Source organism: Pseudomonas saponiphila (genome assembly GCF_900105185.1).
GTDB lineage: Bacteria > Pseudomonadota > Gammaproteobacteria > Pseudomonadales > Pseudomonadaceae > Aquipseudomonas > Aquipseudomonas saponiphila.
This window is the reverse complement of the sequence record NZ_FNTJ01000001.1, coordinates 4,196,143-4,247,010: the sequence shown is the minus strand read 5'-3', so window position 1 is coordinate 4,247,010 and position 50,868 is coordinate 4,196,143. Positions and strand designations below refer to the sequence as shown.

General features: G+C 58.1%; 79 protein-coding genes and 1 tRNA gene (2 of these 80 cut by a window edge). 62 read left to right on the top strand and 18 right to left on the bottom strand.

The annotated features are described in order from the left end of the window. The 5 genes in view from BLV47_RS19960 to BLV47_RS19940 are tightly spaced (at most 31 nt apart) and all read left to right on the top strand, a layout consistent with a single transcriptional unit that may run on beyond the window. Positions 1-339, top strand: the 3' end of a protein-coding gene (locus BLV47_RS19960) for an ABC transporter permease (protein ID WP_092316427.1). It extends 639 nt beyond the left edge of the window; the window shows 339 of its 978 coding nt (coding positions 640-978); its start codon lies off the left edge, out of view; it ends in the stop codon at positions 337-339. 3 nt (positions 340-342) lie between these two features. Beyond that, entirely contained in the window at positions 343-1,365 is a 1,023-nt protein-coding gene (locus BLV47_RS19955) for a LacI family DNA-binding transcriptional regulator (protein ID WP_092316425.1), read from the top strand. A gap of 24 nt (positions 1,366-1,389) precedes the next feature. Next, entirely contained in the window at positions 1,390-2,307 is a 918-nt protein-coding gene (rbsK, locus tag BLV47_RS19950; RefSeq protein ID WP_092316423.1) for a ribokinase, read from the top strand. Then, the gene (gene rbsD / locus BLV47_RS19945; protein WP_092316421.1) at positions 2,304-2,708 is read left to right on the top strand and encodes a D-ribose pyranase; all 405 of its coding nucleotides are present in this window, start codon (positions 2,304-2,306) and stop codon (positions 2,706-2,708) included. Before rbsK ends, rbsD begins: the two co-directional genes overlap by 4 nt. Before the next feature lie 31 nt (positions 2,709-2,739). After that, on the top strand, positions 2,740-3,768 hold the full coding sequence (locus BLV47_RS19940) for a nucleoside hydrolase (protein WP_092316419.1): 1,029 nt from the start codon (positions 2,740-2,742) through the stop codon (positions 3,766-3,768). A 31-nt stretch (positions 3,769-3,799) separates the two neighbouring features. Here the strand turns inward: BLV47_RS19940 and BLV47_RS19935 are convergent, their stop codons facing one another. After that, positions 3,800-4,012, bottom strand: coding sequence for a hypothetical protein (locus BLV47_RS19935; RefSeq protein WP_092316417.1), 213 nt, complete (start codon positions 4,010-4,012; stop codon positions 3,800-3,802). 163 nt (positions 4,013-4,175) lie between these two features. On the opposite strand from BLV47_RS19935, the gene BLV47_RS19930 reads away from it, so the two are divergent. Both BLV47_RS19930 and BLV47_RS19925 read left to right on the top strand, forming a co-directional pair. Then, the gene (locus BLV47_RS19930; RefSeq protein WP_042940719.1) at positions 4,176-4,481 is read left to right on the top strand and encodes a hypothetical protein; all 306 of its coding nucleotides are present in this window, start codon (positions 4,176-4,178) and stop codon (positions 4,479-4,481) included. A 162-nt stretch (positions 4,482-4,643) separates the two neighbouring features. Continuing rightward, positions 4,644-4,955 carry an I78 family peptidase inhibitor gene (locus BLV47_RS19925; protein WP_060838435.1) on the top strand — a complete coding sequence of 104 codons (312 nt, stop codon included), beginning with the start codon at positions 4,644-4,646 and terminating at the stop codon, positions 4,953-4,955. A 66-nt stretch (positions 4,956-5,021) separates the two neighbouring features. On the opposite strand, the gene BLV47_RS19920 is transcribed toward BLV47_RS19925, so the two are convergent. Both BLV47_RS19920 and BLV47_RS19915 read right to left on the bottom strand, forming a co-directional pair. Next, complete coding sequence (locus BLV47_RS19920) at positions 5,022-5,234, bottom strand: cold-shock protein (protein WP_003179963.1); 213 nt, start codon at positions 5,232-5,234, stop codon at positions 5,022-5,024. Between the two features lie 292 nt (positions 5,235-5,526). Beyond that, positions 5,527-5,826, bottom strand: a complete 300-nt coding sequence (locus tag BLV47_RS19915; RefSeq protein ID WP_092316415.1) for a hypothetical protein — start codon at positions 5,824-5,826, stop codon at positions 5,527-5,529. A 386-nt stretch (positions 5,827-6,212) separates the two neighbouring features. Between BLV47_RS19915 and thrS the strand changes: the two genes are divergently transcribed. From thrS to BLV47_RS19870, 9 genes are all read left to right on the top strand, one after another. Next, on the top strand, positions 6,213-8,135 hold the full coding sequence (thrS, locus tag BLV47_RS19910) for a threonine--tRNA ligase (protein WP_092316413.1): 1,923 nt from the start codon (positions 6,213-6,215) through the stop codon (positions 8,133-8,135). After that, positions 8,135-8,686 (top strand): translation initiation factor IF-3, encoded by a 552-nt coding sequence (gene infC, locus BLV47_RS19905; RefSeq protein WP_169893379.1) that lies wholly within the window; start codon positions 8,135-8,137, stop codon positions 8,684-8,686. Before thrS ends, infC begins: the two co-directional genes overlap by 1 nt. Positions 8,687-8,746: 60 nt before the next feature. Continuing rightward, positions 8,747-8,941 (top strand): 50S ribosomal protein L35, encoded by a 195-nt coding sequence (gene rpmI, locus BLV47_RS19900; protein WP_002553160.1) that lies wholly within the window; start codon positions 8,747-8,749, stop codon positions 8,939-8,941. A gap of 30 nt (positions 8,942-8,971) precedes the next feature. Continuing rightward, positions 8,972-9,328, top strand: coding sequence for a 50S ribosomal protein L20 (rplT, locus tag BLV47_RS19895; protein WP_016963673.1), 357 nt, complete (start codon positions 8,972-8,974; stop codon positions 9,326-9,328). Between the two features lie 110 nt (positions 9,329-9,438). After that, positions 9,439-10,455, top strand: coding sequence for a phenylalanine--tRNA ligase subunit alpha (gene pheS, locus BLV47_RS19890; protein WP_011060419.1), 1,017 nt, complete (start codon positions 9,439-9,441; stop codon positions 10,453-10,455). A gap of 35 nt (positions 10,456-10,490) precedes the next feature. Next, positions 10,491-12,869 (top strand): phenylalanine--tRNA ligase subunit beta, encoded by a 2,379-nt coding sequence (gene pheT / locus BLV47_RS19885; RefSeq protein ID WP_092316411.1) that lies wholly within the window; start codon positions 10,491-10,493, stop codon positions 12,867-12,869. A 3-nt stretch (positions 12,870-12,872) separates the two neighbouring features. Continuing rightward, complete coding sequence (ihfA, locus tag BLV47_RS19880; protein ID WP_002553164.1) at positions 12,873-13,175, top strand: integration host factor subunit alpha; 303 nt, start codon at positions 12,873-12,875, stop codon at positions 13,173-13,175. After that, positions 13,156-13,512 carry a MerR family transcriptional regulator gene (locus BLV47_RS19875; protein WP_007920509.1) on the top strand — a complete coding sequence of 119 codons (357 nt, stop codon included), beginning with the start codon at positions 13,156-13,158 and terminating at the stop codon, positions 13,510-13,512. The genes ihfA and BLV47_RS19875 overlap by 20 nt, the downstream gene beginning before the upstream one ends. 88 nt (positions 13,513-13,600) lie before the next feature. After that, positions 13,601-13,677, top strand: a tRNA-Pro gene (locus BLV47_RS19870). Between the two features lie 320 nt (positions 13,678-13,997). On the opposite strand, the gene BLV47_RS19865 is transcribed toward BLV47_RS19870, so the two are convergent. Further along, a complete protein-coding gene (locus BLV47_RS19865; protein WP_341865634.1) occupies positions 13,998-14,744 on the bottom strand; it encodes an XRE family transcriptional regulator in 747 nt (248 codons plus the stop codon). Positions 14,745-14,858: 114 nt separating this feature from the next. Between BLV47_RS19865 and BLV47_RS19860 the strand changes: the two genes are divergently transcribed. From BLV47_RS19860 to BLV47_RS19845, 4 genes are read left to right on the top strand one after another with little or no spacing between them, the layout of a single operon-like run. Continuing rightward, entirely contained in the window at positions 14,859-15,209 is a 351-nt protein-coding gene (locus BLV47_RS19860; protein WP_244168912.1) for a helix-turn-helix domain-containing protein, read from the top strand. Positions 15,210-15,211: 2 nt separating this feature from the next. After that, positions 15,212-15,652 (top strand): hypothetical protein, encoded by a 441-nt coding sequence (locus BLV47_RS19855; protein ID WP_092316210.1) that lies wholly within the window; start codon positions 15,212-15,214, stop codon positions 15,650-15,652. Beyond that, positions 15,645-17,696 (top strand): Mu transposase C-terminal domain-containing protein, encoded by a 2,052-nt coding sequence (locus BLV47_RS19850; RefSeq protein ID WP_092316212.1) that lies wholly within the window; start codon positions 15,645-15,647, stop codon positions 17,694-17,696. Before BLV47_RS19855 ends, BLV47_RS19850 begins: the two co-directional genes overlap by 8 nt. A gap of 18 nt (positions 17,697-17,714) precedes the next feature. Then, positions 17,715-18,437, top strand: a complete 723-nt coding sequence (locus BLV47_RS19845; RefSeq protein WP_092316214.1) for an AAA family ATPase — start codon at positions 17,715-17,717, stop codon at positions 18,435-18,437. 194 nt (positions 18,438-18,631) lie between these two features. Here BLV47_RS19845 and istB read toward each other — a convergent pair whose 3' ends face one another. From istB to BLV47_RS19790, 13 genes are all read right to left on the bottom strand, one after another. Continuing rightward, positions 18,632-19,381 (bottom strand): IS21-like element IS1474 family helper ATPase IstB, encoded by a 750-nt coding sequence (istB, locus tag BLV47_RS19840; RefSeq protein WP_062838242.1) that lies wholly within the window; start codon positions 19,379-19,381, stop codon positions 18,632-18,634. Further along, positions 19,269-20,954: an IS21 family transposase gene (gene istA, locus BLV47_RS19835; RefSeq protein WP_062838241.1), complete on the bottom strand. Its 1,686-nt coding sequence runs from the start codon at positions 20,952-20,954 to the stop codon at positions 19,269-19,271. Before istA ends, istB begins: the two co-directional genes overlap by 113 nt. A 266-nt stretch (positions 20,955-21,220) precedes the next feature. Then, the gene (locus tag BLV47_RS19830) at positions 21,221-21,661 is read right to left on the bottom strand and encodes a hypothetical protein (protein ID WP_092316409.1); all 441 of its coding nucleotides are present in this window, start codon (positions 21,659-21,661) and stop codon (positions 21,221-21,223) included. Positions 21,662-21,788: 127 nt separating this feature from the next. Beyond that, positions 21,789-22,016: a hypothetical protein gene (locus BLV47_RS19825; protein ID WP_143038302.1), complete on the bottom strand. Its 228-nt coding sequence runs from the start codon at positions 22,014-22,016 to the stop codon at positions 21,789-21,791. Beyond that, entirely contained in the window at positions 22,013-22,387 is a 375-nt protein-coding gene (locus BLV47_RS19820; protein ID WP_143038301.1) for a hypothetical protein, read from the bottom strand. Before BLV47_RS19820 ends, BLV47_RS19825 begins: the two co-directional genes overlap by 4 nt. 31 nt (positions 22,388-22,418) lie before the next feature. Beyond that, positions 22,419-22,952, bottom strand: a complete 534-nt coding sequence (locus tag BLV47_RS19815) for an HNH endonuclease (RefSeq protein ID WP_092316403.1) — start codon at positions 22,950-22,952, stop codon at positions 22,419-22,421. A 551-nt stretch (positions 22,953-23,503) separates the two neighbouring features. Beyond that, on the bottom strand, positions 23,504-23,983 hold the full coding sequence (locus BLV47_RS19810; protein ID WP_092316401.1) for an Lcl C-terminal domain-containing protein: 480 nt from the start codon (positions 23,981-23,983) through the stop codon (positions 23,504-23,506). A gap of 21 nt (positions 23,984-24,004) precedes the next feature. Then, entirely contained in the window at positions 24,005-24,145 is a 141-nt protein-coding gene (locus tag BLV47_RS36255) for a hypothetical protein (protein WP_167365675.1), read from the bottom strand. A 116-nt stretch (positions 24,146-24,261) separates the two neighbouring features. Then, positions 24,262-24,621 carry a hypothetical protein gene (locus BLV47_RS35625; protein WP_143038300.1) on the bottom strand — a complete coding sequence of 120 codons (360 nt, stop codon included), beginning with the start codon at positions 24,619-24,621 and terminating at the stop codon, positions 24,262-24,264. Positions 24,622-24,687: 66 nt separating this feature from the next. Next, positions 24,688-24,873: a hypothetical protein gene (locus BLV47_RS19805; RefSeq protein WP_092316399.1), complete on the bottom strand. Its 186-nt coding sequence runs from the start codon at positions 24,871-24,873 to the stop codon at positions 24,688-24,690. Beyond that, positions 24,870-25,055 carry a hypothetical protein gene (locus BLV47_RS19800; protein ID WP_092316397.1) on the bottom strand — a complete coding sequence of 62 codons (186 nt, stop codon included), beginning with the start codon at positions 25,053-25,055 and terminating at the stop codon, positions 24,870-24,872. Before BLV47_RS19800 ends, BLV47_RS19805 begins: the two co-directional genes overlap by 4 nt. A 63-nt stretch (positions 25,056-25,118) precedes the next feature. Further along, on the bottom strand, positions 25,119-25,340 hold the full coding sequence (locus BLV47_RS19795) for a hypothetical protein (RefSeq protein ID WP_092316395.1): 222 nt from the start codon (positions 25,338-25,340) through the stop codon (positions 25,119-25,121). Positions 25,341-25,773: 433 nt separating this feature from the next. After that, positions 25,774-26,505, bottom strand: coding sequence for a S24 family peptidase (locus tag BLV47_RS19790; protein WP_092316393.1), 732 nt, complete (start codon positions 26,503-26,505; stop codon positions 25,774-25,776). Positions 26,506-26,595: 90 nt separating this feature from the next. Here BLV47_RS19790 and BLV47_RS19785 point away from each other — a divergent pair, with 90 nt between their 5' ends. The 40 genes from BLV47_RS19785 (at position 26,596) to BLV47_RS19595 (ending at position 49,837) form a co-directional block, all read left to right on the top strand. Then, complete coding sequence (locus BLV47_RS19785) at positions 26,596-26,805, top strand: helix-turn-helix domain-containing protein (RefSeq protein WP_092316391.1); 210 nt, start codon at positions 26,596-26,598, stop codon at positions 26,803-26,805. 26 nt (positions 26,806-26,831) lie between these two features. Next, a complete protein-coding gene (locus BLV47_RS19780; protein ID WP_019093286.1) occupies positions 26,832-27,023 on the top strand; it encodes a hypothetical protein in 192 nt (63 codons plus the stop codon). Positions 27,024-27,043: 20 nt separating this feature from the next. Then, on the top strand, positions 27,044-27,262 hold the full coding sequence (locus BLV47_RS19775) for a hypothetical protein (RefSeq protein ID WP_026019993.1): 219 nt from the start codon (positions 27,044-27,046) through the stop codon (positions 27,260-27,262). An 80-nt stretch (positions 27,263-27,342) separates the two neighbouring features. After that, the gene (locus BLV47_RS19770; protein WP_143038299.1) at positions 27,343-27,579 is read left to right on the top strand and encodes a hypothetical protein; all 237 of its coding nucleotides are present in this window, start codon (positions 27,343-27,345) and stop codon (positions 27,577-27,579) included. Continuing rightward, a complete protein-coding gene (locus tag BLV47_RS19765; protein WP_092316387.1) occupies positions 27,576-28,376 on the top strand; it encodes a replication protein in 801 nt (266 codons plus the stop codon). Before BLV47_RS19770 ends, BLV47_RS19765 begins: the two co-directional genes overlap by 4 nt. Then, positions 28,369-29,748, top strand: a complete 1,380-nt coding sequence (gene dnaB / locus BLV47_RS19760) for a replicative DNA helicase (RefSeq protein WP_092316385.1) — start codon at positions 28,369-28,371, stop codon at positions 29,746-29,748. Before BLV47_RS19765 ends, dnaB begins: the two co-directional genes overlap by 8 nt. Beyond that, positions 29,748-30,278: a hypothetical protein gene (locus tag BLV47_RS19755; protein ID WP_092316383.1), complete on the top strand. Its 531-nt coding sequence runs from the start codon at positions 29,748-29,750 to the stop codon at positions 30,276-30,278. Before dnaB ends, BLV47_RS19755 begins: the two co-directional genes overlap by 1 nt. Continuing rightward, positions 30,275-30,691: a recombination protein NinB gene (locus tag BLV47_RS19750; RefSeq protein ID WP_092316381.1), complete on the top strand. Its 417-nt coding sequence runs from the start codon at positions 30,275-30,277 to the stop codon at positions 30,689-30,691. Before BLV47_RS19755 ends, BLV47_RS19750 begins: the two co-directional genes overlap by 4 nt. Further along, complete coding sequence (locus BLV47_RS19745; RefSeq protein ID WP_092316379.1) at positions 30,691-31,302, top strand: NUMOD4 motif-containing HNH endonuclease; 612 nt, start codon at positions 30,691-30,693, stop codon at positions 31,300-31,302. Before BLV47_RS19750 ends, BLV47_RS19745 begins: the two co-directional genes overlap by 1 nt. Then, positions 31,299-32,036: a metallophosphoesterase gene (locus BLV47_RS19740; RefSeq protein ID WP_092316377.1), complete on the top strand. Its 738-nt coding sequence runs from the start codon at positions 31,299-31,301 to the stop codon at positions 32,034-32,036. The genes BLV47_RS19745 and BLV47_RS19740 overlap by 4 nt, the downstream gene beginning before the upstream one ends. Continuing rightward, entirely contained in the window at positions 32,033-32,680 is a 648-nt protein-coding gene (locus BLV47_RS19735) for a recombination protein NinG (RefSeq protein WP_092316375.1), read from the top strand. The genes BLV47_RS19740 and BLV47_RS19735 overlap by 4 nt, the downstream gene beginning before the upstream one ends. Further along, a complete protein-coding gene (locus tag BLV47_RS19730; RefSeq protein WP_092316373.1) occupies positions 32,677-32,943 on the top strand; it encodes a hypothetical protein in 267 nt (88 codons plus the stop codon). The genes BLV47_RS19735 and BLV47_RS19730 overlap by 4 nt, the downstream gene beginning before the upstream one ends. After that, entirely contained in the window at positions 32,940-33,137 is a 198-nt protein-coding gene (locus tag BLV47_RS19725; RefSeq protein WP_092316371.1) for a hypothetical protein, read from the top strand. Before BLV47_RS19730 ends, BLV47_RS19725 begins: the two co-directional genes overlap by 4 nt. Beyond that, positions 33,134-33,427: a hypothetical protein gene (locus BLV47_RS19720; protein WP_092316369.1), complete on the top strand. Its 294-nt coding sequence runs from the start codon at positions 33,134-33,136 to the stop codon at positions 33,425-33,427. Before BLV47_RS19725 ends, BLV47_RS19720 begins: the two co-directional genes overlap by 4 nt. Further along, positions 33,424-33,861 carry a dATP/dGTP diphosphohydrolase domain-containing protein gene (locus BLV47_RS19715; RefSeq protein WP_208605282.1) on the top strand — a complete coding sequence of 146 codons (438 nt, stop codon included), beginning with the start codon at positions 33,424-33,426 and terminating at the stop codon, positions 33,859-33,861. The genes BLV47_RS19720 and BLV47_RS19715 overlap by 4 nt, the downstream gene beginning before the upstream one ends. Next, positions 33,858-34,997, top strand: a complete 1,140-nt coding sequence (locus BLV47_RS19710) for an oxidoreductase (RefSeq protein ID WP_092316367.1) — start codon at positions 33,858-33,860, stop codon at positions 34,995-34,997. Before BLV47_RS19715 ends, BLV47_RS19710 begins: the two co-directional genes overlap by 4 nt. Beyond that, positions 34,994-35,659 (top strand): hypothetical protein, encoded by a 666-nt coding sequence (locus BLV47_RS19705; protein ID WP_092316365.1) that lies wholly within the window; start codon positions 34,994-34,996, stop codon positions 35,657-35,659. The genes BLV47_RS19710 and BLV47_RS19705 overlap by 4 nt, the downstream gene beginning before the upstream one ends. Continuing rightward, complete coding sequence (locus BLV47_RS19700) at positions 35,656-35,916, top strand: hypothetical protein (RefSeq protein WP_092316363.1); 261 nt, start codon at positions 35,656-35,658, stop codon at positions 35,914-35,916. Before BLV47_RS19705 ends, BLV47_RS19700 begins: the two co-directional genes overlap by 4 nt. Then, on the top strand, positions 35,916-36,263 hold the full coding sequence (locus tag BLV47_RS19695) for a hypothetical protein (protein WP_092316361.1): 348 nt from the start codon (positions 35,916-35,918) through the stop codon (positions 36,261-36,263). The genes BLV47_RS19700 and BLV47_RS19695 overlap by 1 nt, the downstream gene beginning before the upstream one ends. A gap of 395 nt (positions 36,264-36,658) precedes the next feature. After that, complete coding sequence (locus BLV47_RS19690; RefSeq protein WP_092316359.1) at positions 36,659-36,979, top strand: MFS transporter; 321 nt, start codon at positions 36,659-36,661, stop codon at positions 36,977-36,979. A 3-nt stretch (positions 36,980-36,982) separates the two neighbouring features. After that, complete coding sequence (locus BLV47_RS19685; protein ID WP_092316357.1) at positions 36,983-37,312, top strand: hypothetical protein; 330 nt, start codon at positions 36,983-36,985, stop codon at positions 37,310-37,312. Beyond that, the gene (locus tag BLV47_RS19680; RefSeq protein WP_092316355.1) at positions 37,313-37,576 is read left to right on the top strand and encodes a hypothetical protein; all 264 of its coding nucleotides are present in this window, start codon (positions 37,313-37,315) and stop codon (positions 37,574-37,576) included. It abuts the gene before it with no gap. Positions 37,577-37,598: 22 nt separating this feature from the next. After that, the gene (locus BLV47_RS35620) at positions 37,599-37,841 is read left to right on the top strand and encodes a hypothetical protein (RefSeq protein WP_143038298.1); all 243 of its coding nucleotides are present in this window, start codon (positions 37,599-37,601) and stop codon (positions 37,839-37,841) included. Next, positions 37,841-38,035 (top strand): hypothetical protein, encoded by a 195-nt coding sequence (locus tag BLV47_RS19675; protein ID WP_092316353.1) that lies wholly within the window; start codon positions 37,841-37,843, stop codon positions 38,033-38,035. Before BLV47_RS35620 ends, BLV47_RS19675 begins: the two co-directional genes overlap by 1 nt. A gap of 14 nt (positions 38,036-38,049) precedes the next feature. Further along, positions 38,050-38,229, top strand: coding sequence for a hypothetical protein (locus tag BLV47_RS19670; RefSeq protein ID WP_092316351.1), 180 nt, complete (start codon positions 38,050-38,052; stop codon positions 38,227-38,229). Beyond that, positions 38,226-38,660: an Ntn hydrolase family protein gene (locus BLV47_RS19665; protein ID WP_092316349.1), complete on the top strand. Its 435-nt coding sequence runs from the start codon at positions 38,226-38,228 to the stop codon at positions 38,658-38,660. Before BLV47_RS19670 ends, BLV47_RS19665 begins: the two co-directional genes overlap by 4 nt. A 9-nt stretch (positions 38,661-38,669) precedes the next feature. Next, on the top strand, positions 38,670-39,269 hold the full coding sequence (locus tag BLV47_RS19660; RefSeq protein WP_092316347.1) for a hypothetical protein: 600 nt from the start codon (positions 38,670-38,672) through the stop codon (positions 39,267-39,269). A 2-nt stretch (positions 39,270-39,271) separates the two neighbouring features. Further along, positions 39,272-40,756: a terminase large subunit gene (locus BLV47_RS19655; RefSeq protein WP_092316345.1), complete on the top strand. Its 1,485-nt coding sequence runs from the start codon at positions 39,272-39,274 to the stop codon at positions 40,754-40,756. Positions 40,757-40,758: 2 nt separating this feature from the next. Continuing rightward, a complete protein-coding gene (locus BLV47_RS19650; protein WP_092316342.1) occupies positions 40,759-42,147 on the top strand; it encodes a DUF4055 domain-containing protein in 1,389 nt (462 codons plus the stop codon). 120 nt (positions 42,148-42,267) lie between these two features. Continuing rightward, a complete protein-coding gene (locus tag BLV47_RS19645; RefSeq protein WP_092316340.1) occupies positions 42,268-43,026 on the top strand; it encodes a DUF6651 domain-containing protein in 759 nt (252 codons plus the stop codon). Between the two features lie 15 nt (positions 43,027-43,041). Continuing rightward, on the top strand, positions 43,042-44,196 hold the full coding sequence (locus BLV47_RS19640; RefSeq protein ID WP_092316338.1) for a major capsid protein: 1,155 nt from the start codon (positions 43,042-43,044) through the stop codon (positions 44,194-44,196). 51 nt (positions 44,197-44,247) lie between these two features. Continuing rightward, entirely contained in the window at positions 44,248-44,499 is a 252-nt protein-coding gene (locus tag BLV47_RS19635) for a HeH/LEM domain-containing protein (RefSeq protein ID WP_092316336.1), read from the top strand. Between the two features lie 18 nt (positions 44,500-44,517). Further along, positions 44,518-44,910, top strand: coding sequence for a hypothetical protein (locus tag BLV47_RS19630; protein WP_092316334.1), 393 nt, complete (start codon positions 44,518-44,520; stop codon positions 44,908-44,910). A gap of 1 nt (position 44,911) precedes the next feature. Then, on the top strand, positions 44,912-45,550 hold the full coding sequence (locus BLV47_RS19625) for a hypothetical protein (RefSeq protein ID WP_092316332.1): 639 nt from the start codon (positions 44,912-44,914) through the stop codon (positions 45,548-45,550). 1 nt (position 45,551) lies between these two features. Continuing rightward, on the top strand, positions 45,552-46,373 hold the full coding sequence (locus BLV47_RS19620) for a hypothetical protein (RefSeq protein ID WP_092316330.1): 822 nt from the start codon (positions 45,552-45,554) through the stop codon (positions 46,371-46,373). 8 nt (positions 46,374-46,381) lie between these two features. Beyond that, on the top strand, positions 46,382-46,564 hold the full coding sequence (locus BLV47_RS19615) for a hypothetical protein (protein WP_047305139.1): 183 nt from the start codon (positions 46,382-46,384) through the stop codon (positions 46,562-46,564). Between the two features lie 61 nt (positions 46,565-46,625). Next, positions 46,626-48,182: a phage tail protein gene (locus tag BLV47_RS19610; RefSeq protein ID WP_092316328.1), complete on the top strand. Its 1,557-nt coding sequence runs from the start codon at positions 46,626-46,628 to the stop codon at positions 48,180-48,182. A gap of 139 nt (positions 48,183-48,321) precedes the next feature. Then, on the top strand, positions 48,322-48,666 hold the full coding sequence (locus tag BLV47_RS19605) for a hypothetical protein (RefSeq protein ID WP_244168918.1): 345 nt from the start codon (positions 48,322-48,324) through the stop codon (positions 48,664-48,666). A 92-nt stretch (positions 48,667-48,758) separates the two neighbouring features. Continuing rightward, a complete protein-coding gene (locus BLV47_RS19600) occupies positions 48,759-49,166 on the top strand; it encodes a hypothetical protein (protein WP_092316324.1) in 408 nt (135 codons plus the stop codon). A 185-nt stretch (positions 49,167-49,351) separates the two neighbouring features. Next, complete coding sequence (locus tag BLV47_RS19595) at positions 49,352-49,837, top strand: HK97-gp10 family putative phage morphogenesis protein (protein WP_092316322.1); 486 nt, start codon at positions 49,352-49,354, stop codon at positions 49,835-49,837. A 17-nt stretch (positions 49,838-49,854) separates the two neighbouring features. Here the strand turns inward: BLV47_RS19595 and BLV47_RS19590 are convergent, their stop codons facing one another. Beyond that, positions 49,855-50,220, bottom strand: a complete 366-nt coding sequence (locus tag BLV47_RS19590) for an Arc family DNA-binding protein (RefSeq protein WP_092316320.1) — start codon at positions 50,218-50,220, stop codon at positions 49,855-49,857. Between the two features lie 63 nt (positions 50,221-50,283). Between BLV47_RS19590 and BLV47_RS19585 the strand changes: the two genes are divergently transcribed. Then, positions 50,284-50,436, top strand: coding sequence for an Arc family DNA-binding protein (locus BLV47_RS19585; RefSeq protein ID WP_092316318.1), 153 nt, complete (start codon positions 50,284-50,286; stop codon positions 50,434-50,436). Next, positions 50,423-50,868: the beginning of an antA/AntB antirepressor family protein gene (locus BLV47_RS36575; protein WP_244168917.1), read on the top strand. It continues 511 nt past the right edge of the window; 446 of the gene's 957 nt are visible here — the first part of the coding sequence; its start codon is at positions 50,423-50,425; its stop codon lies beyond the right edge, outside the window. The genes BLV47_RS19585 and BLV47_RS36575 overlap by 14 nt, the downstream gene beginning before the upstream one ends.

Below are 50,868 nucleotides of genomic sequence, written 5' to 3'. Positions count from 1 at the left end.
AAACCCTACAAGATCCTGGTGTTCAGCCTGATGGGATTGTTGGCGGGCATTGCGGCGCTGTTTCAAATTTCTCGCCTGGAAGCGGCAGACCCGAATGCGGGCTCCGGTCTGGAGTTGCAGGTCATCGCCGCGGTGGTGATCGGCGGCACCAGCCTGATGGGCGGACGCGGTTCGGTGATCAGTACCTTCTTTGGCGTCTTGATTATTTCCGTGCTGGCTGCGGGCCTGGCGCAAATCGGCGCATCCGAACCGACCAAGCGCATCATCACCGGTGCGGTCATTGTGATTGCCGTGGTGCTGGACACCTATCGCAGCCAGCGCGCCAATCGGCGGGTTTGATTCATGGCAACCATTAAGGATGTGGCGGCGCTGGCGGGGATTTCCTACACCACGGTGTCCCATGTACTGAACAAGACACGCCCGGTCAGCGAGGAGGTTCGGGTCAAGGTCGAAGCGGCGATCAAGCGCCTGGATTATGTACCCAGCGCGGTGGCGCGTTCGCTGAAGGCCAAGACCACGGCCACCATAGGTTTGCTGGTGCCCAACAGCCTCAACCCGTACTTTGCCGAGCTGGCGCGGGGGATCGAGGACTACTGCGAGCGCAACGGCTACTGCGTGATTCTCTGCAACTCCGACGACAACCCGCAGAAGCAGCGCAACTACTTGCGGGTGCTGCTGGAAAAACGCATCGACGGCTTGATCGTGACCTCCGCCGGAGGCGACAGCGGCCTGGCCCAGGGCCTGGCCGGGGTGCGCACGCCGATGGTGATCGTCGACCGCGGGCTGGAGGGCGTGGACGCCGACCTGGTGCGCATCGACCACCAATACGGTGCCTACCTGGCGACCCGGCACCTGTTGGACCTGGGGCATCGCGACATTGCCTGCATTGGTGGGCCGGCCCAGACCAGCGTGGCGCAGTTGCGTCTGGCGGGCTTTCATCAGGCGTTGCACGAAGCAGGGGTTGCAGTACCGGCCTCGCGCCTTCTGGAAAGTGATTTCAGTAGCACCGGTGGTTATCTGGCGGCGGCACAGTTGCTCGATGGCCCCAGCCGGCCCAGCGCGATATTCGCTGGCAACGACATGATGGGCATCGGCGTACTGCGGGCGGCTGCGGAACGCAATATCCGCGTGCCCGGCCAGCTCTCGGTGATTGGCTTCGACGACATTCTCATGAGTCGCTATGTCTACCCGGCGCTGACCACGGTCGGCCAGTCGATCCTGCAGCTGGGCGAGACTGCGGCAGAGTTGCTGCTGCGCCGGATCGCCTCGCGGGAGTTGCCGGTCGACCAGCGCATCGTGAAGCCGAATATTGTCTTGCGGGAATCCACGGCGCCGCTTGGCGGTGCCTTTGCCGAATACCGCTGAACCCAAATGATTGAGTATCGATGTATGCCAGCAAAAGTAGTGGTAGTGGGAAGCCTCAACATGGACCTGGTCACCCGGGCCGAGCGCCTGCCCCGCGGGGGCGAGACGCTGATTGGCAAGTCCTTCGCCACGGTATCCGGTGGCAAGGGGGCCAATCAGGCGGTAGCCGCGGCGCGGCTCGGGGCGCAGGTCTCGATGGTTGGCTGTGTCGGCGCTGACGCCTATGGCGAGCAACTGCGTGGCGCCTTGCTCGCCGAGCAGATCGATTGCCAGGCTGTCAGCGTGGTCGAGGGCTCCAGCGGCGTGGCCCTGATCGTGGTGGATGACAGCAGTCAGAATGCGATTGTCATTGTCGCTGGCGGCAATGGTCTGCTCAGTCCCGAGAAGGTCGCAGGATTCGATCGGGTGCTGCAGGAGGCTGAGGTGATCATTTGCCAGCTGGAAGTGCCCATGGCGACGGTGGGTTACACCCTCAAGCGCGGGCGCGAGCTGGGCAAGACGGTGATTCTCAATCCGGCGCCGGCCAGCGCGCCGCTGCCGGGCCAGTGGTATGGCTCTATCGATTACCTGATTCCCAATGAAAGCGAGGCTTCGGCGCTCAGTGGGGTGACCGTGGACTCCCTGGAGAGCGCCGAGGTGGCGGCCGGTCGTTTGATCGCCGCTGGCGCCGGCAAGGTCATCATTACCCTGGGGGCGCAAGGCTTGCTGTTTGCCGATGGCCACAGCTGTGAGTATTTCCCGGCACCCAAGGTCAAGGCCGTCGACACTACCGCGGCGGGAGACACCTTTGTCGGTGGTTTTGCCGCGGCTCTGGCTGCCGGCAAGAGCGAGGTCGAAGCGATCCGCTTTGGTCAGGTCGCCGCGGCGTTGTCGGTGACCCGGGCTGGCGCACAACCTTCCATTCCCATGCTGTCCGACGTTCAGGCGTTTGCACCCTCATGAAAAAGACCCCTTTGCTCAATATTGCCCTGTCACGCTTGATCGCCTCCCTGGGGCACGGCGACATCGTGGTGATTGGTGATGCCGGTCTGCCGGTGCCTGCGGGCGTCGAGTTGATCGACTTGGCCCTGACCCACGGCGTTCCCGATTTTCTCGGCACGCTGAAGGTGCTGCTCAGTGAGATGCAGGTGGAGAGTCATGTGCTGGCCGAGGAGATTCTGCGCAAGCGGCCGCAGCCTCTGTCGGGGCTCGATGAGCTGGACCTCAATGGCCAGCTGGGGGCGCGCAAACTGCTCAGTCACGAAGATTTCAAGGTGCTCTGCCGACAGGCCCGGGCGGTGGTCCGCACGGGAGAGTGCCAGCCCTATTGCAACATCGCCCTGGTTGCCGGGGTGACTTTCTAGGCCTTTTCATACCCTGCACAAGGAGTGCGCCATGCACCGCTATGCTCAGCTATTCAATCACTGGTTCCGGAGTCTGCTGCTTTTGTCTCTGCTCACTGCTACCGGCGCTCAGGCGGCGGAAAAAATCGATCTGATCATCGATACCGATCCGGGGGCCGACGATGTGGTGGCCCTGCTGTTCGCCCTGGCCTCGCCCGAAGAACTGCACATCCGTGCCTTGACCACGGTGGCGGGCAACGTGCGCCTGGACAAGACCTCACGCAATGCCCGACTGGCTCGTGAGTGGGCGGGGCGTGATGAAGTGCCGGTCTATGCCGGGGCGCCCAAGCCACTGCTGCGCACGCCGATCTACGCCGAGAATATCCACGGCAAGGAGGGCATCTCCGGGGTGGCCGTGCATGAGCCCAAGGCGCCTCTGGCCAAGGGCAATGCGGTGAACTACCTGATCGACACCCTGCGTGCAGCCAAGCCCCACAGCATCACCATCGCCATGCTCGGTCCGCAGACCAACCTGGCGCTGGCGCTGATCCAGGCTCCGGATATCACCCAAGGCATCAAGGAGGTGGTGGTCATGGGCGGTGCCCATTTCAATGGCGGCAACATCACGCCGGTGGCCGAGTTCAACCTGTTCGCCGATCCGCAGGCCGCGGAAGTGGTGCTCAAGAGTGGCGTCAAGTTGACCTACTTGCCCTTGGATGTGACGCACAAGGTGCTGACCAGCGATGCGCGTCTGCAGAAGATCGCGACCCTGAACAACAATGCCAGCAAAGTGGTGGGGGATATCCTCAACGAGTACGTCAAGGGGGATATGGAGCACTACGGGATTCCTGGTGGCCCGGTACATGACGCTACCGTGATCGCTTACCTCCTGAAGCCCGAGTTGTTCACCGGGCGCCAGGCCAACATGGTCGTCGACAGTCGCGAAGGGCCGACCTTCGGCCAGACCATCGTCGACTGGTACGACGGCCTGAAGCAGGAAAAGAACGTGTTCTGGGTTGAGAATGGCGATGCTCAGGGCTTCTTCGATCTGCTCACCGAGCGTCTGGCCCGTCTCAAGTAAGTCGCGCCCCGCAGGCACGACCTGCGGGGTGCTATTCCCGTTCCGGGTCCTGGGCGCCCAAGTGGTCGGCTGGGTATTTCTCGAATACCTGCTCGATGAATGCACGGGCTGACTGGGTTCCCAGCTCCTTGACCAGCAGATCTATGCCAATGATTGCCAACTCTTCCGGGCTTCCCGGGCTATAGGAGCACTGGCCCTGGGGCCATTTGGCTTTGATGTCGGCGTCAATACTCACGGTAGCCATGAAGGTCTCACGAATTCGGATAAGGCGGGCCTCAGGTCAGGCCTGGGCAGGTGTTTACTACGGCGCAGAGTTAACCATGTTGCCGGGCATTTGGCACTGCGACTTAGGCATCAGGCAGGTGCTGTGCGACACTGGCGCTTTTCCTGCGCTCAAGGAAGCCACCGTGCAAATCGATTTGAACCAGCCTGATGCCCTGACCCTGGAGGCGGTGCGTCAGCTTCTGGCTTCGGCCAGTGATAGCGTGCATACCCAGTTACGTGTCACCAAGGGTGGAATGGCCTACATTTCTTCGGGAGTCGTGGGCGGTGCCGAGATCGAGGGCTTGTTGTTTCGCCTGGAAACCTGGGCGGCGGGATCCGGTTATGTTGGTAACGTGGCGGCCAGCGATGAGGTCTGGGTGATGCAGATTTTCAATGCGCTCAAGCAGAACTGGCCGAAGCCGGCGTTTGACTATATCGACATCTATTGAGTGCCGTTCATATTCGGTGACGATTGTCCTGTGAAAGTGGATCGATGGCTGAGGCAGACTTGTCCGCCAGCTGTGGGGCAGGGCAAAAGGCCATTGGTTTTTGAAACCAAACGCAAAATCGACTGTCGCACGAACTCTGCTTAATTTTGAAAAGGAGGCTTCATGCCTTGGAAGCTCGCTTCATTCGGAACCTTGTTGGCCGCCGTTGTCCTCAGTGGATGCAGCACCGCCGGGTCGACAAAGGAACCCGTAGCCTCTGAGTCCGGGCACACGCGTTGTGAAGCATCGGCTGCTGAATTCGCCATCGGCAAGAAGGCTTCTCCAGAGTTGCTGGAGCAGGCTCGTAGTCGTTCTGGGGCGCAATATGCGCGCTTCCTCAAGCCTAACGACATGATCACCCTGGAATACCGTTCCGACCGCTTGAATCTCAACACGGACGCCAGCCTGGTGGTGAATCGAGTCAACTGTGGCTGAGTAGCTTTTTACCCGCCCACAAAAAACCCCGTCACATGTACGGGGTTTTTTTAGCTCGCTGAGAAATTACTCAGGACGAACTTGTGCAGCTTGCATACCCTTTTGGCCTTTCTCAGCCACGAAGGAAACGGTTTGGCCTTCTTTCAGGCTTTTGAAACCGTCGCTTTCAATAGCTTTGAAGTGTACGAACAGGTCGTCACCGCCACCTTGAGGAGTGATGAAGCCGAAGCCTTTTTCATCGTTGAACCATTTTACGGTGCCGGTTTGGCGATTAGACATGGTGTATCTCCAAGAAACATATATTTTCAGTAGTACTGTGCTGCTCAGGCCAACTGGGCACACCGAGCTATCATAGTCGAAATGTTCGACTTGGGAGCCCCCTGTAGGAGTTCTTTGCCTGGTGTGCCGTCGTATTTTGCTCTCCGAGTTGGCTGCAGGCCGCGGTTTAAGCGGCTTTTGCAGAAAACAAATGGCGATAAAAAAACCCGTAAAAGCTGTGTAAATTGTGAAAAAAGCCGCGTTTCAAGCTCGTTGAATGGTCTGGATACGGGCTATTCCCGGCGCGGGCGAGTTATTTGACCGCTCGGCAAGCAGCGATGGCGTCCAGAGCTCGGGTTCTGAGTTCTGCGCTGGGTTGCTTGGTTTTGCTCATCAGTTCCTTGATTTCTTCGGTGGTGAATTTTTCATTCAGCTTGTCTGCACCGCAGGCGCAGTGCTTTTCGGCGCTTTTGGCATCGATGTTTTGGCTGGCTGCGGCGGTGCAGTCCTTCATGTAGTCGGCGCGAGTTCCGGCAGGCCAGGCTGCTTGGGCGCTCAACGGCAGAAGAAGGGCAAGCGGGGCGGCAAGGGTGAACAGTTGGGTGAGGCGCATGGGGCGGGTTCTCCTGAGGTCGATGGCTAGGACGACGATTCTCGATGTATTTGAGGCTCGGCGTACATCGCAAGTTCACTTTCCTGCCAACAAAAGGCCGGAAAGTGGCGGGCGTGAAACATGCTGCGCGATGCTGGGATTTATCTGTGCTAGCATGCCCGGCTTGGGTGTTTTCAAGCTTTGGGTATCTCACTTCCCTTGCAGTCTATGCCTCATTAATTTTTGATGTGAACCCCAGTCACTCTGGTTCGGTTTTCCGGTTGGCCGCAAGGCTCTTGCCACTGTGAGGCAGGCGTTTGTTACAGAACGGCTGGACTGAATCGCGTACTGGCTCATCCCAACCCACGTGACCTTTGGTAGGGGTCACCACTAGGAGAGGAGGCGCCATGCCCACTATTACTCTTCCCGACGGCAGTCAACGTTCATTCGATCACCCGGTTTCCGTAGCTGAGGTCGCCGCATCCATCGGTGCCGGTTTGGCCAAGGCCACCTTGGCCGGTAAGGTCAACGGCAAACTCGTCGACGCCTGTGATGTGATCGACGGCGATGCAACCTTGCAAATCATCACGCCAAAGGACGAAGAGGGGCTGGAGATCATTCGCCACTCTTGCGCCCACTTGGTGGGGCATGCCGTCAAGCAGTTGTATCCGACTGCCAAGATGGTCATCGGTCCGGTCATCGATGAAGGCTTCTATTACGACATTGCCTACGAGCGTCCTTTCACGCCCGAGGACATGGCCGCCATCGAACAGCGCATGCAGCAGTTGATCGAGAAAGACTACGACGTGATCAAGAAGGTTACGCCGCGAGCCGAAGTCATCGAAGTGTTCAAGTCCCGCGGCGAAGACTACAAGTTGCGCCTAGTTGAGGACATGCCGAATGAGCAGGCAATGGGCCTGTACTATCACGAAGAATATGTCGACATGTGCCGCGGCCCGCACGTGCCGAACACGCGCTTCCTGAAATCCTTCAAGCTGACCAAGCTTTCGGGCGCCTACTGGCGCGGTGACGCTAAGAACGAGCAGTTGCAGCGGGTCTACGGTACTGCCTGGGCGGACAAGAAGCAGCTCGCCGCCTACATCCAGCGTATCGAGGAGGCCGAAAAGCGCGACCATCGCAAGATCGGCAAGCGTCTGGGTCTGTTCCATACCCAGGAAGAAGCACCGGGCATGGTGTTCTGGCATCCCAATGGCTGGACTCTGTACCAGGTGCTTGAGCAGTACATGCGCAAGGTGCAGCGTGAAAACGGCTACCTGGAAATCAAGACGCCACAAGTGGTCGATCGCAGTCTTTGGGAAAAGTCCGGGCACTGGGCCAACTATTCCGAGAACATGTTCACCACCGAGTCGGAAAGCCGCGACTACGCAATCAAGCCAATGAACTGCCCATGCCATGTGCAGGTGTTCAATCAAGGGTTGAAGAGCTACCGCGAACTGCCGATGCGCCTGGCCGAGTTCGGAGCTTGCCACCGTAACGAGCCGTCAGGTGCGTTGCACGGCATCATGCGCGTACGGGGCTTCACTCAGGACGATGCGCACATCTTCTGCACCGAAGATCAGATGCAGGCCGAGTCTGCTGCTTTCATCAAGCTGACCATGGATGTCTATGCCGACTTCGGCTTTAAAGACATCGAAATGAAGCTCTCCACTCGTCCTGAAAAACGCGTGGGTTCCGATGACTTGTGGGATCGCGCGGAAAATGCCTTGGCTGCCGCTTTGGATAGCGCTGGGTTGCCGTATGACCTGCAACCGGGCGAAGGTGCGTTCTACGGTCCGAAGATCGAGTTTTCGCTGAAGGACTGCTTGGGGCGTGTCTGGCAGTGCGGTACCTTGCAGCTTGACTTCAACCTGCCTATTCGTTTGGGCGCTGAATACGTTTCCGAAGACAATAGCCGTAAGCATCCGGTGATGCTGCACCGGGCTATCCTTGGTTCCTTCGAGCGTTTTGTCGGGATTCTGATCGAGCATTACGAGGGTGCGTTCCCTGCGTGGCTGGCTCCGACTCAGGCCGTGGTGATGAATATCACTGATAAACAGGCAGATTTTGCCCTTGAAGTGGAAAAAACACTCAATCAAAGCGGATTTCGTGCCAAGTCCGACTTGAGAAATGAAAAGATCGGCTTTAAAATCCGCGAGCATACTTTGCTCAAGGTTCCCTATCTCTTGGTTATTGGAGATCGGGAGGTCGAGATGCAGACTGTCGCTGTGCGTACCCGTGAAGGTGAAGACCTGGGCTCGATGCCTGTGGACCAATTCTCGGCGTTCCTCGCACAAGCGGTTTCCCGGCGTGGTCGCCAAGATTCGGAGTAATTATTATTAAGCGTGATATGAGACAAGATAAACGAGCTGCACCGAAAGCCCCGATCAACGAGAATATCTCGGCACGCGAGGTTCGGTTAATTGGCGCTGACGGCGAGCAGATTGGCATCGTCTCGATTGATGAAGCGCTTCGTATAGCTGAAGAAGCCAAGCTGGATCTGGTGGAAATTTCCGCCGACGCAGTCCCACCTGTTTGCCGGGTGATGGATTACGGCAAGTCGATCTTCGAGAAGAAGAAGCAGATTGCCGCTGCGAAGAAGAACCAGAAGCAGATTCAGGTTAAAGAAATCAAGTTTCGTCCAGGGACGGAGGAAGGGGATTACCAGGTAAAACTGCGCAACCTGGTACGTTTCCTGAGTGACGGGGACAGGGCCAAGGTATCCTTGCGATTCCGCGGCCGTGAGATGGCCCACCAGGAGCTGGGGATGGAACTCCTCAAGCGGGTTGAAGCTGACCTGCAAGAGTACGGTTCGGTCGAACAGCATCCTAAGATGGAAGGACGCCAGCTGATCATGGTCATCGCCCCGAAAAAGAAGAAGTAATCAACAGGGCACGGCAGGCCTTCTGATTATGTTTATCAACTGAATGCGGAGTATCCGAACATGCCAAAGATGAAAACCAAAAGTGGTGCTGCTAAGCGGTTTCTGAAAACTGCTAACGGTATCAAGCACAAGCACGCTTTCAAGAGCCACATCCTGACCAAAATGTCGACCAAGCGTAAGCGTCAACTGCGCGGTAGCAGCTTGCTGCATCCGTCTGACGTGGCAAAAGTCGAGCGCATGCTGCGCCTTCGTTAATTTTTGGATCAAGAATAGAGGAAGTAACTCATGGCTCGTGTAAAGCGTGGCGTCATTGCCCGTAAACGTCACAAAAAAATTCTGAAACTTGCTAAAGGCTACTACGGCGCTCGCTCGCGCGTATTCCGTGTTGCCAAGCAAGCGGTAATCAAGGCAGGCCAATACGCCTACCGTGACCGTCGTCAGAAAAAACGTCAGTTCCGCGCTCTGTGGATCGCTCGTATCAACGCTGGTGCTCGTACCAACGGTTTGTCTTACAGCCGTTTGATCGCTGGCCTGAAAAAAGCGTCCATCGAGATCGACCGTAAGGTTCTGGCTGATCTGGCAGTGAACGAAAAAGCGGCGTTTGCTGCGATTGTCGAGAAAGCTAAAGCCACCTTGGCTTAAGTACCCCCGACAGTCATCCGGGCTCACCTTTCGTGGGCTCTGGTGTTAAACGTCATAAATAGGGGAAGAGCCTTCAAGCTCTTCCCCTATTTTGTATCTGGAGTCTGTACATGGAAAACCTGGATGCGCTGGTTTCTCAAGCACTTGAGGCCGTGCAACACGCTGAAGACATCAATGCCCTGGAGCAGATCCGGGTTCACTTCCTTGGCAAGAAGGGCGAACTGACTCAGGTGATGAAGACCCTGGGCAATCTCCCTGCCGAAGAGCGCCCGCAAGTCGGTGCGCTGATCAACGTGGCCAAGGAGCGTGTGACAGAGGTTCTCAATGCGCGCAAAGCCGCTTTCGAGGAGGCGGAACTCAGCGCCAAGCTCGCAGCCGAATGCATTGACGTAACCCTGCCGGGCCGTGGCCAGACCTCTGGTGGTCTGCACCCGATTACACGGACCCTAGAACGTATCGAACAGTTCTTTACCCATATTGGCTATGGCATCGCCGAAGGCCCTGAGGTCGAAGACGACTATCACAACTTTGAGGCGCTCAATATCCCAGGTCATCACCCGGCCCGGTCGATGCATGACACCTTCTATTTCAATGCGAATATGTTGCTGCGCACCCACACCTCGCCGGTACAGGTCCGCACCATGGAATCGCAGCAGCCGCCGATTCGCATCGTCTGCCCGGGCCGTGTGTATCGTAGCGACTCCGATATCACCCACTCACCAATGTTCCACCAGGTAGAAGGCCTGCTGGTCGACCGCGATATCAACTTCGCTGACCTGAAAGGCACCATTGAAGAGTTCTTGCGGGTGTTCTTTGAAAAAGAACTGGCCGTACGTTTCCGTCCCTCCTACTTCCCGTTCACCGAGCCTTCCGCCGAAGTTGATATGGAATGTGTGATGTGCAGTGGCAAAGGCTGCCGTGTCTGCAAGCAGACTGGCTGGCTGGAGGTGATGGGTTGCGGCATGGTTCACCCGAACGTGCTGCGTATGTCCGGGATCGACCCGGAAGAGTTCCAGGGCTTTGCCTTCGGCATGGGTGCCGAGCGCCTGGCCATGCTGCGTTACGGTGTCAATGACTTGCGCCTGTTCTTCGACAACGACTTGCGGTTCCTTGCGCAATTTCGCTAGTCGCGCGTCCGTAACGAATCTATTAGGAGAGCAGGATGAAATTCAGTGAACAATGGTTGCGTGGCTGGGTTAGCCCGCAAGTAAGTCGCGACGAGTTGGTTGCTCGTCTGTCGATGGCCGGTCTTGAGGTTGATAGCGTAACGCCAGCCGCCGGTGATTTCAGTGGGGTGGTGGTGGGTGAGGTGTTGAGCACCGAGCAGCACCCGGATGCCGACAAGTTGCGTGTGTGCCAGGTCAGTAATGGAGCGGAAACCTTCCAGGTGGTCTGCGGCGCACCCAACGTGCGTCCAGGGCTGAAAGTCCCATTTGCGATGATTGGCGCCGAGCTACCGGGCGACTTCAAGATCAAGAAAGCCAAACTGCGTGGCGTTGAGTCCAACGGCATGTTGTGTTCGCAGGCAGAGCTGCAGATCGGCGAAGGCAATGACGGTCTGATGGAGTTGCCGGTTGATGCCCCGGTGGGGGACGACATTCGTGCCTACCTGAATCTTGACGATGCCAGTATCGAGGTCGATCTTACGCCAAACCGCGGTGACTGCCTGTCCCTGGCCGGCTTGGCCCGAGAGGTCGGCGCGCTCTACGCGGCGAAAGTCCAGCGTCCAGAAGTGAAAGCAGTGGTTGCCGCCCATGAGGAAGTCCGCCCTGTGGAAGTCCTGGCTCCAGCCGCCTGTCCACGCTACTTGGGCCGGGTCATTCGTAACGTCGATCTTTCCAAGCCTACCCCGCTGTGGATGGTTGAGCGCCTGCGTCGCGCTGATGTACGCAGCATCGATGCTGCGGTTGACATCACCAACTATGTGATGCTTGAGCTGGGTCAGCCGCTGCATGTTTTTGATCTCGCGGAGATCAACGGTGGCATTCGCGTGCGCATGGCGGAAGAGGGCGAGAAGCTGGTACTTCTCGACGGCCAGGAAGTGACACTGCGTAGCGATACCCTGGTGATCGCTGACCATGCCCGCGCCCTGGCAATTGCTGGTGTGATGGGGGGTGAGCACAGTGGCGTAACCGCCAACACGCGTGATGTATTCCTGGAAAGCGCGTTCTTCGATCAGATCGCGGTTGCCGGGAAAGCCCGTTCCTATGGTCTGCACACTGATGCGTCCCATCGCTATGAGCGCGGTGTGGATTGGCAATTGGCTCGCGAAGCTATGGAGCGTGCGACCGGTCTGCTGCTGGAGATCACTGGCGGTGACGCCGGCCCGATCATTGAAACAGTCAGTGAGCAGCACTTGCCGTCTGTAGCGCCTGTAACCTTGCGCGCTGAACGCATTACCCAGATGTTGGGCATGGCGATGGAAGGTTCTGAGGTTGAGCGTTTGCTCAGCGGGCTGGGCCTGGCAGTGACTGCCGATGGAGCAGGGCAATGGCGTGTTGAAGTGCCGAGCCATCGTTTCGACATCAGCCTCGAAGTCGATTTGATCGAAGAGTTGGCGCGTCTCTATGGTTACAACCGTCTGCCGGTTCGCTATCCACAGGCCCGTCTGGCCCCTCAGGCCAAGGCGGAAGCGCAAGGTGATCTCCCGGCATTGCGGCGTTTGTTGGTTGCACGTGGCTACCAGGAAGCAATCACTTACAGCTTCATCGATCCAAAACTCTTTGAATTGTTCAATCCGGGTGTCGAACCGCTACTGCTGGCCAACCCGATTTCGGCCGACATGGCAGCCATGCGTTCGTCATTGTGGCCGGGGTTGGTCAAGGCGCTTCAGCACAACCTGAACCGTCAACAGGATCGTGTCCGCTTGTTTGAAAGCGGCTTGCGTTTCGTCGGCCAGTTGGAGGGGTTGAAGCAGCAGCCAATGCTTGCGGGCGTCGTTTGTGGCAGTCGCTTGCCTGAAGGCTGGGCACAAGGTCGCGATGTTGTGGACTTCTTTGACGTTAAGGCGGATGTTGAGGCCGTGTTGGGGATTGCAGGGGCTCTGGACGCATTCACTTTCGTTCCGGGCAAGCACCCTGCGCTGCATCCTGGCCAGACTGCGCGTATCGAGCGCGATGGTCGTGAGATCGGCTATTTGGGAGCGATTCACCCAGAGTTGGCAAAGACCCTCGGCCTGGACCGTCAAGTTTATGTGTTTGAGCTGGTTCTGAGCGAAGTGGCTCAAGGTCGCTTGCCGAAATTCCATGAGTTGTCACGCTTCCCAGAAGTGCGTCGAGATCTGGCGCTGCTGGCAGATCGTGATGTTGCGGCGAGCGCCGTTCTGGACGTGATTCGTGAAAATGCAGGTGAATGGCTGACAGACCTCAGGCTATTTGACGTGTACCAGGGTAAAGGCATTGATCCGCATAGAAAAAGCCTTGCCGTCGGCTTGACCTGGCAGCATCCATCGCGCACTCTTAATGACGATGAGGTGAACTCCACGACGCAAAATATCCTCACCTCGCTCGAACAAAGGTTGAACGCCACGTTAAGGAAGTGACGTATGGGGGCTCTGACGAAAGCTGAAATGGCCGAACGTCTCTACGAAGAGCTAGGCCTGAATAAACGCGAGGCCAAGGAATTGGTCGAGCTGTTCTTTGAAGAAATCAGGCATGCTCTCGAAGATAACGAACAGGTCAAATTGTCCGGTTTCGGTAACTTCGACCTTCGGGATAAACGCCAGCGTCCTGGCCGCAACCCGAAAACGGGTGAAGAAATCCCAATCACGGCTCGCCGTGTGGTCACCTTTCGTCCAGGGCAGAAGTTGAAGGCCCGAGTTGAGGCATATGCTGGAACCAAGTCATAACGACGAGCTCCCGGTGATCCCGGGTAAACGCTACTTCACCATCGGTGAAGTCAGCGAGCTCTGTGCGGTCAAGCCGCATGTGCTGCGTTATTGGGAGCAGGAGTTTCCTCAACTCAACCCTGTCAAGCGCCGCGGAAATCGCCGGTATTATCAGCGTCAGGATGTGCTGATGATCCGGCAGATCCGCGCGCTGCTCTACGATCAGGGATTCACCATCGGTGGTGCACGCCTGCGCCTGTCCGGTGATGAGGCCAAAGACGATACCACCCAGTACAAGCAACTGATCCGTCAGATGATTTCCGAATTGGAAGATGTGCTTGTGGTGCTCAAGAAGTAATTCTCTGTTTTAAATACTTCCACTTTTCAAAAGCTTGCGGTATATTCCTCAACGTTTCCTGAGAAGTGAAACGGGTTTCACGCCTAGTCGGGGCGTAGCGCAGTCCGGTAGCGCACTAGCATGGGGTGCTAGGGGTCGAGTGTTCGAATCACTCCGTCCCGACCATATTTTTCAATGACTTAGGCCAATGTTCACAGCATTGGCCTTTTTCATGTGCGTGACTTTTGCGTGACTTCTCGACTTTTCATGCCTGCTTCCTCTTCAAAATGTGGGGAGGTGGGAGCTTTGGCACCAGTGGGGAGGTCGGTGGGTTAAAGCGGGTCTAAATGGTTTGAGCTGAGTCGGGCCAGGCAGGACGGGGGCTGCCGACCAGTTGGGGCACTCAGTGATGAGTCAGACAGTGCCGAAACTGGCGCGAATCAAAAAACGATGAAAAATAAACAAAGAGCCCGCTTATTGCGGGCTCTTTGGCACTAGGGGCATGACTATAGCCAGCCCCCAGCCCACACAACACGGCCGATGATTTCCAGATCATCAAGGTGTTCCTTCGTTACAGTCATCACTTGATAGGCCGTATTGGCGCTGATGACAGCGATACCTCCACCTATCTGACGCTGCAAGCGCTTGGCATAAAGGTGGTCGTCAAGCCTAACAACATAGACAGCCTCCCCCTCCAATGACGTACGACTATGGTCAATCAGCACTGTATCGCCGTCGCTCAGCAGACCCTCCATAGAATCACCGTCAACGCGGATAGCTGAAAGATTGGACGGACTGAGCCCCTGCTTGCGCAAAGAGTAAGTAGTGAAGGCGAGGCGAGTCAGGATTCGAGCATCGTCGGTCCAGGCCCCATGCCCCGCGCTGCACTTCGCGTCATAGAGCGGTATGTAGCTATACGTAGCGTCCTCTATGACTAGCTGTGGGCGCTCGCTTTCGCCAAATGCTAGCCATATGGGCGATACACCGGTTGCTTGGGCGATCTGCTCAAGCCTATCCAATGTCGGGTATGTATCGCCGCTCAGATAACTGCGTATAGCTCCCTCTGAAAGACCCACGTCACGCGCAAATGCGCGTGCAGCCCTTCCTCCCATAGCCTCTTTAAGCCGCTCGCGGAAGCATCCGATTGCACCAGCTGGAATCGGATGCTGCGTATTTGGAGCATCCGTTTTATCCGATTCCTTGTAAGCCATTGATTTCTCTACGTTATATATTTTTTCGTGCATTTGGTGCATAAAAAAGAATCGGATGCTCTTTTTTCCGATTGATATGCACATTTATCCGCGCTATGTTTATGTCCTAGGAAACGTTAGACACCCCAAAAAAACCACCCTGCCAGGTGGTTGTAAATGGACGCCGACATGAACAAAGCCGAAATACCGTCTGATCCGACCCAGCGTTGGGAATGGATCAAATACCAATTACGTGCTCGCGGTACATCACTGGCCAAGCTATCTCGCGAGCTGGATGTTTCAGGCCAAGCCCTCAAGAACACAAAGCGCATCGCCTATCCACGTATGGAGAGAGCTATTGCAAAAGCTTTGGGTTTAATGCCAATCGACATCTGGCCCGAGCGCTGGAACACCGATGGTAAGCCTCATCGAATCTGCCCGAACCGTGCAGAACGCAGAGCAGCCAGTAATCAAGATCATAACTCACTCTATGTCCTTCGACACTGTAAAGCCGTGGCGGGGGTGTGAACATGCGCCGCGTAAAAGACGACAGGACACTAGACATCTTCTCTGTTCCACAGCCGGTGCTTTCTATACCTGGCCATGGCAACTACGCCGCGACGGTGAGTGAGCTGGTGAGCGAAATCCTCAAAGGCTCCGAGCTGGACCGTTACGAGATTGCAGCTCGTATGTCGCGACTTTCAGGTGACGACGTAAGCAAGAACATGCTCGATGCATGGTCGAGTCCCGCCCGTACCGAGCACAACCTTCCTTTATATAGGGCGCCATTGCTTGAAGAGGTTTGTGCAACTCACGCGATGACCGACTGGTTGGTGCATCTGCGTGGCGGACGAGTTTCTTACGGTCGCGAAGCACTTGATGCTGAGCTTGGTCGCCTGGAAAGAGTCGCCGCAGACGCTACTCGAAAAGCCCGCGAACTGAAGCGTATGTTAGGGGGCAGCCATGCGTAATTGGTATTCCGCCCAGGAACTCGCAGGCCTGCCCGGCTTGCCGAGTACTTCTCGCAACGTTAAGGCAATGGCTGCTCGGGAGAACTGGGAGGGCCAGCAACGACTTGGTAGCAAAGCTGTCGAGTACTCCTTTGCGATGCTGCCGGAGAAAACCCAGGCTGCTCTCATTGCTGCCTCAATTCCCGCCAGTGCACCAGAAGCACCGGCTGAAACACATGTGATTCTTTCAGGGTGTGACGCTAAAAAAGCGTCACGCTTGAATGATTCGCAGATCTCGGTCATGACGGCACGCCTGTCATTCGTGCGCGAAATAGAGCGCATGAGCAAGGTGGTCAGCCAGAACCGCGCCATTCTCACACTGGTCTCCCTGGCACGAACCGGCGACCTGAGCCCCTACCTTGCCGAGCAAGTGGTCCGGGCCAACGACCGCAAAACAGAAGACCGAACACTTTCGGAGCGCACCCTGAAACGGTGGCTGGCGGACTATCGCGCCCATGGGGAAATGGGACTGGCACCAGCACGCCGCAAACAGGACATGAGCGTCCCGTCTTGGGCTGCCGAGTTCCTGAAGCATTATCAGCGCCCGCAGAAGCCCAGCGTTGAAGCGGCATACGAGCAGTTCAAACAGATCCATTCAGAGGTCCACTCCAGCGTCTGCCCGAGCATTCACGCCGTCCGCCGCTGGCTGAAAAAGCTGTCTCCAGAGGCCCGCGAGCGTGGTCGTATGGGGCCGCATGAGCTGAAAACCCTACAGGCGTACAACCGCCGCAAGGCGGACATGCTCTGGCCAAATGATGTCTGGGTTGCCGATGGTCATACCTTTGACGCCGAGGTTATCAACCCTCTTACCGGCCAGATCTTCCGGCCGGAAATCACCATGATCATTGATTGGGGCACACGCCGAATCACCGGTTTTTCGGTCAACCTGGCTGAGTCGACATTGGCCACCTTGGACACATTGCGCGACGGTGTTACCCGCTGCGGCATGTACAAGATTTTCTATGTAGACAACGGCAGCGGCTTTGATAACGCCGTGGTCTATGAAGCCAATGACCGTCTTGGCGGCACCGTCACGCATTCGCTGCCTTACAACTCCCAAGCCCGTGGCGTGATTGAACGCCCACACAAAACCATCCTGGTCAGGCTCGCTAAAACCTTCGACAGCTACATCGGCGCCGATATGGACAAGGAGGCCGGAACCAAGGCCCACAAGCTATCCCGTAAGCAGTTGGCGCTGGGTTTGGCACCAACAGTTGTGCCGGAGTTCTCGGTGTTCTTCGCCGACCTGCAATGCGCACTCGACGACTACAACCGGCGCCCACACCGTGGCCTACCGAAGTTCCGCGACCCACAGACGCTGCGCATGCGTCACCAAAGCCCCATGGAAGCCTGGAAACAGGCCGAGGCCGAAGGCTGGGAGCCATTGCTGGCTGACGCAAGTATCGTTGAAAGCCTGACCCGTCCGCAGGTCCTGCGCACTGCTCGGCGCGCCCAGGTGCAATGGAATAGCGGCACCTACTTCCTGAAAGAACTGGAAGGTTTCCATGGCGAGGAAGTCCGCGTGGCCTATGACTTCCGCGACTCCAGCCGTGTATGGGTGCATACCCTTGATGGCGAGCTGATCGGTGAAGCCATTCTGGATGGCAATGCCAGCCCAGCAATGCCGGTAACGATGCTTGAAAAAGCCAGTGAGAAGCGCGAACGCGGACAGCTGTCGCGCCTGGTTAAAAAGGCCAAAACCATCACCGGGCAAGACGTTGAAATGCGCGTCATTCCCACGGCATCGAGCAGCTATGAGCTGTCCCCGGCACAGCTAGCCGAAGCACAACGTTTCGCCCAGCTGGTCGCGCCACAGGCTCCAGCCTTTGAAATCCCCAACGACCCTATTTCCAAGTACCGCCTTTGGCAGCAGCTCGATGGCCGCGTGAAGGGCGGCGAAGCGCTACCACCCGAGCAAGCCCAGTGGCACGAACGCTGGCCCAAACATTCCGACTACAGCGCGATGCAGCGGATGTTTGCCCACGCAGAACAAGCCAGAGCCTAACCCCTAAGGAGTTTTCACATGAGTTTTCCCAAGATTGTTCCACTGACCAACGTTGGCCTGTTGTCTGCCGCTATCGAACGCGCCCTCAAACGCCCACAGGGGCTGCCCGGTGTTGTCGTGATGCATGGCCCCACCGGCTTGGGCAAAAGCGTTGGCGCTGCCTTCGCCGCAAACCAGCATCGCGCCTATTACGTCGAGTGCCGCGACACCTGGAGCAAAAAGGCTTTCCTGCAAGCCATCCTGCACGAAATGAGCATCACACCTGAACGCACCCTGTCGCTGATGGTGGACCAGATCGCCGAACAACTGTCGCGCAGCGGGCGCCCGCTGCTGATCGATGACGTGCAGTACCTGCTTGAGAAATCCATAGCCAACGTTCTGACCGATATCTACAACGCCAGCCAAGGCACCATCGTGTTGATCGGTGAAGAACGAGTGCCTAGCAGCCTGGCCAGGCTGGAGCGCCTGCATAACCGTGTGCTGGAGTGGGTGCCTGCCCAGCCTGCCACGCTTCACGACATACACGCCTTGGCCCAGGCCAGTTACCCCGGCCTGCACTTCGCCGACGATCTGCTAGAAGACCTGCGCAAGAAGGTTAAAGGCTGTCTGCGCCGTGTCGCGGTCAACCTGTACCGCGTTTACAACGAAGCCCAAACCCAATGCTGGGACAAGGTTGACCTTGCGACCTGGGGCCATCGGGAGTGGTTCACCGGCGACGCTCCTGTGCGGAGGGTTTCGTAATGGCTGGCGGTCGTGGTCGTAAACCAATTGATCTGGAAATGCACGGTAAGAAGGGCAATCGCCAGCGTGTCTGGGAGGCTATGCGTGTCATTCGAGATGGCTGCGGATTTCGGTGAACGTGACCGAGCGTTTCGCTAATACGTGACCGGTGCTTCCACCCCGGTTGCGCGGGTTCTGGATTGTAATCGCATCGGTCACGATGCGGCTTGTTCCTCGGCTTTTTTTCGGCGCAGCGACTCGCCTTTCATCGTCAGTCGGTAGGCGTTGTGCACCAGGCGGTCGAGGATGGCATCGGCCAGGGTCGGGTCGTTGATCCAGCCGTGCCAGTGCTCGATGGGCAGTTGGCTCGTCAGGATGGTGGAGCGGCTGCCAGCGCGGTCGTCGATCACCTCCAGCAGGTCATGCCGGGCTCCTTCCTCCAGCGGGGCTAGCGCCCAGTCGTCCAGCACCAGGACGTCGACCTTTGCCAGCTGTTGCAGGGTACGGCCGAAGCTGCCGTCGCCATGAGCGATGCGCAGTTGTTCCAGCAGGCGCGGGGTGCGCAGGTACAGGGTGCTATAGCCCTGGCGGCAGGCCTGGTTGCCCAGGGCGCAGGCCAGCCAGGTTTTGCCGGCACCGGTCGGGCCGGTCAGCAGCAGGTTGTGCTGCTGGCGGATCCAGTCGCCACTGGCCAGGGTGGCGATCAGACGCTCGTCCAGGGCGCGTCCGGTGCGGCGGTCGAGATCTTCCAGGCAGGCGTTGGCGTACTTGAGCTTGGCCTTCTTGCGCAGCCGTACCAGGCGCTGGTTGTCACGCCAGGCCAGTTCGCGGTCGAGCAGTAGGCCGAGGCGTTCATCGAAGCTCAGGCTGTGGCTGGCCGGCAGCGTCCATTGCTCTTCCAGGGCGCGGGCCATGCCGTCCAGGCGTAGCTGGTGCAGTTGATTCAGGGTGTGTTGCGGCATCATCGAACAGCTCCTGTTGCGGGGGTTGGTAGTAGTCGGCGCCACGGACGTTCTCGTGGTCGCCGGGTAAGGTCGTTTCGGCGGCACGCTGGGGCAGCGGCTGTTGATCCAGGCCTTGCTGGAGCAGGTTGCGCACGCTGCGCCCGGTGAAGGCGCGCAGGTGTACGGCACGTTCGGCAGCGGCTTCCAGGCGTGCATTGCCATAGCGCCGGGCCAGCGAGAGCAGGCCGAGGCAGGCGCGGTAGCCCATCTCCGGGTGCGGCTTGTGGGTCAGTTGGTGATCGATCAGTTGGCGCGTGTAGGGGCCGATCCGCGCGCCCCAGTCGAGCAGGCGTTGTGGCGTCCATTCGCGATGCGCCTGGTGCGCCGCGGGCATGTGCTCGCGCTGGGTACTGTAAGCGCCGCGTCGCCCCAGCAGCAGGTGGCTGGCCACCCGCCGGTTGCCATGCAGCACTTCCAGGGTGTGTGCCGTCAGTCGCACGTCCACGTTCTGCCGGGCCAGGGCGGAGGGCACGCTGTAGAAGCTGCCATTGACCTCGATGTGGTAGTCGATGCTGACCTTGCAGCGCTTGAAGGTGGCGACCTCGTAGGGATGCACCGGCAGCGCTCGCAAGGCCGGGCGATCCAGGCGCTCGAACCAGTCGCGCCGGCAGCCATCGAGCCGCTTGAACGGGCGCCGATTCAGATCCTCCAGCAGCTCGGCGATGGCCTGGTTAAGCGCATGCAGGCTGAAGAACTGCCGATGGCGCAGCCGCGCCATGATCCAGCGCTCGACCACCTGCACCGCCACCTCGGCCTTGGCCTTGTCCTGAGGCTTGCGTGGCCGTGCCGGCAGGATCACCGTCTGGTAATGACGCGCGCACTCCAGCGTGGCCCGGTTCAGGCCCGGCTCGTAGCGATCCGGCTGGGCGACCAGGGCGCGCGGATTGTCCGGCACAACCATTTCCGGCACGCCGCCAAAGTAGGTCAGAGCCTGGCCCAGCGAGGTCAGCCAGTCCACCTGGGTTTCGCCTGGCGTCGCGCAGGCATAGGTGTAATTCGAGGCGCCCAGGGCGGCGACGAAGATGTGCGCCCGGCGCACTTCGCCGGTGGCCGGGTCGACCACCGGCAGCGTCGGCCCGGCATAGTCGATGAATAGCTTCTCGCCCGCACGGTGCAGCTGACGCATCGAACGTTTGAGCGTCTGGGCGTAGCGCCGGTAGTGCTCGACGAACTGGGTGTAGCGGTAGGTCGGCTGGCCCGCATGCGCGGCGAGATATTCCTCCCACAGCAGCTGCAAGGTCACGCCCTTGCGTCGCAACTCGCGGTGGATGCTCAGCACATCGGGCAGCACTCGCTCACCGCGCGGCTTGTTCGTCGACGTCGGTGCAAACAAGGCGGCCGCCAGCGCGGCCTCGTCCATGGCCACCAGCGCCGGCCAGTCCAGCCCGGCCACCCGCGCCGCCGCGATGTACTTGCTAACCACGCCCTTGGACAGCTGCAAGGCACGGGCAATCTTCTCGTGGGACAAGCCGGCCTCAAACTTGAGGCGCAGACATTCTTTGATGTTTCGCATGGCTACTCGCGGCGCCGCCATCTTCCTCTCCCGAAATCGGTCGAGGATGGCGGCGCATCAGGTCATGCGCAACGAAGGGGAAGGCTTTCGCTAAGTCGTGACCGGCGATTTCGGTAAGCCGTGACCACCTGTTTCGGAACAGGCGGAAAATCGGTCACGTTGCTACCGAAATGAGCGGTCACGCGTTAGCGAAATGACCGGTCACGATCAACCGAAACGGCCGGTCACGGTGCTCCGAAATCCGCACGATTGCTCTCCGCGCCACCGGAGAGGGGCGCTGTAAGTGTTTAGGAAGTGACGCGATCAGCCAAAGCGCTGGCGAGCATCAGAAGAGAGAGGAGGGTTAGAGCACAGAAGGAACCGCGCCATATCAGCAGGCGGCGAGCGCGCTGGCGGGATGTCATGGGGCATGCCTGCCTTCGCCATTGCATTTGTGACAGGTGTACGTAGAGGCGTGGTACGGGCCTTGAAAGCGAATAAGGCCAGATCCTTTGCAGACCCCAACATGCAACTTTGTTGCGCTCTCGCTCAAGCTGTTTGCGGAGGTCGGCCAGCTCGCTGTCGCGTGGGTCGCCTGCTGGAACGTGGAAGGCCATTCCGATGCTCTCTGCCCATCCCACAACATCACCTGCGATTGCTCGGATCTGCTCAGGCGTTGCGGTTACGCCGTGCTCGTCGAAGGCCTCTGCAAGGCCCTCGGCGTAGTAGTCAGTCTTTGAATAGCTCATGGCATCCTCGCAATGATCACTCCGCGCCGGATATCGATGCGCAGCGGCCTGGGTAGATCGGCGACCAATAAAAAGCCCCGCATCTGCAGGGCCCTGGCCAGTTCTTGGCAATTCTTCACAGTGATCGTCATGCGGACCTCGCAAATCGGGCCGCGAACTCAGCGTGTTCGCGCTCGAGGATTCGGTGGCGGCGGGCAACGTAGTGGCGGTGCTCTTCCAGGCTGATGGCGCCCAGGGCATAGGCCATCTCGATGGCCATATCCGTCTCGGCGTGCAGGCAGCAGGTGCTTTTGGCGATCAGCGCCTGAAACCTGGCCTCGATCATGTCCACGGCGGTTTGGTGTTTCCGGCTCATTCCCACACCACCCGCTCGGCACGCCGAGCATTGACGACCATGTGCAGGGCTTCGGCCTGCAGGACTGGCATAAAGCACTTGTCGAAGATGGCGCGGGCCAGTTCGTAGTTGCCGGCACCGACGGCCAGCGCTAGCTGCACGTCGAAGCATTCGTGCCCCGCGGCCTGGGCCATCGCCTCGCTGGCGTTCAGCGCGAAGCCAGAGATGTGGCCGTGGGATCTGGTCGCGCGTTTGTCGAAGAACGGCACAAGTTCCGATTCCATCGCCAGCACCTGGGCCACCTCGGCGGCGTCCTGCTCGTCGTACTCGGCATGTTCCGCCGGCAACTTGCTGTCGTGCCGGTCTTGGCAAATCTGCATTGCTGTTTGCATGGTCGCCTCCAAGGTGGCGGGTTACACAGCGTCAGCGGCCGTGGTTTTGGTGGAAGCCATGGCAAAACTCTGCCGACTTCCTGGCCGCTGCCGCTTCAATCAGGGTCTTGTGATAGCCGAGGTGGATATGCTTCTTGTCCACGACTATCGTGGCCTGAAATCTGTTGTAGCGATGAAGGAACACGACCCCATGCAGGCCGCTGGTGTTGCGGTGCGAAAGCCTCATGTTCCGGTTATTTTCGGTAATTGTTACAGCGCGCAGGTTGGCGGCACGGTTGTCCCGGCGATCGCCATTTATGTGGTCTATCTGCATTCCATCCGGGATAGGCCCATGGTGCAGTTCCCAAACTAGTCGGTTGGTACGGAATTGATTTCCGCCAACACGTATCACCTCGTAACCGTCGCTGTTTGCCGAGCCAGCTCGCTTTCCAGCGTACTTCCTGTTCCAGCTATTAAGAGCTTTTTGGCAATTAACCTGGTGAGGCTGCCTGGGCTTCCAGTACATAGCGCCGTTGGAGGGATCGTAATCAAGCAAACAAACAACGTAGGAGCTGTTGATGTTCATCCACACCTCCAATCTGGTGGTTCGCAATAAAGAAAGCCCCGTTGGACGTTCGGGGCTTTCTCAGATGCCGTGCTCTTGTGGGTTCCTGTTGTTTTGGGCGGGACAGTCAGCGCCAGAACGCTGGTGCCCCGCGTCTCAGTCGGGGCTTTTCTCGGATCAAGGTGGGTGGATCGGTTGGCAGTGCCGCCTTGCCTTGCGGTTCTGGCCGCACATGGCTAAGCGCTGCGCCGATCAGGAACAGTAGGAGCATGTGATTCTCCAGTTGGCTGGAAGAGCAGAGCGTCCTGAAGTCGCTGATGCTCGTTTGATGCAGGGGGCCGCTTTCGCGGTATGGACTCTTCCGCATCGGAGGTAGGCCTACGTCATGAGCTAGTCGCGGTTCACTACATGACTACCTTTCTGCCGGGTTCTATACCGAGCCGCGCGTCGGCTAGTGACTCTTTCGAAATTGGCAGGCCTACCTCCGATGCGTCCTGGCTCACCAGGGATCGGGCAGTTAGCGTGAGGCTCACGTTTGGCGCTGGTTGTTCAGAAGCAATTGAAGAATTGAATTACTGAAGGAATCTGCGGACAGGACGGACAAGACGTACGCCGTCCTTGCCGTTGTCGTCGAGCCAGCCATCTTCAAAGTCCACGGTGTAGGCGTAGTTGGCTGAGTACTGCGAGCTCGACCAGTAGTACCAATCGGTCGCAAACGATTCAGGAATGTACTGCCAGACGTGATGGAGCTCCCCAATGGATGGCAGATAGAAGTCCTTGTGTCCGTCGGCTGTGTAGCCAGCGGCCTCAATGGCGGCAGGGTGCTTACCTTCGCGCTCGATCATCACCGCCGTATTTGCTCGGCCATCAGTGCGGCTTTCAGCCTTCACCGAAACACCATAGTCGCCGTACTGATGGCGCCCAGGAACGTCTTCCGCTGCGAAGATGATGTGGCAAAGACCTTCTGGATACTGACGAAGACCGCCGTAGATGCCGCCCTGACCTGGCCAGATTTCGCCGATAGCTGGTGGAGTGTTCTTTTGTGCGCTCATGTTGGTATTCCTTTCGTAAGGTTAGGCGTTGCGCGCTTCGGCCATCGCCGCGTCGCGGGTATTTGCTGCGAGATCTGCTGCCCAGAACCGACCAGCCTGGACGTGGGCGATGATGTCGCGGTTCGCAGACCGGGCTTTCTGTACGAGTGCTTGCTTGGTCATGGTCCTGCTCCGTTCGTGGCTTTCGAATGCCTCCAGGGGTTGTGGAGGCATTTGTAAAACCAGGGATGAATCAGCATCCCTCGGCCCGGGCTCGCTGCTGGCGACAGGCCTCCGGCTTAAAGCGCTTGCTCGATTTTCTCTTCAACTCGCCGATCAACCAGATCAGCAATCTTGAATGATTCGTCGCTGCTGTAATGCGGGTTGCACTCTGAGCAGTGCGCAGCCACTTCAATCTCTGCTACCAGTTGCATCAGTGACTGGACGCGCAAGCATGATGGGCATTGGAGTGATTCGGCGGATTTCTTCTTGACCAGCTTGATACAGCATTTCGCAGCGTCTTCCTTTTCACTATGGAAGTCGTTGCAGACATCACACGACCAGCCCTCATCGACTGCTGGCTGACAGCAGCTTTCCGCCTCGTGATAGAACTCGTGGACCTCGCAACACGATCCACATTGATAAGCTTTTGTGGGCATATCCTCGCCCTCCAGGGCGGTTGATTTCCCGTCTGGCCCTGTCGCCAAGGCCAGCCAGTGAAATCGTCATGCTGCGAACAGCTCTTGCTGCTCAGGCACCGGCATCAGGTAGGCCACCAGTTGCTCAGTCGGCCATTCCGTGACGTCCGTCCAGTCGGGATGCATGACCTTAAACACCGTAGGGTGCAGCCATTGGCCTTGCTTGTTGTACGGGCTTATGCAGAACTTGAAGCCCTGGTCGCGCAGGCTCATGCGGCCTCCTTGCAGTCGGCGGCTGTCATGCGCTGCCCATCTTCCATCTCGACCACACACACGCCGTTGCGGTAGCCGCGTTCGGTGTTGAGCCGGTTCGCTTCGCGAATGCAGGCGCCCAGGTCGCTGTCGGTGAACAACTGCAGCTCGCCGCGCAGGGTGATTCGAATGACCTTGTTCATCCTGTGTTCCTCCAGTGGATTCCCAAAGCACCCGGTCGCCCAGGTGCTTCAGTGAATCGCCGGTCATGCAGCGCGAGCCAGTTCCGCCTGGGCCAGCAGCTCAGTCACAGCCTCGGACGGGGTGCAGCTATCGGCGTAAAGGTCATGCAGGTCGCTTTCTTCCTGCGAGCCCAGCGCGACCTCGTGACCGAGCAGCTCGGAAGCCTTGTCGATCCAGCGGTAGTAGATGCGCTCTTGAGCGTCTTCGCGGCATTCATCAGCCGCCATGGTTGCCATGTTGAACATCGTGAATCCCTCCGGTTGATTTCCCAGATGCCACTCGTGGAATGGCACCTGGTGAAATCCCGGGCTCGCGACTGGCGACAGCCCTGGGCTTCCTCTCGTTGTTGACTCCGGCCGCGGACCTCCCCGCCAGATAACTGATTACGGTGCTTTACGCTGCACACCCGGGTCAGTTGCCAACCCTCTGAACCGTTGAGGCCGGTTCATCGCTGCCTTCGAATCTAGGCCGGTGGTGATCCGGCAAGGGGTGTCGCTAAAGAGCGGCGGGTCTCTTGAGGCCCTTCGCAGGGACTGTGTCGCTGCGATGGGTGTGAATTTAGAAAACTAAACAGATTGCGTCAAGCGAAAAATTTAGGAATCTAAACTTTCTTTTCGTGCGAATTTAGTCGGGGCGAAAAAAAGCCCGCAAATCGCGGGCTTATGGGGGAGGGAGAGGCTATCTCTTGCGTGGGGACCTGCGAACGGTTGACCACCAGAATACGCGACCGAGCATGTTGGTCTCTTCGCGCCAGGATTCAGCAGTCATAATCTCATCAGGATAATCATCGCCGTTCTCGCTGCTGATCCTTATAGAACCCTGGGGGAGGCGATAGAGGTATTTCACTCTGAGCATTCCGCCATGATTGAAAGCATAGATCTCGCCATCAATGATTGATGTATCGCTCATATCAAATCCGATTGCCGCGCCATCCATGATCAGGCGCTCCATGCTTCGGCCTTTGACTCTTGCAACGGCGGCGCTGGCGCAATCAACACCCGCTGCGCGCAGCGTTGCATTACTGAACCGCAGCTTCCGATCTGCAACCTCTACGACTTCCGTCATACCGTCTCCGCCGGCAAATTCGACTTCAGCGTAGTAAGGCACTTCGCAATCATCTTCGTCTAGTGGGTCGCCCTCATCCCATACGGAAAGATCACCAAGGAGCTCAAGGTTTGCTTCTGGCGCTCCAGGGTTTCCTATTTCAGGTTCGCCACGGCCAGTGGCCAGCCACTCAGGTGAACACTTCAATGCCTTGGCTAAGGCCAGCAGGTTTTTGCCAGTGGCGCCGTTTATCCCGTTCACCCAAAAGCTGATGGTGCCCTTGGAGGCCCCAGTCGCTTTGTGAAGGGCTGTTGCATTTAAGCCTTGGGCCTTCATGCGTGCCTTGAGTCTGTCTTTGAATTCCATATTTAGGATTCTAAACGTCAGCTTGTTTAGATACCTTGCCTTCTCATGTTTAGATCTCTAAACTCCGATTCATGTAACCGGAGAACCAATATGACCTATGACGACGCCCTGAAGCACTTCGGCTCTGGCAAAGCGATTGGTGACGCGCTTGGAGTGACCGGAAGCCGCGTTTCTCAGTGCCGCGCCGCGGGTGGCTTCTCGTACCCAATGCAATGCGTTCTGGAGAAGGAATCAGACGGGGCCCTCAAGGCCGTTCGTTCTGACGATCCGACCCAGGCGCAGAAGAACACCGCCGCTTAACCCTTTCTGAAAACCAGGAGTAACGCATGTACGACAACAACCGCCACCTGAAGGATCGGGAAATCAAGTCTCGTTACGACGATGAGACTTATGAGGCTTTGAAGGCCGTGGCGCGACTTCACAAGCTGCAACTCGCTGTCTTCGTCCGCATGTGCGTCGAGGAGAAGCTGGAAAGCATCGTTGAGCAAGATGTTACCGCTCCACGCCACATGGCCTGAAGTCCCTAAAGGAGGCCTCTGTGCCCGAAACCACGATCTGCCATGGGATCGATGGGCATCTCTACGAAAAGCTTGAGCGGCTGGCAAAGAAAGAAGGCGTCACGCCAGAGCAGTACGCAGCGAGCTTGGGAAGGGAAGCGCTGATCGAGAAGACCAGGCCAAGAGGAGCCCGAAAAGTACGGCTCCTACCAGTAACAAAGCGAGATCCCGAAAGGGACTCAAAAGGCCCTGAAAAGTGATGCAGAGGGGCTGAAAAGGCCGCCCGAATTCTGGGCACAAAAAAGCCGGGATTGCGCCCCGGCTAATTCGATACCACCTGATGGACACGATTATGCATATACAGAACGATTCAGGCAATAGCCACCCAAATGTGGCGACACGTTTTGCTGATTCTGAAAACGTGTCGCACGTTCAGAGCTTCCACCAGTCAGCAGCGATGTACGCCGCTCGCATGGTGCGCTTTCAGTACACCCGCGATTCCAAGACCAAGTTCCGGCGCGAATGCCTGGATCACTTGAAGGCCTCTCTCAATACGGCGAAAGGAAGCGCGGCATGAGCAACATCATCCAACTCAATTCACGATCTCCCGGGGGATTCACCCGGATGGACAACGACCTTTACGAGGCCCTGATACGGGCCGATCTATCGGGGCGCGAGCTTCGTGTTGCCCTGGCAATCCATCGTCAGACGGCTGGCTACAACCTGGAAAGCGCACGTATTGCCGCTTCCTTCATCGCTGAGATGGCCGGCATTCATCGCGAGGACGTTTCCCGCATCATCGGTGAGCTTTTGCGTCAGCGCGTCATATACCGCAACGGAGGCAGCAAGGCGCCTATCGGTATTTCGCCTTCGCATGAGTGGAGAATCGACGCTAAAAACAACCGTAAAGCTGAGAAGAAACCAACGCCACAGTGTGGCGTTTCCACCACGTCCTTAGTGGCGTTTCCACCACACAATAAAGACATAAATACAAATATTACTCCTGACGGAGTAGTCGTTGACGCCGAGCGCCAACCTGATCAACCCGAAAAGATTTCTCGGCAGAAGCCGGCCATGGAGTCTTGCCCGTATCAGGCCATTGTCGACTTGTACCACTCAGCGCTGCCTGAGCTGCCAGCGGTGGCAATCCTGAACGATGGCCGCAAGCGCTCCCTGCAAGCCCGGTGGCGCGAGAGCGAAGTACACCGCGACCTGCAGTTCTGGGCTGAATACTTCTTCCAGGTCAAAACCTCTGACTTCCTGATGGGCCGGGTACCTGGCCGCCATGGCTCCAAGTCATTTCGCGCCACGTTCGACTGGCTGATTGCCCCGAGCAACTTCGTGAAGGTCGTGGAGGGCAATTACAATGCGTGATCCTTACAGCATCGAGGCCGAACACGGCCTGCTGGGCGCGATGATGCAGCGCCCTGAGCTGATCGACACCCTGAGCGACGACCTATCAGCCGAAGCGTTTTACTTCCCTGAGAACGCTGAGGTTTACCGCGGCATCATGGCTGTTCGGTCTGCTGGCAAGTCTGTGGACTTCCTGACGGTTTCTGACCAGATCACTTGCTTGCCCAACGGCGACAATGCGCTGGCCTACTGCGCCGAGATTGTGAAGAACACCCCAAGCGTAGCGAGTGCCGCGACTTACGCTGGGATTATTCGGGAACGTGCCATTGACCGGGCGCTGTACGACCTGGGCAGCCATGCCATGGACATCTCCCAGAGCGACCAGGATACCCAGGCCAAGATCTCCGCGATTCAAACGGCAGCGATGGCCATCGACAGCGGCTCTGGTGCTGACGAAGTGGTGAAAGCCTCTGACGTGCTGGTTGACCAGCTTGAAGTCTGGCAAGAGCGTCACGACCGCCATGCAAGCGGACAGACGCTGATCGGCCTTTCTACTGGACTGGATGACCTGGACGAAAAGCTGGGCGGTCTGCAGCCAGAGCAATTGATCATCGTTGCTGGCCGTCCAGCCATGGGCAAAACAACCTTGGCCATGGGCTTTGTTGTTGACGCTGCTGTGCGCCAGGGCAAGTCGGGCTTGGTTGTGAGCCTGGAGATGAGCAAGGGCCAGCTCATTGACCGCGCCACAGCCTCAGAGGGCCGTATCCCGCTCAACCTGATCAAGAACGGTACTGCATGCCAAAGCCATGGTGAGAGCCTAGGCATGGCCGTTGCCAAGCTCAAGAAAGCCAAGCTGTTCATCGCTGACCGCGCCGGGGCCACCGTTGGCCGAATTCGCTCACTGGCCCGCCGGCACAAGATGCGTTACGGCTTGGACATTCTGATGATCGACTACCTGCAGCTGATGGAAGGCGAGGGCGGAAACCGTACTGAAGAGGTCAGCAGTATCAGCCGTGGCTGCAAGCTACTTGCTCGGGAACTGGGTGTTCCAGTTGTCCTGCTGAGCCAGCTTTCCCGCAAATGTGAAGAGCGCCCCAACAAGCGCCCAGTACCTTCCGACCTTCGCGAATCCGGCGCCATCGAGCAGGACGCCGACGTGATCCTGTTTGTCTACCGCGATGAGGTCTACCACGAGAACAGCGACTCGAAAGGCGTTGCTGAAATCATCGTTGGCAAAGGTCGCGACGTTGAAACAGGGACCGTTCGGGCGGCTTTCCTGGGCCAGTACAACCGATTTGAAAACCTTGCCGCTGGATGGAAGCCGGAGCCTATTGAGGCCCCCGCAAAAGTCACCCCACTTTCCAAGCGCTATGCGAGCAAGGAGCGTTTCTGATGACTGACTACACCGAACTGAAGCGGCTGGTAGATGGCTGTAAAGAATCGAACTGCGCAGATGCAGAAGACTTCGGACGGAGGATTTCCGACCTGTACGACTATCTCGACCCTGAGACGGTTGCAGAAATGGTCGCCGAGATTGAGAGCCTTAGAGGCCCGCATGACTGGCTGGCTGAAGACCTGATCAAGGAGCTGGGCGATAACGCCCAGGCGTTTCAGGAAAACTCGGACCATGGCGACAACGATCCATTCGCCATTGTTCTTTTGGCGGCGGCATCGCGCATCCGCAGACAGGAAGCGAGCATCGCCCAGCTCAAGGCCGAGAACGAACGCCTTGAGGGTGCACTTGAGTTCAAGGCCATCGACGCGAAGACCTACAAGGAGGCTTCTGAGCGTTTCCAGGCCGAGAACAAGGCGCTGCGCCAAGCTCTCAAGCCGCTGCTTGAGCATTGGAGCGACCTTGAGCCTGGCGAGTCAATCTACGTTGATGCCGCCCGCGCCGCCCTGTCCAAGGGAGAGCAGCCATGACCAACCTCCAGATCCGCAACGAATCAGACCGCACCAAGGCGATGGGCTACATCGCCGGGCTTGACCTGGCCAAGCCCAAGAAGCTGGCCATCACTGACGTGGACCGCAGCATGGAGCAGAACAAGGCGCTGCACGCTGCTCTGGCCGATATCGCTGCCCAGGTCGAACACGCCGGAAAGAAGTGGGATGTCTTGATCTGGAAGCGCCTGCTGACCGCCGCCTGGCTGCGCGAGACGGGAGATAAGCCCCAGATGATCCCTGCGGTAGACGGCAACGGTTTCGACGTCATCTACGAGCGCACAAGCAAGCTCACCGTGAAACAGTGCGGAGAACTGATCGAATGGGTTCATGCCTTCGGTGCCGAGCACCAGGTGCGTTGGACGCAGAAAGACAACTGGGGAGGGCGGTACTGATGGCTGATATCTGGAAAGAAATTTCGTTCTGCCCTGGGTACGAAGTCTGTTCATCTGGATTGGTGCGCAGCAAGGATCGGATGGTTTTTCAAGCGGGCAGCCAAAGATCGTCAGCTTGTGAAAGATTCCTGTCTGGCAAAGTGCTTAAGGCGTTTCCTGTCAAGAGAACTGGTTACTTGCAGGTGTCTCTATCTAAAAAGGATAGGCGCTCTGTTCATCAGCTTGTAGCTCTAGCCTTTTGCTCTGGGTTCAAAGAAGGCCTGATCGTCAATCACAAAAATGGCATTCGCACAGATAACCGAGCAGAGAATCTTGAATGGGTAACGCACTCCGAAAATGTTGCCCATGGGTTCTCTAATAACGGACGAAAGGCCAATGGCCTTGGAAAGTTTGGCTCTGCAAGCAAAGCCTCGAAAGCAGTCATCGCGACTGAAATTGCTACTGGCGCAGAGACATTTTTCCAAAGCGGAATGGATGCAGTTCGCGCTGGATTTTCTAGCTGCAGCATTAGCCGCTGCTGTGCTGGGAAGATCAAATCTCACAAAGGCCATACATGGCGCTTTTGCGAACCTAAGGGCCAGATGCCCGAGCAGTGGGAGCAAGCAGCATGAGCCAGATAAAGAGATTTAAGCTCAACACTGCAGGCCGAGATTTCGCGGTTGGCGACATTCACGGGCACTTCACTCGGTTGCAGTCGGCGCTGGAGACGATCGAATTCGATCCTGCGGTTGACCGGCTTTTCAGCGTTGGTGACTTAGTTGATCGCGGACCAGAGTCGCTTGATGTAGATGAATGGGTTCTCCGCAAGCCTTGGTTTCATGCGGTTCGGGGCAACCACGAGCAGATGACGATTGATTCGCATACGGCTGGGCGCGCCAGTGATCAGTGCGGGATGCACTTCATCAACGGTGGCCAATGGTTTTACGGGCTTTCCAGCGTGGAGCAGGGCTGCTACGCAAGCATCCTTCAGGACTTGCCTCTGGTGATTGAGGTCGAGACGGCTCATGGCCTCATTGGGATCGTTCACGCCGATGTGCCACGTGATAGCTGGGAGGAGATGTTGAAAGCGCTCGCTGGCCCGACTGCTGAAGCTGAACACACTGCGGCGATGCTTCAATGGTCAAGGAAGCGCATCACTGAAGAAAACACTGGAGGCGTGGCTGGCATAAGGGCTGTGATCGTAGGTCATACGCCGCTGCGGCAGCCCGCGATCCTCGGCAACGTCTACCACATCGACACAGCTGGTTGGATGGACGGACATTTCACTCTGCTGAACCTCCAGACACTCGAATGCATTCCCCCGGTAAATCCAAAGCTCCACTGGGATTGGGAGGAGCGTGCATGAGCCTCACCACCAAAAAAACTAAGCCCAAGACCTGCAAGAACCCTGCATGCGGGGCCTCATTCGTCCCCACATTCTCGAGAGCTCAAAAGGTCTGCAGTTGGGCCTGCGGCCTGGCGATCAAGGACGTGAACCAGGAGAAGGCGCGCAAGTCGCTGGCCCTGATTGAGCGCAAAGAGATCCAGGTTCGCAAGGAGGCCCTGAAAAGTCGCACTGACCACCTCAAGGACGCCGAGAAAGCAGTCCGCGATTACCGGCGCACCTACGAGCTGAGCATCGGCAGTGGGTGCATCAGCTGCGGTGAGTCGCAGGAGTCGATCCTCGCAGCCCAGGGGTGGAAGACCGGCGGGGCATTTGATGCCGGCCACTTCCTCGGCAAGGGAGCCCGGCCAGAGTTGCGCCTGGAGCCGACCAACATCTGGCTTCAGTGCAAAAGCTGTAATGCCGGCTCATCCAAATACGCCCGCAAAGGCATAACGGTTTCGCAAGGATTCCGCGACGGGTTGATCGCGCGCATTGGCCTGGAAGCGGTCGAGGCTCTTGAGGCAGACCACGCGCCACGCAAGCACGAAACAGAACAGCTAAAAGCCATCACCGCCGAATACCGGACAAAGCTCAAAGAACTCAAGAAGGGGCAGGCAGCATGACCCAGATTGCGCAAATCACTGGCGGTGCAAGCAGGCCATCAAGGGGCTGGCTTAAGCCGATGTTTCCCATTACAGGCAAAGCCCACTACTACAGCCAGGACAAGGCTTACCCGGCCATCACTTCGCACGGACGTGCGTACTTCTGGCGCTCTCTGTGCGGTATCGATGCAGTCAGCACGGACAAGATGCCGATGTTTGAGCCTGGAAACTGGGATCGCTGCAAGAAATGCGAACAGAAGCTATCTCGGAGGAGCGCGGCATGAACTGGAAGCCAGTCAGCAAGAACTGCATTTCATCCGATGAGGGCTACCTGATCAGCAAGTACGCCCTGGCGGTCGGCCACGCCTACGTGGTCCGTTGCCCGAAAGGGAAAATCCTGCACTCGGGCAAGGAACTGGACAAGGCGAAGGCGGCATGCATCGACCATTTTGAATCGAAACAGGGGAAGGCAGCATGAGCCCTGAACTGCAAGTTCCGATTGTATTCGTCTCAGCGTTCTTTCAGGTGTTCCTGCTTGGGCTGAATAGCAAGCTCTTGCGCGACGACAAGATCATCGCCGGATTCTTCGTGAGCTGGATGATCACCTTGGCGCAGTTCGCCTACATCTGGGCGGTAGCGCATTCAAACATCTCCACCGGTTACTTCCTGATCGTCTCCGGCTTCGGTGGATCGATCGGCATTACGGCGGCCCAGTTCTTCTACCGCTGGTATGACTCAAAATTCCACCGCAAAGGGGCAGCAGCATGACCGATACCAAGCCGACCAACCCAAAAGACCTGATCGGTAGCGGGAAGTTGCCGCTGCACCTTTGGCCAGTAACTGCCACAGCGCTTGGAAGCCTGGGCCTTCTTGATGGAATGCTGAAGTACGGTCGTTCGAACTTCCGCGCCGTCGGTGTTCGCGCCTCGATCTACTACGACGCAGCCAGTCGGCACCTTAATGCATGGTTCGAAGGGGAGGCTGTCGACCCTGACAGCGGCCTCCCGCATTTGGCTCATGCGCTTGCTTGCCTCGCAATCATTGTCGACGCAGAGGCTGCTGGAAAGCTCAATGACGACCGAATGCACCCTGGCGGCTACAGGCAGTTGATCAATTCGCTTACGCCTCATGTCGCGCGACTGAAAGCGATTCACGAAGACAAAGAACCGACGCACTACACCATCGCCGGAGCCGCACAATGAATGAGCAAAAGGTCACCGACGAGCAGATCATAGAAGCGCTTGAGACAATGACCCATGCTGCCGCGGCAGAGCATTTGGGTCTGCACCCAAGAACTCTGTCCAAGCGCAAGGCGAGGATGGCGCTGCGTGGGCACATCCCGGAAATGCATATCGAGACGAAGCTCCCGCCGTTTCTGAAGATCAAGGGCACGTCCCAGCTCATGCGCCGCGGTGAGGCTGAGCCGTTGCTCTCTTGGGTAAAGACCAATACCGATACCGAAGCATTAGAGGCCCTCATTCGGGCCTCATGTGAAGCCGCGGTCAAGGACTTGCCCCAGGTACAGCCGCGTCCCTTCGCTGGCACCTACCTGCCCGACCTGATGACGGCTTACCCAATTGGGGATCCTCATTTCGGGGAATACATATGGGCCGAGGAATGCGGGGAGGACTGGGACCTGAGCATCGCCGAGCGCACTCACTGCGCCGCCATGGCCTCATTGGTAGATTCGGCGCCGGCAACTGAGACGGCAATCATCGTGAACCTCGGTGATGCTGCGCACTATGACTCCATGGCAGCCATTACCCCGCGCAGTGGGCATCACCTCGACGCAGACAGCCGCTACGCAAAGATGGTGGACATCCTCATCCTAGCCATGCGCCAGTGCGTTGAGTCGGCCCTGACGAAGCACAAGAGCGTCCACGTCGTGCACGTCATCGGCAACCATGACGAAACCGGTGCCGTGTGGTTGAGCCGACTGTTTGCCCATCTCTACGCCAATGAGCCGCGTGTCACCGTCGAAACCTCGCCAAGCGTTTTCAGCTATTACCGTTGGGGCAACAACTTGATCGGCATGCACCACGGTCACACCAGCAAAGCTGACAAGCTTCCAGGCGTCATGGCCACCGATCGTGCCAAGGACTGGGGGGATACAGAACATCGCTATTGGTGGACAGGCCACATTCACCACGAAAGCAAAAAGGAGTACCCAGGCTGCACAGTCGAGTCTTTCAATACGCTGGCACCAGGTGACAGTTACGCCCACGCCGGCGGCTGGAGATCGCGCCAGAACATGAAGGCCATCGTTCTTCACCGCCAACACGGAGAAGTGGCCCGTCACACCGTACATCCCTCAATGTTGAAAGAGGTGGCAGCATGATCTATCGCAACGTGATATCCGCTGTTGTTCGGGCTCTGGCCGCCGAAACCATCAACTCGGCCGGTGGGTGCGACTTTGAGCCAAAGGTGCAGGCCAGCAAGCTGAAAGGTGAAATCACAGGCAAGGATGCCGCGTTGCTGATCGATTGCATGGTGCACAAGGTTCTCCATGCGCAACTTTCGCCGCGGCACTGGAATGCCCTGACGGCCAAGTTCAGCACTCACAACGGGCGCAAAATTGAGGCGACAGGCCGCTTGGTGGCAATCGTTACCAGCCCAGCGCCGGCACTTTTCACCCGCAAGGCCGTGACAGCCTGGGCCATCCCTCAGATCAAGGGTGTGCGCAAGGAGCCTGTGAAGGCCAGGACGCCCGAGTTCGACGAAGGTGTGCCGTCATGGCGCGTGGAAGCCGCAAAGGCCGCTATCAGGCGCGCAAACGCCAAGGAAGAGCAAAAAGCAGGTTCCCGCTCCAGTGACATGATCGTTCTGGCTGATTCCAACTACGACATGAACACCTGGGACAACCAGGGAATGAGCGAGCGCACTTACCAGCTCTGGAACAAGGCCATCAAGAAGGCCCTGGAAAGTCTTGTGGATGATGCGCTGGTGGAAGCACAATTGCTGCTTGAGGCGGCCGGCGTACTTGGGGAGCAAGCGGCATGAGCGACAAGGCGCAGGAAGAGTTTGAGGTTCAGTTTCTCAATGGATTTTCAGAGAAAATGCGTATGCAGGTTTTCGAAAAAGATAGGCAAGGGAAATATTTAGGTCCGGGCATACAAGCCGAATTTGAGCGGTTTCGCATGCATCGGGCCGCCGAAGAACTCAAGACTGCGATATTCAAGGCCCTGCGCCTTGAGCGGATGGTTGCTTGGCTGAGTCATAAGCTTCAGAGATGCCACAAAAGACCAGGAAAGCCATGATGACCGACCGCGAACTGCTGGAGCTGGCGGCTAAGGCGATAGGCGGAGAGTGTCTAGAAATTGACGACCCAGCAGACCGGCTAGGGGCCAGCTTTTACGGGCCTAATGACTGGAGTAGCGGCCATTATTGGAACCCTCTTGTCGATGATGGCGATGCATTGAGGCTTGCTGCTGCGACAGGGCTGATAGTGAGTTGCGATGGCCGCGGGATAGAAGCAAAAACCGTATATGGAGCAATCCCTTCAGCATGCGCTGCAGAGAGCGAATATGGCCCTCATGACCACATGGCGAGGATACGCCGTGCAATCGTTCGTGCCGCCGCCGAGATCGGCAAAGCGATGGAATAAATACTGCTTGCTTTAAATTTCGCCATTTCGTAGTATTTATCCATCCTGTCATTCGTGCGTGTGCAGATGATGGATGATTAAAAGCCCGGCCATTGAGTCGGGCTTTTTGCTTTATGCAGATGAATGCGCAGACTGATGCGTAGTGACGACGCTGAACACCGTGGGCCCACGGGTCGCTTTCGAACTGTTCATGCCGGAGATCAGTACCGGCCATCTGCACCCATTCCAAAGCCCAGCCTTCCCGCTGGGTTTTTTGTTTTCAGCTCCTCCACACCTGTTGCGACTAGCCGGGAGTGCCGCAGGGGCTGACCTATCATCCGCTGCTCCCCAGCAGTTTGGCCGCTCACACTGCGGCCTTTTTTATTCAACACACATGCAACTGAGAGGTCGAGCGCATGGAATTCCTTCATCGCGTGCTCGACAGGGCCGAGTGGATCATTGCAGGCCTGTTTGGGGCCATCGTTGCAAGCTGGTGGCATAAAGACGACTTGACTGATTGGAGGGCCTGGGTGGTCTTCCTGATCACAGGTGTTGCCTGCGCCCTGTATCTGACCGGGATGGTAAGCGCCTACCTCGGAATCGTGGACCCCAGCAATGTGGCTGGTGTCGGCTTCCTATTGGGAGCCTTCGGTGGGTCGCTTATGACCGCCATCAACCGCGCTATCAAGTCCGCCGACATCTGGGCGCTTATCCGCTCGAAGTTCGGAGGGGGTTAATTCATGAGCCTTCAAACATTGAGCACGGCTTTTATCTCCATCATTGCTATCTGGGCGATGTGGTGCGTACTGAGCCACAAGGTGAGAGACGGTATTGTCGGCAAGATCATCTACGCAGCCATCGCTGTGTCCGGATTCGCGATTGCGACCCGCGGCGATACCGTGTTCCTCAGCCCAAGCGCCGCCGGCGTCACCTTTCACGGAGCGCTTGCATTGGCCGGCCTGAGGCACTGGTTTGTTGCCAACCACTGGCCAATGGTCAAGTCATGGCTATGCCGATACCTGCACTGTGAACAATGCCTCAACAACCTTGAGCGAAAGGAAGGTGAGTAAGTGAGCGCCACCTTTGCCAAGCTTGCGAGCATCACTTTCCCCGCATGGATTGCGAAACTCTTTAACGAGGCTCCAGCCATGTCCGAACTGCCAGTAGAACTCCCATCCGTTGCAGCACCTGCAGCTGATATTGATGAAGTTGTGTCCACTGTCGCTCCAGCGCCCGACCTGATCGCCAAACTGGAATCCATCCTGGCCGCTCTCGGCCATGAGCTCCCGGTCTTCTGGAGCGAGGCTGTAGCCCTGGCCAAAAAAGCGCTGTAACTCCATTCAAAGGTGACTCCTTGTGAAGATGGTCCTGAAGCGTGTTCCTCGTCTTGTGCATGTTCATGCCATTGGCGATGCAGAAATGATCCGGTCCCTGGCCGATCAGGAAAATTCTCGTCCGTTTGCACTTTACACCGAGCACGGCGACCTTCTCCCGGGGCAACAACGCGTTTGCATCGAGAGCCTCCCAGGTTCCTGTCCAACAGTGACTGTCACGTTCTATTTGGACGGGGATAGCCTGAAAATTCTTGGTGACTCCTGATGAACCAGACCGTTCGCCACCTCAACGTATCGGTAAAAATCGACTTCAGTCACATAGACGTTGAGCAAGTGATCAAGAGCGAACTTGATCTGCATATCGGCCAGCAGAACATAGAAGAACTGCAGGCGAAGATTGCCCAGGCATTGGCAGCAAGGATTCAGCCAAAAATCACGATTGATCCTCGCGGTTTCTAAAACTGGTGGCTCCCATGGCCAAGAAAATCTACCTCCAGGTCTATATCCCCTGGTGGTTCCGGCTCTATGCGCAGTCTGTGCACACCTTCGCCTATCTGGCTGGCCTTGAGGTCGACGCAGACAAGCTTGCGGCCCAGGCCCAGAGATCTATCAGGTATCGCGAGATCGAACCGCCGGATGAGGCCAAGCTATGACGACCATTGCCTACAAAGACGGCGTGATCGCCTATGACTCTCGCCAAACCCGTGGCGGTGCAATCGTTTCTGATGACTGCCTGAAGTGCCAGATAGTGGATGGGGTCAGCTTCTTCCTGTCGGGTGCCGTGTGCGACGAGAAAGCCCTGATTGCGGCCTACTTCGGCACTCCTTCACCAGTTCCTGTCGAGTGCTCGGGCTATGCAGTCCACGACGGCAAGCTGCTGATGGTTGGCCATGACGACAAGACGGGTGTCTGGAAGCAGGAACTCGACCCGACCAACCCTGATGCCATTGGCAGCGGTTCGGCCTACGCCCTGGCTGCCATGGATATGGGGGCAAGTGCAGAAGACGCAGTGCGCGCCGCGATGAAGCGTGACATCTACACCGGCGGTAAGGTTCGAACAGTTCAGATCGCCCGCGACCACTAAGGATTCGACATGAATATCAAGCAGCCCGACTGGGAGGCGATCGAACGAGCCTACCGGGCCGGCGCGCTTTCGATCAGGACCATTGCCGAACGCAATGGCATAAGCGACACCGCAATTCGCAAGAAGGCTAAAGCTGCCGGATGGGAGCGAGACCTTTCCGAGCAGGTGCGCAAAGAGGTTCGCAATAAGTTGGTTCGCGGCGAAGTTCGCGAAGACCAATGCGCGAACCCGGAGCGTGACGCTGAGATCATCGAAGAGGCGGCGGAAGAGGGCGCGACGGTTGTTCGCAGTCATCGCCGAGACATTCGCAAGGCCACGAACCTTGCGAACCTGCTGATGGATGATCTGCTGAATACCATTCAGCGCCGGGAAGAGATCGAAGACGAGATTGAACGCGAGACCGCCGGCGACGAAAGCGGCTTCCGTCGAAGTTCTATGCTCGCCGCAGTGGCCCTGCCAAGCAACGCCAAGACCCTTTTTCAACTGTCGTCGGCCATGAAGAACCTGCAGGTGCTCGAGCGCACTGCATTCGGCCTGGACGAGAAGGAGAAGTCCGCCGATGCCGACGAACTGTCGAGCCTGATAGACGAATTATCGAAGGACGCCTGATCATGAAGCCCGAGCACCTGAAATTGCTCCGGGACCGGTTCTGGCGGCTAAACAACCTCTACTTCATCACGGACAAGCAGGGCAAGAAGGTCCGCTTCCGCATGACGCAGGAGCAGGTCGACTACTTCCAGGGGATGCACACCCGCAACATCATCCTCAAGGCCCGGCAGTTGGGCTTCACCACGCTTGTCTGCATCGTCCAACTGGATGCTGCCCTGTTCGAAGCGGCCAAGTGCGCCCTGATCGCCCACACCCTGAACGACGCCAAGCGCCTGTTCCGGGAAAAGGTGAAGTACGCCTACGACAACCTGCCGAAAGAGATCCGAGCCGCCAACCCTGCGCGCAACGATGCCGCGGGCGAGCTGGTTTTTAGCAAGGGCGGGTCGCTGTACGTCTCGACCTCCTTCCGGGGCGGCACGCTGCGCTACCTGCATGTGTCCGAGTTCGGGAAGATCTGCGCCAAGTTCCCACACAAGGCGCGTGAGATCGTCACAGGCGCTTTCGAGGCCGTGGCTGCTGAGTGCTTTGTCACCATCGAATCGACGGCTGAGGGCCGGGCTGGGTACTTCTTCGACTACAGCCAGTCTGCCGAGAAGCAGCAACTGGCCGGCGTCCCTCTGGGCCTGCTGGACTGGAAGTTCTTCTTCTTCAGCTGGTGGCGGAACCCGCTCTATTGGCTTGATCCGACCGACGTCGTCATCCCGGACCGGCTGACCAAGTATTTCGACGACCTGGGCGCCAAGCACGGGATCGTCACGAATCCAGGCCAGCGCGCCTGGTACAGCGCCAAAGAGAAGACCCTCGGCGACGACATGAAGCGGGAGTACCCGTCGATACCGGCTGAAGCATTCCAGCAGTCGATCGAAGGAGCCTACTACGCCCAGCAGTTCACCAAGCTGTATACCGCTCAGCGCATCGGTTCGATACCAGACAACAGCCACTTGCCGGTGATGACCTTCTGGGACATCGGTGTCGGCGACTCCACGGCCATTTGGTTTGTGCGCAAGGTTGGTGAGCAGTACCACGTCATCGACTACTACGAGAACTCCGGCGAGGGCCTGCGGCACTACATGAATGTGCTGAAGGACAAGGGTTACACCTACTCAGAGCACTGGGGCCCGCACGACATCGAGAACCGTGAGTTCGGCAGCGACGCCAAGAGCCGCAAGGACATTGCCAAAGAGGGATATGTGATCGATGGCGAGCGCTACTCCATCAAGTTCCAGGTCGTTCCAAAGGCGGCCATAGATACCGGCATCGAGGCGGTGCGGGAGATCCTCCCTCTCTGCGTATTCGACGAGTCTAAGTGCGAAGAAGGCATCGGCCACCTCGAAAACTACCGCAAGGAGTGGGACGACAACCGCGGCTGCTGGAAAGACAAACCGCTTCACGACAAGACATCGCACGGCTCAGACAGCTTCCGATACTTCGCTGTGGCCAAGACTAAGCGCGTTCGCACCGCGACCCAAGAACCTCTGAGAATGTGAATATGAGTGATGACCCGAGCAAAACGCTGCCCGCAGTGGATGCCATGCGTAAAGACTGGGCCATCGTTGACGTTCTGATGGGCGGAACCCGGGCGATGCGCGAGGCCGGCAAGAAGTTCTTGCCACAATGGCCGAAGGAGGAGGCTGACGCTTACCAGGCGAGGCTGAACACCTCAACGCTGCTGCCCGCGTACAGCGAGACGGTGCAGAACATGACCGGCCGAGTGTTCTCGGACCCGATTGCCTTTTGCGATGACATCTCCAAACAGATCGAGGAGATGGCTGAGGACTTCGACAGGCAGGGCAACAATCTGCAGGTATGGGCTCAGTCACTATTCAGCACTGGGCTTTCGCACGGTCTGTGCCATGTCTTGGTCGACTATCCGCCGGCGGAGGGGCTCAAGACCAAGGCTGATGAAAAATCGGCCGGCGTCCGCCCTTATGGTGTGATCATCAAGCCAGGCCAAGTCCTTGGTTGGAGGTCAGAACCGCGTGGCGGCCAGATCTTCTTGACCCAATTTCGCTACATGGAGTCGGTCGAGGTTGATGATGGCGCCTTCGGGTGCAAGAACATCGACCAGATTCGGGTCCTGGTGCCTGGCGCATGGGCAACTTACCGCGAGGTTGAAGACGGAAAGGGCAAAAAGGTCTGGATGCTGTACGAAGAGGGCGCTACCAGCCTTCCAGTGATACCGCTGGCGACCTTCTACACCAAGCGCACAGGCTTTCTCACCGCTACGCCGCCACTGCTTGAGCTGGCGAACATGAACGTCAAGCACTGGCAGTCACAGAGCGACCAGGACAACATCCTGCATGTCGCCCGGGTGCCGATGCTTGCAGTTTCGGGGATTGATGATGGATCGCTGATCACCGTGGGCGCGGGCGCTGCGACCCTGCTGCCCAAAGACTGCGAAATGAAGTGGGTAGAACACACTGGCAAAGCGATTGAAGCCGGACGGCAGTCGTTGCAGGACCTCGTTGAGGACATGCGCCTGGCCGGAGCCAAGCTACTCCAGCGCGAGCGGCAGACTATCAAGACCGCTTCCCAGTCCGAGGAAGAGGCGGCCCAAGAGATGAGCCCGCTCCAAACCATGGCCGGCCAGCTTGAGGACGCACTTGATCAAGTCCTGCAGTTCTTCGCCTTGTGGATGGGGTTGCCGGAAGGTGGCCACGTCAAGGTCAAGGGCAACTTCGACATTGATTTCGCCCCTGAACTGACAATGCCGTTCCTGCTGAGCCTCAACAAGGCGCGGATTTTGTCTGACCAAAGCCTTTTCGAGGAAGTGCAGCGCCGCGGCTTGCTCAGCGATGAGTTGGACTGGGATGAAGAGAAGGCCAAAGTGGCCGCGCAGCCGGCAAAAGTCGCACCGCCGAACACCGCGCAGCAGTAAACAAACACCAAATTCAGCCCTGGCATCTGCCGGGGCTTTTTTATGGGCGCAATTCCGGATGGATAGCGCCGCGCCGGGCCGGATGGCTCAACAAATGGGCGGATGCCCGGAGATGCATCAATGAAACTGAAACTGGACGACCAAGGCCACGTTGTACTGCAAGACGGCAAACCGGTTTACGTGCACGACGATGGCAAGGAGGTCGCATTTGACGCTCCTGGCACCGTCAACACGATCGCCCGGCTAAACGCTGAGGCCAAGACCCACCGAGAAGGCAAGGAGGCCGCTGAGACGGCCCTGAAGGCATTCGAGGGGATCGCGGATGGCGCTGCCGCCAAGAAAGCCCTGGATATCGTGTCGAAGCTCGATCAGAAGAAGCTGGTGGATGCCGGCGAGATCGACGTGGTGCGCAACGAAATCAGCAAGGCCTACCAGGGTCAGGTTGATGAGTTGTCCGCCAAGGCCCAAGCCTTCGAAAAGCAGCTCTACGAAGAAAAGATCGGCGGTGCATTCAGTCGTTCCAAGTACATCGGCGAGAAGCTGGCAATCCCTGCAGACCTTGTTCAATCCAAATTCGGCGCCGCCTTCAAAGTCGAGGACGGAAAAACCGTCGCCTACGACCAACACGGCCAAAAGATCTACAGCCGTGCCCGCCCCGGCGAAGTCGCTGACTTCGACGAAGCAATCGAAACGCTTGTTGAGCAATACCCGCACCGCGATCACATCTTGAAAGGCTCTGGGGCTTCCGGCTCCGGTGCTCAAAACAACGGTGGGAATGGCGGTAATGGCAAGAAATCTATCTCCCGCTCCCAATTCGACGCACTTGACCCCCAGGGCAAGCATGCGCACGTCTCTGCGGGCGGTGAAGTTACCGACTGATCCCAGGAGTAATCCATGAGCAACACTCTCACCGGCCTCACAACCACGATCTACAACGCGCTGGACGTCGTCTCCCGCGAACTGGTGGGCTTCATCCCTGCCGTTTCTGCCGACATGACCTATGACCGCGCCGCCGTAGGTCAAACCGTCACCTCGCCTGTGGCGCCGGCCGCAAGCGCGACCGACATCACCCCCGCAGTGACTCCGCCAAACGACGGCGACCAAACCATTGGCTCCGTGTCGATGACCATTTCCAAGGCTCGCCGCGTGCCGGTGCGTTGGAACGGTGAAGAGAAACGCGGTTTGGACAACAACGGCGCCTCGTACAACGTGATCCTGCGCGACCAGCTCGCCCAGGGTATGCGTGCGCTGGTGAACGAAGTCGAATCCGACATCGCCAACCTGTGCCTGAAGTCGTCCCGCGCCTACGGCACCCCTGGCACCGTCCCGTTCGCCACCAACCTGGCAGAAGCCGCGCAGATGCGCAAAATCCTGTCGGACAACGGCGCGCCGACGAGCGACCTGCAGATGGTGCTGGACACCACCGCCGGCGCCAGCATGCGCACTCTGGGTCAACTGACCAAAGCGAACGAAGCGGCTGATACCAGCATGCTGCGCCGCGGTGTGCTGCTGGACGTTCACGGCTTTGCCATCCGCGAGTCGGCGCAGGTCAAAACCGTTGTGGCCGGCACCGGCGCGAGTGCGACTACCAACACCGCAGGCTACGCAGTCGGCGCTACCAGCATCGGCCTGGCTTCGGCCGGTACCGGCACCGTACTGGCGGGTGACGTGATCACTTTCGCCGGCGATACCAACAAGTACGTCGTACTGACCGGTGACACTGACGTCTCGAACGGCGGCACCATCGTGCTGGCTGCTCCTGGCCTGCGCAAGGCGATCGGTACTTCCGCTACCGCTATCACCGTGATTGCCGCGACCACCCGCAACATGGCGTTCGCTCGCTCGGCACTGGCTGTTGCCACCCGCGCTCCGGCCCTGCCAGAAGGCGGCGACAGCGCTTCCGACCGGATGATCATCACCGACCCTATCAGCGGCCTGTCGTTCGAGATCTCGCTGTACAAGCAATACCGCCAGATCCAGTACGAAATCGCGCTGGCCTGGGGTGTTGCGATGGTCAAACCAGAACACACCGCGCTGCTGCTGGCGTAATGACTGCGCCCGTGTCTTAGGTCACGGGCGCATCAAATCCTGGAGAAATGCATGAGCGATAAAGTGATCAAAGTCGATCCGTGGGGCGAAGGGCAGGGCGATTTCGTCCTGATCGATGCCGACAGCTTCGACGAAAACTTCCATACCCGCTACGACGATGGATCCGACCAGGGTGGGCCGAAGGAAGGAACCGCAGCTTTCCTGCGGGCCAAGCTTGATGAGCTTGGCGTTCCTTACAAGGCAGGTGCCTCCAAGGCCGATCTGCAATCCCTGTTCGACCAGAACAAGCCGGCCAGCGAATAACCCAAGAAGGTGCCACCCATGCTTACTGACCAGCAAAAATCGGACGCTCGGCGTTACGCCGGGTATCCGATGCAGGGCGACGTGACGCTCGATGATCGGCGTGATACGGCCTGGGGCTGGGTGGCGCCGCTGATCTGGCAGACGCTGAACCATCGCTTGAACAGCCTGCGGCCGGAGGAAGAGGTCACTATGACCAACTTCCTGACCAAGATCGCTGGCCTCGAAACTGACGTGCTTTCTTCAACCGAGAACCTGGACACCGCACAAGCGGCTGTATGGGTGCACAACAAGGACGAGGTGACGGACCGGATGAGGCTGTATCGGCTCTGGCGCCGCGAGCTGTGCGGTTTCCTTGGAGTTCCTCCCGGGCCATCCCTGGGAAGTGGCGGGATCAGCTTGGCCAGGGGGTGATATGGACGGCTTTAAGCTGCGCGACAAGATCTACATCGGCTATGGCAAGGCAGCCAAGCGAATCGGTTTCGACTACCAGCAATTCCGCGCTACGAGCGCCAATAACCCGCTGTCGTCAACCGCCTTGCAGACGCTGCCGGCGTCGTTCACCACGAACTTCAGCTACTCGGCGCCAAACAAGTACGGCCAAGCAACGTGGCTTGGACTGTTTGATGCTCGCACTTTCGAAGTCGGCGACTTCCTCGTCGGGCGCCAGGGCACGTTCTTCATCGCAGCGATGCAGGACACGCTGCCGATTTACTGTGTTCAGGCCAATCGTACTGTTTCGGTTTCACGCACCGGAATGGATTCTGGCTATGGCGCAGTTGGCTACGGCGGGGCGACTCCAGAAAACGAGGAGGTCCTGATGCAAGGATGGCCTGCCAGCATCTTGCAGGGCACCAAGGGTGAGTCAAACGACGCAAAACTGCCGCTGGATGTCAGAACCCCGTGGTGGTTGATCCTTATGCCAGCATGGCCTGGGGTTGAGTTCAGGACTAGCGACTTCATCCGAGATGATCTCGGTCGGAAATACGTGATTTCAAGCGCTGAGCTGACCGACATGGGCTGGCGCCTCACTGCCATGCAGGCGCAGGTGTGATATGGCCGACCTTTCCGATGTTCTCAACCAGTTGACCGCACAGGTCGCGGCGATTGTGTACCCAAACGGGACCAGTCAGCCGAGCGTGTGCGGGATTCAGGTCAAGATTTACCCGGGCTGGCCCGTTCCGAACGTTCTTGAGAGTGATTTGACGGCTGGAAGGGCTCACATCAGCCTCTATCCACTTGCTACTGAGCGAAAAACCACTCGTTTCATCGGGCGGGATTGGACGCTTCTTGTTGCTCCGACGCACTCCGTCACAATGACGGTTTCAGGGGCAACGGTCACGCTCTCAGGCACGATCAGCCGGCAAAACCTGCTGATCAACGTGAACGGGGCCAGCTATGTCTATGCCATGCAGCCATCAGACACGCTTACAAGCGCTGCGACAGGGCTTTCCGCTCTGATCCCTGGCTCATCCAGCGCCGGGGCAGTCATCACGATCTCAGGCTCCCACAGCGTCATTGCGCGCGTCGGCGGTTTCGGCACCGCGATCAAGGAAACGAAACGCCAGGAGAAGCAGTTCCAGATCACCGTCTGGGCACCAACGCCAAGTTCCCGGGACGCGGCCTCATCGCCGATCGATTCGCGCCTCTCTGATGCGACCGACATAGCGTTGCCGGATGGTTCGCACGGGATCATCCGCTATTCGCACTCTATCCAAACGGATGCGCAGGAGAAGTCTGGGCTGTACCGCCGCGACCTGATCTACACCGTGGATTACGCGACGACCCAGACCCAGCAACAGGCGGAAGCGATTGCGCCGGTACTGAACATCACCAACGCCCTAAGCGGGCTTCCTGAAACAACTGTGAACCCTTGAGGCCCGACATGGACTCCGATACTGCAGACACCAAAGCGCCGGCCTCGAAGGCAAAAGCGCCATACACCCTCACCGTGAAATTCGCATTCGCCGATTATCAGGTTGGCCAAGTCCTCACCGACCCGGACGAGGTTGCCGCGGTCCTGGCCGGCGAGAGCGCCGGGAATGTCCTGAAAGTCGCCAACGCCTAACAAGCGAAACCCACACACAAGAAGCCGCCCACTGAGGCGGCTTTTTCATTAGGAGGACGCCATGCCCATTTACCCGGCAGGCAGCTTGAACACGGCGGCACTTCAGGCCCCAGATCTCTACATCCAGATCGTTCCGCCAAAGACCCGCTACATCAACGGTGTGGCCACCGATATCCTGGGCCTCGTCGGCATCGCCGATTGGGGGCCGGTGAACAGCCCAACCTTGATCGGCTCCCCTGGCGATGCATCGCAGAACTTCGGCATTCAGACCGTGCGCAAGTACGATCTTTGCACCGCGATTGCCATCTCCATTCAAGGCGGAGCCTCAAACATCCGCGCCGTGCGCGTTACCGACGGTACTGATACCGCCGCCACAAGCACCCTGAAGGACACCGCCACAGCCACCGGCGCCACTTTGACGGCGTTTTACACCGGCACCTTGGGCAATTCACTGAGCGCCACTCTATCGGCCGGCGCCGCGGCTTCAAGCTGGAAGTTGGTTGTTTCCCTGCCTGGCGTAGCTCCGGAAGTCTTCGACAACATCACGGGCACCGGCTTGGGGTTGTGGCAAAACATCGTCAGCGCGGTGAACAACGGACAGTCGGGCATTCGCGGGCCTTCTCAGCTTGTGATTGCGACTGTCGGCGCCTCAAGTACCGCGCCCGCCACAACCCAGACCGTCACCTTTACCTCGGGTACCTCGGGCAATGCCACGCTGACTGACGCTGTACTGATCGGTGTCGACGGCGTCACCGGTTCCACTCGCAAAGGCATGTACGCCCTGCGTGGTAGCGGTGCCCAGGTCGCCAACCTGATCGATCTGACCGATTCGACTCAGTGGCCAACCATGCTGACCTACGGCCTGTCTGAAGGCTGCTACATGGTCACCCAGGGGCCGGCCGGCGCGTCCTACGCCACCGTTTCCACCAGCCTGACCACCGCCGGCTGTGACAGCTACGCGCTTAAGGTGATGGTTGGCGACTGGGTGTACTGGCAGGATCAAGTCAATGGTCAGAAACGCATGATAGCGCCGGCGACTTTTTCGGCCGCCAAAATCGCCGCACTTTCGCCAAACCAGAGCCCGCTTAACAAGCCGATCACCAACGCGATCTCGACTCAGCGCAACCTATCGCAGCAGCCGTACAGCATCGCCGAGATCGGCGCCATCAACACCGCGCGCCTGGACGTGATCACCAATCCTTGCCCGGGCGGCAGCTACTACGGCCACCGTTCCGGCCTGAACTGCTCCAGCAACTCCGCGGTGAACGGCGACAACTACACACGGATGACGAACTTCATCTCTCTGACCATCGCGGCCTCCTTCGGCGGCGTTATTGGCCAACTGCAGACCCCAGATGTGCGTCGGACTACCAAGTCGACCATGGAAAGCTTCCTGCAGGTCCTGGTGCAGCAAGGAATGATTGGCGACGTCAACGGTGGCCCTGCGTTCTCCGTGCAGATCGACGCCAGCAACAACCCCGACTCCCGCGTAGCCCTGGGCTACATGCAGGCCGACGTGCAGGTCAAGTACCTGTCTGTGATCCGCTACTTCCTCGTAAACCTGGAAGCCGGGCAGTCCGTCACCGTCGTTGCTTCCGCAACCCCCCGCGCCGCCTAAGCGCTAAGCCACACATCCAGCCCGGCCTAGAGCCGGGTTTTTCATTTTGGAGATCGCCATGCAAGGTGGATACAACACGGGGAAGGATATCGCGATCGATATCAACGGACCCTATGGCCCGATCAGGCTGAGCAAGATCATGTCCTTCGACTCAAAGCCGAAGGTCACCAACCAGGAAATCACGCCGCTCAACGGTCAGACCGATGAGCTGATGATCCCCAAGGGCTGGACCGGTACTTTCGAGGCCGAGCGAGTTGACTCGACGCTGGACGATTGGTGGGCGCAGTTCGAAAGCGACTACTACAACGGCGTCAACCAGAGCCCGGCGACCATCACCGAAACCATTCAGGAAGTCGGCGGGGGCACCACTACCTGGCGCTACACGCACGTCATTCTGAAGCTGGAAGACGCCGGCAAGAAGGAAGGCGACAAGACCATTCGCCAGTCCATGTCCTTCACCGCGCGCCGACGTATCAAGGTTTAACCGTTTTGCATGGCAGCCCCGCAAGCAGGGCGCGGGACTCGTCACCCCGCACGCCATGCTCCTTGACGACTCTCTGACCCGAGGATTTATCCATGGCCACAGTAAAAGTTACCGAATCCGCAGCTCCGATCCACGTTGATCAAAAGCCCAAGTTCACTTCGCTCCACGACAGCCTTGGCCGAGTCATCAAGCTTCGCACCCTTGACCCATTGCAAAAGGCAAGGGTAGTGATGGCTGTAGGTGGGGAGCTTGCGGCAAACAGCGTTTACATGGGGGCTTTTGCGCTTCCAGCTGCATCCGTTGTTTACATCGATGATGTCGGATTCGGCCTGCCGCAAACCCTTAGCCAGATCGAGTCGATGCTTTCTGAGCTTGGCGCTGAAGGGATGGATGCGATTGAGAAATACATGCTTGCTGAACATGAAGCCGCAAAAGCCAAGGCCGACGCCGCGTCAGCCGCAAGTGCGCTCAGCGCTGAGCAGGCCGCCGCAAAAAACTGACTGAGGACCTCGATTTTCGCAGCCGATGCTGGTTGGTGAAGAACGGGGTTCCTTTTGACAGGGTTTTTGGGTGTGACTTGCTATCCGACTATGAGCGGATGGCCTTTTCAATCATGTTTTCTGAATTTGAAGGGGCCGGTACTTTCAACTGGCACAGCATGCAGTTCGACAAGAAGGAGTGAGCCATGGAGTTCAACAGCATGGGCGCCCTGGCCCTTCATCTTGCAGCCGCTGCCGCCGCAGAGGTGGCATGCCTTGAGCGCGGCCTGGAAGCGTGCGCCAAGCGCATCGAGGAAACCGCAAAGGCTGAGATTGGCCACTACCAGCAAGGGATTGGACCGTTTCCAGAATGGAATGAGCTTGCGGAGTCAACCGAGGCCGAGAAAGCCCGTAAGGGCTATCGCGCGGACGCCCCGCTCGAGGCATCTGGTCAGATGCGTGACTCGATCAGCCATGTCCGCCATGGCCTTGAGGCGGTGATCGGCGCCACCGATCCCAAGATGGTCTATCACGAATTCGGCACGCAGCGCATTCCGCCGCGGCCGGTGATGGGGCCAGCGGTTCTGCGCAACAAGGAATTCATCCGCCGCACCATCGGTGCGGCGGCAGTAGAGGGTTTGGTCGGCGGTCGGCTGATTCATGAGGCGCTTGGGTACGGCTCGCTGCTGTGAGGCGTTTAGCTGAACCGCTATTTCTTATCCCGAGGCCTACGAGATTTCGGTCCAGTATTGGGCTTTGGCTTGGCGTTGTCAGGAGGCGTTTCGATCTGGCTGCTCAAGGCATGCGTTATAGCTTGACCGATCACTTCCCATAGTTCTGCTCGGGTGACCGGTTTATCGCCATCCAGCGCTTCGGATCCAGCCAACAAAAGCTGCTTGTTCACCCCAAAAACAGACTTCGCCGCACTGCTTCTGTCCTGGCTGGCGAAGCTTTCTTCAACGCGAGCTACCAGCTCGGCGTTAACCGATCTGCGATTCCCGTCTGCCGCTGCTTTGAGCTGCTCGTACAGTGGGTAAGGGAGGCGGAACTGTGATCTGTAAATTTCGTCTGTCATGTCACTATGTTGACACTACCTTGGTCGGCTCGTATAGTGACACAGAGTCACTAAGGAGGCACTATGCAGTCACTCGCGCGCACCCAGGTACGCTTCCCATGCGAACTAATGGACTGGCTGAAGAAGCAAGCAAAGGATCAGGGCCGCTCAATGAATGCTCAACTAGTTGAGATCATCAAGCAGGCAAAGGGGGAAGTGATGAATGAACAGAAATGAAAAAGCCCCAAGCGTTGCAGCGCTTAGGGCTTTGGGAAACGAGATCAACTTCGGAGAAGAAATCGTCATGTCGAATAATAGCACAGCGGCACCTGATGTCATCGAGCTTATTCCTGTCTTCTCTGGATCAATCCATGGCGAGCAAGCCCAACTGGTTGATGCTCGAGAGCTGCATCGCTTCCTTGAGGTGGACACGCACTTCAAGGACTGGATCGCTCGACGCATTGCCGAGTATGGGTTTCAAGAGGGCGAAGACTTTTGCTCAACTTTGAGCAAAAGCACTGGGGGCCGTCGAAGCAGGGAATATCGCATCACCTTGGACATGGGCAAGGAGCTTGCCATGGTTGAGCGAAATGAAAAGGGCAAGCAGGCTCGCCGCTATTTCATTGAGTGCGAAAAGCGGCTGAGCCAGATTGCTCCAGAAGATGCCCG

Excerpts from the sequence above, each read along its gene's own strand:
- BLV47_RS19955 (WP_092316425.1), top strand. The coding sequence starts at position 343 with ATGGCAACCATTAAGGATGTGGCGGCGCTGGCGGGGATTTCCTACACC.
- rbsK (WP_092316423.1), top strand. The coding sequence starts at position 1,390 with ATGCCAGCAAAAGTAGTGGTAGTGGGAAGCCTCAACATGGACCTGGTC.
- rbsD (WP_092316421.1), top strand. The coding sequence starts at position 2,304 with ATGAAAAAGACCCCTTTGCTCAATATTGCCCTGTCACGCTTGATCGCC.
- BLV47_RS19940 (WP_092316419.1), top strand. The coding sequence starts at position 2,740 with ATGCACCGCTATGCTCAGCTATTCAATCACTGGTTCCGGAGTCTGCTG.
- BLV47_RS19935 (WP_092316417.1), bottom strand. The coding sequence starts at position 4,012 with ATGGCTACCGTGAGTATTGACGCCGACATCAAAGCCAAATGGCCCCAG.
- BLV47_RS19925 (WP_060838435.1), top strand. The coding sequence starts at position 4,644 with ATGCCTTGGAAGCTCGCTTCATTCGGAACCTTGTTGGCCGCCGTTGTC.
- BLV47_RS19920 (WP_003179963.1), bottom strand. The coding sequence starts at position 5,234 with ATGTCTAATCGCCAAACCGGCACCGTAAAATGGTTCAACGATGAAAAA.
- BLV47_RS19915 (WP_092316415.1), bottom strand. The coding sequence starts at position 5,826 with ATGCGCCTCACCCAACTGTTCACCCTTGCCGCCCCGCTTGCCCTTCTT.
- thrS (WP_092316413.1), top strand. The coding sequence starts at position 6,213 with ATGCCCACTATTACTCTTCCCGACGGCAGTCAACGTTCATTCGATCAC.
- rpmI (WP_002553160.1), top strand. The coding sequence starts at position 8,747 with ATGCCAAAGATGAAAACCAAAAGTGGTGCTGCTAAGCGGTTTCTGAAA.
- rplT (WP_016963673.1), top strand. The coding sequence starts at position 8,972 with ATGGCTCGTGTAAAGCGTGGCGTCATTGCCCGTAAACGTCACAAAAAA.
- pheS (WP_011060419.1), top strand. The coding sequence starts at position 9,439 with ATGGAAAACCTGGATGCGCTGGTTTCTCAAGCACTTGAGGCCGTGCAA.
- pheT (WP_092316411.1), top strand. The coding sequence starts at position 10,491 with ATGAAATTCAGTGAACAATGGTTGCGTGGCTGGGTTAGCCCGCAAGTA.
- ihfA (WP_002553164.1), top strand. The coding sequence starts at position 12,873 with ATGGGGGCTCTGACGAAAGCTGAAATGGCCGAACGTCTCTACGAAGAG.
- BLV47_RS19875 (WP_007920509.1), top strand. The coding sequence starts at position 13,156 with ATGCTGGAACCAAGTCATAACGACGAGCTCCCGGTGATCCCGGGTAAA.
- BLV47_RS19865 (WP_341865634.1), bottom strand. The coding sequence starts at position 14,744 with ATGCACCAAATGCACGAAAAAATATATAACGTAGAGAAATCAATGGCT.
- BLV47_RS19860 (WP_244168912.1), top strand. The coding sequence starts at position 14,859 with ATGGACGCCGACATGAACAAAGCCGAAATACCGTCTGATCCGACCCAG.
- BLV47_RS19855 (WP_092316210.1), top strand. The coding sequence starts at position 15,212 with ATGCGCCGCGTAAAAGACGACAGGACACTAGACATCTTCTCTGTTCCA.
- BLV47_RS19850 (WP_092316212.1), top strand. The coding sequence starts at position 15,645 with ATGCGTAATTGGTATTCCGCCCAGGAACTCGCAGGCCTGCCCGGCTTG.
- BLV47_RS19845 (WP_092316214.1), top strand. The coding sequence starts at position 17,715 with ATGAGTTTTCCCAAGATTGTTCCACTGACCAACGTTGGCCTGTTGTCT.
- istB (WP_062838242.1), bottom strand. The coding sequence starts at position 19,381 with ATGATGCCGCAACACACCCTGAATCAACTGCACCAGCTACGCCTGGAC.
- istA (WP_062838241.1), bottom strand. The coding sequence starts at position 20,954 with ATGGCGGCGCCGCGAGTAGCCATGCGAAACATCAAAGAATGTCTGCGC.
- BLV47_RS19830 (WP_092316409.1), bottom strand. The coding sequence starts at position 21,661 with ATGAGCTATTCAAAGACTGACTACTACGCCGAGGGCCTTGCAGAGGCC.
- BLV47_RS19825 (WP_143038302.1), bottom strand. The coding sequence starts at position 22,016 with ATGAGCCGGAAACACCAAACCGCCGTGGACATGATCGAGGCCAGGTTT.
- BLV47_RS19820 (WP_143038301.1), bottom strand. The coding sequence starts at position 22,387 with ATGCAAACAGCAATGCAGATTTGCCAAGACCGGCACGACAGCAAGTTG.
- BLV47_RS19815 (WP_092316403.1), bottom strand. The coding sequence starts at position 22,952 with ATGAACATCAACAGCTCCTACGTTGTTTGTTTGCTTGATTACGATCCC.
- BLV47_RS19810 (WP_092316401.1), bottom strand. The coding sequence starts at position 23,983 with ATGAGCGCACAAAAGAACACTCCACCAGCTATCGGCGAAATCTGGCCA.
- BLV47_RS36255 (WP_167365675.1), bottom strand. The coding sequence starts at position 24,145 with ATGACCAAGCAAGCACTCGTACAGAAAGCCCGGTCTGCGAACCGCGAC.
- BLV47_RS35625 (WP_143038300.1), bottom strand. The coding sequence starts at position 24,621 with ATGCCCACAAAAGCTTATCAATGTGGATCGTGTTGCGAGGTCCACGAG.
- BLV47_RS19805 (WP_092316399.1), bottom strand. The coding sequence starts at position 24,873 with ATGAGCCTGCGCGACCAGGGCTTCAAGTTCTGCATAAGCCCGTACAAC.
- BLV47_RS19800 (WP_092316397.1), bottom strand. The coding sequence starts at position 25,055 with ATGAACAAGGTCATTCGAATCACCCTGCGCGGCGAGCTGCAGTTGTTC.
- BLV47_RS19795 (WP_092316395.1), bottom strand. The coding sequence starts at position 25,340 with ATGTTCAACATGGCAACCATGGCGGCTGATGAATGCCGCGAAGACGCT.
- BLV47_RS19790 (WP_092316393.1), bottom strand. The coding sequence starts at position 26,505 with ATGGAATTCAAAGACAGACTCAAGGCACGCATGAAGGCCCAAGGCTTA.
- BLV47_RS19785 (WP_092316391.1), top strand. The coding sequence starts at position 26,596 with ATGACCTATGACGACGCCCTGAAGCACTTCGGCTCTGGCAAAGCGATT.
- BLV47_RS19780 (WP_019093286.1), top strand. The coding sequence starts at position 26,832 with ATGTACGACAACAACCGCCACCTGAAGGATCGGGAAATCAAGTCTCGT.
- BLV47_RS19770 (WP_143038299.1), top strand. The coding sequence starts at position 27,343 with ATGGACACGATTATGCATATACAGAACGATTCAGGCAATAGCCACCCA.
- BLV47_RS19765 (WP_092316387.1), top strand. The coding sequence starts at position 27,576 with ATGAGCAACATCATCCAACTCAATTCACGATCTCCCGGGGGATTCACC.
- dnaB (WP_092316385.1), top strand. The coding sequence starts at position 28,369 with ATGCGTGATCCTTACAGCATCGAGGCCGAACACGGCCTGCTGGGCGCG.
- BLV47_RS19755 (WP_092316383.1), top strand. The coding sequence starts at position 29,748 with ATGACTGACTACACCGAACTGAAGCGGCTGGTAGATGGCTGTAAAGAA.
- BLV47_RS19750 (WP_092316381.1), top strand. The coding sequence starts at position 30,275 with ATGACCAACCTCCAGATCCGCAACGAATCAGACCGCACCAAGGCGATG.
- BLV47_RS19745 (WP_092316379.1), top strand. The coding sequence starts at position 30,691 with ATGGCTGATATCTGGAAAGAAATTTCGTTCTGCCCTGGGTACGAAGTC.
- BLV47_RS19740 (WP_092316377.1), top strand. The coding sequence starts at position 31,299 with ATGAGCCAGATAAAGAGATTTAAGCTCAACACTGCAGGCCGAGATTTC.
- BLV47_RS19735 (WP_092316375.1), top strand. The coding sequence starts at position 32,033 with ATGAGCCTCACCACCAAAAAAACTAAGCCCAAGACCTGCAAGAACCCT.
- BLV47_RS19730 (WP_092316373.1), top strand. The coding sequence starts at position 32,677 with ATGACCCAGATTGCGCAAATCACTGGCGGTGCAAGCAGGCCATCAAGG.
- BLV47_RS19725 (WP_092316371.1), top strand. The coding sequence starts at position 32,940 with ATGAACTGGAAGCCAGTCAGCAAGAACTGCATTTCATCCGATGAGGGC.
- BLV47_RS19720 (WP_092316369.1), top strand. The coding sequence starts at position 33,134 with ATGAGCCCTGAACTGCAAGTTCCGATTGTATTCGTCTCAGCGTTCTTT.
- BLV47_RS19715 (WP_208605282.1), top strand. The coding sequence starts at position 33,424 with ATGACCGATACCAAGCCGACCAACCCAAAAGACCTGATCGGTAGCGGG.
- BLV47_RS19710 (WP_092316367.1), top strand. The coding sequence starts at position 33,858 with ATGAATGAGCAAAAGGTCACCGACGAGCAGATCATAGAAGCGCTTGAG.
- BLV47_RS19705 (WP_092316365.1), top strand. The coding sequence starts at position 34,994 with ATGATCTATCGCAACGTGATATCCGCTGTTGTTCGGGCTCTGGCCGCC.
- BLV47_RS19700 (WP_092316363.1), top strand. The coding sequence starts at position 35,656 with ATGAGCGACAAGGCGCAGGAAGAGTTTGAGGTTCAGTTTCTCAATGGA.
- BLV47_RS19695 (WP_092316361.1), top strand. The coding sequence starts at position 35,916 with ATGACCGACCGCGAACTGCTGGAGCTGGCGGCTAAGGCGATAGGCGGA.
- BLV47_RS19690 (WP_092316359.1), top strand. The coding sequence starts at position 36,659 with ATGGAATTCCTTCATCGCGTGCTCGACAGGGCCGAGTGGATCATTGCA.
- BLV47_RS19685 (WP_092316357.1), top strand. The coding sequence starts at position 36,983 with ATGAGCCTTCAAACATTGAGCACGGCTTTTATCTCCATCATTGCTATC.
- BLV47_RS19675 (WP_092316353.1), top strand. The coding sequence starts at position 37,841 with ATGAACCAGACCGTTCGCCACCTCAACGTATCGGTAAAAATCGACTTC.
- BLV47_RS19670 (WP_092316351.1), top strand. The coding sequence starts at position 38,050 with ATGGCCAAGAAAATCTACCTCCAGGTCTATATCCCCTGGTGGTTCCGG.
- BLV47_RS19665 (WP_092316349.1), top strand. The coding sequence starts at position 38,226 with ATGACGACCATTGCCTACAAAGACGGCGTGATCGCCTATGACTCTCGC.
- BLV47_RS19660 (WP_092316347.1), top strand. The coding sequence starts at position 38,670 with ATGAATATCAAGCAGCCCGACTGGGAGGCGATCGAACGAGCCTACCGG.
- BLV47_RS19655 (WP_092316345.1), top strand. The coding sequence starts at position 39,272 with ATGAAGCCCGAGCACCTGAAATTGCTCCGGGACCGGTTCTGGCGGCTA.
- BLV47_RS19650 (WP_092316342.1), top strand. The coding sequence starts at position 40,759 with ATGAGTGATGACCCGAGCAAAACGCTGCCCGCAGTGGATGCCATGCGT.
- BLV47_RS19645 (WP_092316340.1), top strand. The coding sequence starts at position 42,268 with ATGAAACTGAAACTGGACGACCAAGGCCACGTTGTACTGCAAGACGGC.
- BLV47_RS19640 (WP_092316338.1), top strand. The coding sequence starts at position 43,042 with ATGAGCAACACTCTCACCGGCCTCACAACCACGATCTACAACGCGCTG.
- BLV47_RS19635 (WP_092316336.1), top strand. The coding sequence starts at position 44,248 with ATGAGCGATAAAGTGATCAAAGTCGATCCGTGGGGCGAAGGGCAGGGC.
- BLV47_RS19630 (WP_092316334.1), top strand. The coding sequence starts at position 44,518 with ATGCTTACTGACCAGCAAAAATCGGACGCTCGGCGTTACGCCGGGTAT.
- BLV47_RS19625 (WP_092316332.1), top strand. The coding sequence starts at position 44,912 with ATGGACGGCTTTAAGCTGCGCGACAAGATCTACATCGGCTATGGCAAG.
- BLV47_RS19620 (WP_092316330.1), top strand. The coding sequence starts at position 45,552 with ATGGCCGACCTTTCCGATGTTCTCAACCAGTTGACCGCACAGGTCGCG.
- BLV47_RS19615 (WP_047305139.1), top strand. The coding sequence starts at position 46,382 with ATGGACTCCGATACTGCAGACACCAAAGCGCCGGCCTCGAAGGCAAAA.
- BLV47_RS19610 (WP_092316328.1), top strand. The coding sequence starts at position 46,626 with ATGCCCATTTACCCGGCAGGCAGCTTGAACACGGCGGCACTTCAGGCC.
- BLV47_RS19605 (WP_244168918.1), top strand. The coding sequence starts at position 48,322 with ATGTCCTTCGACTCAAAGCCGAAGGTCACCAACCAGGAAATCACGCCG.
- BLV47_RS19600 (WP_092316324.1), top strand. The coding sequence starts at position 48,759 with ATGGCCACAGTAAAAGTTACCGAATCCGCAGCTCCGATCCACGTTGAT.
- BLV47_RS19595 (WP_092316322.1), top strand. The coding sequence starts at position 49,352 with ATGGAGTTCAACAGCATGGGCGCCCTGGCCCTTCATCTTGCAGCCGCT.
- BLV47_RS19590 (WP_092316320.1), bottom strand. The coding sequence starts at position 50,220 with ATGACAGACGAAATTTACAGATCACAGTTCCGCCTCCCTTACCCACTG.
- BLV47_RS19585 (WP_092316318.1), top strand. The coding sequence starts at position 50,284 with ATGCAGTCACTCGCGCGCACCCAGGTACGCTTCCCATGCGAACTAATG.